This is a genomic window from Paraburkholderia ginsengisoli NBRC 100965, assembly GCF_000739735.1.
GTDB classification, from domain to species: Bacteria; Pseudomonadota; Gammaproteobacteria; order Burkholderiales; family Burkholderiaceae; genus Paraburkholderia; species Paraburkholderia ginsengisoli.
The window spans coordinates 1-55,681 of sequence record NZ_BBJF01000011.1; the positions used below are offsets into that span (position 1 = coordinate 1).

56 protein-coding genes and 1 tRNA gene (1 of these 57 cut by a window edge) are annotated in these 55,681 nt (G+C 62.4%); 17 read left to right on the forward strand and 40 right to left on the reverse strand.

The genetic code is table 11. The annotated features are described in order from the left end of the window. Positions 1 to 85: 85 nt before the first annotated feature. The gene (locus BGI01S_RS18570) at positions 86 to 1,201 is read right to left on the reverse strand and encodes an AI-2E family transporter (protein WP_042327456.1); all 1,116 of its coding nucleotides are present in this window, start codon (positions 1,199 to 1,201) and stop codon (positions 86 to 88) included. Between the two features lie 260 nt (positions 1,202 to 1,461). Between BGI01S_RS18570 and BGI01S_RS18575 the strand changes: the two genes are divergently transcribed. The 4 genes from BGI01S_RS18575 (at position 1,462) to BGI01S_RS18590 (ending at position 5,407) form a co-directional block, all read left to right on the forward strand. Then, the gene (locus tag BGI01S_RS18575) at positions 1,462 to 2,676 is read left to right on the forward strand and encodes a DUF2863 family protein (protein ID WP_042327457.1); all 1,215 of its coding nucleotides are present in this window, start codon (positions 1,462 to 1,464) and stop codon (positions 2,674 to 2,676) included. Positions 2,677 to 2,892: 216 nt separating this feature from the next. Next, positions 2,893 to 3,771, forward strand: a complete 879-nt coding sequence (locus BGI01S_RS18580) for a LuxR C-terminal-related transcriptional regulator (RefSeq protein ID WP_042327458.1) — start codon at positions 2,893 to 2,895, stop codon at positions 3,769 to 3,771. A gap of 112 nt (positions 3,772 to 3,883) precedes the next feature. After that, positions 3,884 to 4,558 (forward strand): energy-coupling factor ABC transporter permease, encoded by a 675-nt coding sequence (locus BGI01S_RS18585; protein WP_042327459.1) that lies wholly within the window; start codon positions 3,884 to 3,886, stop codon positions 4,556 to 4,558. A gap of 180 nt (positions 4,559 to 4,738) precedes the next feature. Continuing rightward, a complete protein-coding gene (locus BGI01S_RS18590) occupies positions 4,739 to 5,407 on the forward strand; it encodes a BspC domain-containing protein (protein WP_042327460.1) in 669 nt (222 codons plus the stop codon). Positions 5,408 to 5,527: 120 nt separating this feature from the next. Here the strand turns inward: BGI01S_RS18590 and BGI01S_RS18595 are convergent, their stop codons facing one another. Continuing rightward, positions 5,528 to 6,682 (reverse strand): M14 family metallopeptidase, encoded by a 1,155-nt coding sequence (locus tag BGI01S_RS18595; RefSeq protein ID WP_042327461.1) that lies wholly within the window; start codon positions 6,680 to 6,682, stop codon positions 5,528 to 5,530. A gap of 34 nt (positions 6,683 to 6,716) precedes the next feature. Then, positions 6,717 to 7,499, reverse strand: a complete 783-nt coding sequence (gene yaaA, locus BGI01S_RS18600) for a peroxide stress protein YaaA (protein WP_042327462.1) — start codon at positions 7,497 to 7,499, stop codon at positions 6,717 to 6,719. Between the two features lie 57 nt (positions 7,500 to 7,556). On the opposite strand from yaaA, the gene BGI01S_RS18605 reads away from it, so the two are divergent. Together BGI01S_RS18605 and BGI01S_RS18610 are read left to right on the forward strand one after the other, a co-directional pair. Beyond that, positions 7,557 to 8,054, forward strand: a complete 498-nt coding sequence (locus BGI01S_RS18605; RefSeq protein ID WP_042327464.1) for a putative toxin-antitoxin system toxin component, PIN family — start codon at positions 7,557 to 7,559, stop codon at positions 8,052 to 8,054. 174 nt (positions 8,055 to 8,228) lie between these two features. Beyond that, positions 8,229 to 9,401 carry a pyridoxal phosphate-dependent aminotransferase gene (locus tag BGI01S_RS18610; protein WP_042327465.1) on the forward strand — a complete coding sequence of 391 codons (1,173 nt, stop codon included), beginning with the start codon at positions 8,229 to 8,231 and terminating at the stop codon, positions 9,399 to 9,401. Positions 9,402 to 9,531: 130 nt separating this feature from the next. On the opposite strand, the gene BGI01S_RS18615 is transcribed toward BGI01S_RS18610, so the two are convergent. Continuing rightward, positions 9,532 to 10,179 (reverse strand): glutathione S-transferase family protein, encoded by a 648-nt coding sequence (locus BGI01S_RS18615; RefSeq protein WP_042327467.1) that lies wholly within the window; start codon positions 10,177 to 10,179, stop codon positions 9,532 to 9,534. 138 nt (positions 10,180 to 10,317) lie between these two features. Here BGI01S_RS18615 and BGI01S_RS18620 point away from each other — a divergent pair, with 138 nt between their 5' ends. From BGI01S_RS18620 to BGI01S_RS18645, 6 genes are all read left to right on the forward strand, one after another. Then, the gene (locus BGI01S_RS18620; protein ID WP_042327738.1) at positions 10,318 to 11,886 is read left to right on the forward strand and encodes a 3-hydroxyacyl-CoA dehydrogenase; all 1,569 of its coding nucleotides are present in this window, start codon (positions 10,318 to 10,320) and stop codon (positions 11,884 to 11,886) included. Then, positions 11,883 to 12,671 carry an oxepin-CoA hydrolase, alternative type gene (locus BGI01S_RS18625; RefSeq protein ID WP_042327469.1) on the forward strand — a complete coding sequence of 263 codons (789 nt, stop codon included), beginning with the start codon at positions 11,883 to 11,885 and terminating at the stop codon, positions 12,669 to 12,671. Before BGI01S_RS18620 ends, BGI01S_RS18625 begins: the two co-directional genes overlap by 4 nt. Positions 12,672 to 12,704: 33 nt before the next feature. Continuing rightward, a complete protein-coding gene (locus tag BGI01S_RS18630; protein ID WP_042327470.1) occupies positions 12,705 to 13,421 on the forward strand; it encodes a histidine phosphatase family protein in 717 nt (238 codons plus the stop codon). 20 nt (positions 13,422 to 13,441) lie between these two features. Then, positions 13,442 to 14,548 carry a phosphotransferase gene (locus tag BGI01S_RS18635; protein WP_042327472.1) on the forward strand — a complete coding sequence of 369 codons (1,107 nt, stop codon included), beginning with the start codon at positions 13,442 to 13,444 and terminating at the stop codon, positions 14,546 to 14,548. A 197-nt stretch (positions 14,549 to 14,745) separates the two neighbouring features. Next, on the forward strand, positions 14,746 to 16,005 hold the full coding sequence (locus BGI01S_RS18640; RefSeq protein ID WP_042327473.1) for an acyl-CoA dehydrogenase family protein: 1,260 nt from the start codon (positions 14,746 to 14,748) through the stop codon (positions 16,003 to 16,005). Positions 16,006 to 16,147: 142 nt separating this feature from the next. Beyond that, positions 16,148 to 16,849: a glutathione binding-like protein gene (locus tag BGI01S_RS18645; RefSeq protein WP_042327474.1), complete on the forward strand. Its 702-nt coding sequence runs from the start codon at positions 16,148 to 16,150 to the stop codon at positions 16,847 to 16,849. Positions 16,850 to 16,996: 147 nt separating this feature from the next. Here BGI01S_RS18645 and BGI01S_RS18650 read toward each other — a convergent pair whose 3' ends face one another. The 30 genes from BGI01S_RS18650 to BGI01S_RS18790 all read right to left on the reverse strand — a co-directional run bounded on the left by BGI01S_RS18650 (position 16,997) and on the right by BGI01S_RS18790 (position 45,389). Next, positions 16,997 to 17,473 carry a MaoC family dehydratase gene (locus BGI01S_RS18650; protein ID WP_042327476.1) on the reverse strand — a complete coding sequence of 159 codons (477 nt, stop codon included), beginning with the start codon at positions 17,471 to 17,473 and terminating at the stop codon, positions 16,997 to 16,999. After that, a complete protein-coding gene (locus BGI01S_RS18655) occupies positions 17,470 to 17,928 on the reverse strand; it encodes a MaoC family dehydratase (protein WP_042327477.1) in 459 nt (152 codons plus the stop codon). The genes BGI01S_RS18650 and BGI01S_RS18655 overlap by 4 nt, the downstream gene beginning before the upstream one ends. A 34-nt stretch (positions 17,929 to 17,962) precedes the next feature. Next, the gene (locus BGI01S_RS18660) at positions 17,963 to 19,090 is read right to left on the reverse strand and encodes an acyl-CoA dehydrogenase family protein (protein WP_042327479.1); all 1,128 of its coding nucleotides are present in this window, start codon (positions 19,088 to 19,090) and stop codon (positions 17,963 to 17,965) included. Between the two features lie 10 nt (positions 19,091 to 19,100). Further along, on the reverse strand, positions 19,101 to 20,297 hold the full coding sequence (locus tag BGI01S_RS18665; RefSeq protein WP_042327480.1) for an acyl-CoA dehydrogenase family protein: 1,197 nt from the start codon (positions 20,295 to 20,297) through the stop codon (positions 19,101 to 19,103). Between the two features lie 48 nt (positions 20,298 to 20,345). Beyond that, complete coding sequence (locus BGI01S_RS18670; protein WP_042327481.1) at positions 20,346 to 20,771, reverse strand: DUF1178 family protein; 426 nt, start codon at positions 20,769 to 20,771, stop codon at positions 20,346 to 20,348. Between the two features lie 253 nt (positions 20,772 to 21,024). Continuing rightward, a complete protein-coding gene (locus tag BGI01S_RS18675) occupies positions 21,025 to 21,549 on the reverse strand; it encodes a helix-turn-helix transcriptional regulator (protein ID WP_042327482.1) in 525 nt (174 codons plus the stop codon). Between the two features lie 55 nt (positions 21,550 to 21,604). Beyond that, entirely contained in the window at positions 21,605 to 21,850 is a 246-nt protein-coding gene (locus BGI01S_RS31155; RefSeq protein ID WP_084585420.1) for a hypothetical protein, read from the reverse strand. Between the two features lie 310 nt (positions 21,851 to 22,160). After that, positions 22,161 to 22,745, reverse strand: coding sequence for an NUDIX domain-containing protein (locus BGI01S_RS18680; RefSeq protein ID WP_042327483.1), 585 nt, complete (start codon positions 22,743 to 22,745; stop codon positions 22,161 to 22,163). A gap of 43 nt (positions 22,746 to 22,788) precedes the next feature. After that, positions 22,789 to 23,085: a DUF2818 family protein gene (locus tag BGI01S_RS18685; protein ID WP_007175603.1), complete on the reverse strand. Its 297-nt coding sequence runs from the start codon at positions 23,083 to 23,085 to the stop codon at positions 22,789 to 22,791. Continuing rightward, positions 23,085 to 24,557 (reverse strand): NADH-quinone oxidoreductase subunit NuoN, encoded by a 1,473-nt coding sequence (gene nuoN / locus BGI01S_RS18690; RefSeq protein WP_042327484.1) that lies wholly within the window; start codon positions 24,555 to 24,557, stop codon positions 23,085 to 23,087. The genes BGI01S_RS18685 and nuoN overlap by 1 nt, the downstream gene beginning before the upstream one ends. Before the next feature lie 25 nt (positions 24,558 to 24,582). After that, positions 24,583 to 26,073: an NADH-quinone oxidoreductase subunit M gene (locus BGI01S_RS18695; protein WP_042327485.1), complete on the reverse strand. Its 1,491-nt coding sequence runs from the start codon at positions 26,071 to 26,073 to the stop codon at positions 24,583 to 24,585. A 14-nt stretch (positions 26,074 to 26,087) separates the two neighbouring features. Further along, positions 26,088 to 28,166 (reverse strand): NADH-quinone oxidoreductase subunit L, encoded by a 2,079-nt coding sequence (gene nuoL / locus BGI01S_RS18700; protein WP_042327486.1) that lies wholly within the window; start codon positions 28,164 to 28,166, stop codon positions 26,088 to 26,090. A 17-nt stretch (positions 28,167 to 28,183) separates the two neighbouring features. Further along, the gene (gene nuoK / locus BGI01S_RS18705; protein ID WP_013339863.1) at positions 28,184 to 28,489 is read right to left on the reverse strand and encodes an NADH-quinone oxidoreductase subunit NuoK; all 306 of its coding nucleotides are present in this window, start codon (positions 28,487 to 28,489) and stop codon (positions 28,184 to 28,186) included. Positions 28,490 to 28,509: 20 nt separating this feature from the next. Next, positions 28,510 to 29,196, reverse strand: a complete 687-nt coding sequence (locus BGI01S_RS18710; RefSeq protein WP_042327487.1) for an NADH-quinone oxidoreductase subunit J — start codon at positions 29,194 to 29,196, stop codon at positions 28,510 to 28,512. 214 nt (positions 29,197 to 29,410) lie between these two features. Beyond that, positions 29,411 to 29,899 (reverse strand): NADH-quinone oxidoreductase subunit NuoI, encoded by a 489-nt coding sequence (nuoI, locus tag BGI01S_RS18715; protein ID WP_012432383.1) that lies wholly within the window; start codon positions 29,897 to 29,899, stop codon positions 29,411 to 29,413. Between the two features lie 15 nt (positions 29,900 to 29,914). Further along, complete coding sequence (gene nuoH, locus BGI01S_RS18720) at positions 29,915 to 30,979, reverse strand: NADH-quinone oxidoreductase subunit NuoH (protein WP_042327488.1); 1,065 nt, start codon at positions 30,977 to 30,979, stop codon at positions 29,915 to 29,917. Further along, on the reverse strand, positions 30,980 to 33,313 hold the full coding sequence (gene nuoG / locus BGI01S_RS18725; protein ID WP_042327489.1) for an NADH-quinone oxidoreductase subunit NuoG: 2,334 nt from the start codon (positions 33,311 to 33,313) through the stop codon (positions 30,980 to 30,982). Between the two features lie 128 nt (positions 33,314 to 33,441). After that, a complete protein-coding gene (nuoF, locus tag BGI01S_RS18730) occupies positions 33,442 to 34,770 on the reverse strand; it encodes an NADH-quinone oxidoreductase subunit NuoF (protein ID WP_042327490.1) in 1,329 nt (442 codons plus the stop codon). Then, positions 34,767 to 35,252 carry an NADH-quinone oxidoreductase subunit NuoE gene (nuoE, locus tag BGI01S_RS18735; protein WP_042327491.1) on the reverse strand — a complete coding sequence of 162 codons (486 nt, stop codon included), beginning with the start codon at positions 35,250 to 35,252 and terminating at the stop codon, positions 34,767 to 34,769. Before nuoE ends, nuoF begins: the two co-directional genes overlap by 4 nt. Positions 35,253 to 35,383: 131 nt before the next feature. After that, positions 35,384 to 36,637: an NADH-quinone oxidoreductase subunit D gene (locus tag BGI01S_RS18740; protein WP_042327492.1), complete on the reverse strand. Its 1,254-nt coding sequence runs from the start codon at positions 36,635 to 36,637 to the stop codon at positions 35,384 to 35,386. A 9-nt stretch (positions 36,638 to 36,646) separates the two neighbouring features. Next, on the reverse strand, positions 36,647 to 37,249 hold the full coding sequence (locus BGI01S_RS18745) for an NADH-quinone oxidoreductase subunit C (RefSeq protein WP_042327493.1): 603 nt from the start codon (positions 37,247 to 37,249) through the stop codon (positions 36,647 to 36,649). A gap of 22 nt (positions 37,250 to 37,271) precedes the next feature. Beyond that, entirely contained in the window at positions 37,272 to 37,751 is a 480-nt protein-coding gene (locus tag BGI01S_RS18750; protein WP_006052903.1) for a NuoB/complex I 20 kDa subunit family protein, read from the reverse strand. A gap of 63 nt (positions 37,752 to 37,814) precedes the next feature. After that, positions 37,815 to 38,174, reverse strand: a complete 360-nt coding sequence (locus BGI01S_RS18755) for an NADH-quinone oxidoreductase subunit A (RefSeq protein WP_007175615.1) — start codon at positions 38,172 to 38,174, stop codon at positions 37,815 to 37,817. Positions 38,175 to 38,336: 162 nt separating this feature from the next. Further along, a tRNA-Leu gene (locus BGI01S_RS18760) sits at positions 38,337 to 38,421 on the reverse strand. A 113-nt stretch (positions 38,422 to 38,534) separates the two neighbouring features. After that, positions 38,535 to 38,921, reverse strand: coding sequence for a preprotein translocase subunit SecG (gene secG / locus BGI01S_RS18765; protein WP_042327494.1), 387 nt, complete (start codon positions 38,919 to 38,921; stop codon positions 38,535 to 38,537). Positions 38,922 to 39,003: 82 nt separating this feature from the next. After that, entirely contained in the window at positions 39,004 to 39,786 is a 783-nt protein-coding gene (tpiA, locus tag BGI01S_RS18770; protein WP_042327495.1) for a triose-phosphate isomerase, read from the reverse strand. Between the two features lie 121 nt (positions 39,787 to 39,907). Beyond that, positions 39,908 to 40,924, reverse strand: a complete 1,017-nt coding sequence (locus BGI01S_RS18775; RefSeq protein ID WP_042327739.1) for an NAD(P)H-quinone oxidoreductase — start codon at positions 40,922 to 40,924, stop codon at positions 39,908 to 39,910. A 205-nt stretch (positions 40,925 to 41,129) separates the two neighbouring features. After that, on the reverse strand, positions 41,130 to 43,265 hold the full coding sequence (gene pnp, locus BGI01S_RS18780) for a polyribonucleotide nucleotidyltransferase (protein WP_084585421.1): 2,136 nt from the start codon (positions 43,263 to 43,265) through the stop codon (positions 41,130 to 41,132). A 362-nt stretch (positions 43,266 to 43,627) separates the two neighbouring features. After that, positions 43,628 to 43,900, reverse strand: coding sequence for a 30S ribosomal protein S15 (gene rpsO / locus BGI01S_RS18785; protein WP_042327498.1), 273 nt, complete (start codon positions 43,898 to 43,900; stop codon positions 43,628 to 43,630). Positions 43,901 to 44,105: 205 nt separating this feature from the next. Next, the gene (locus BGI01S_RS18790; RefSeq protein WP_408638615.1) at positions 44,106 to 45,389 is read right to left on the reverse strand and encodes a branched-chain amino acid ABC transporter substrate-binding protein; all 1,284 of its coding nucleotides are present in this window, start codon (positions 45,387 to 45,389) and stop codon (positions 44,106 to 44,108) included. A 237-nt stretch (positions 45,390 to 45,626) separates the two neighbouring features. Between BGI01S_RS18790 and BGI01S_RS18795 the strand changes: the two genes are divergently transcribed. Beyond that, on the forward strand, positions 45,627 to 46,178 hold the full coding sequence (locus tag BGI01S_RS18795) for a hypothetical protein (RefSeq protein WP_042327500.1): 552 nt from the start codon (positions 45,627 to 45,629) through the stop codon (positions 46,176 to 46,178). Between the two features lie 114 nt (positions 46,179 to 46,292). Here the strand turns inward: BGI01S_RS18795 and BGI01S_RS18800 are convergent, their stop codons facing one another. The 6 genes from BGI01S_RS18800 to BGI01S_RS18825 all read right to left on the reverse strand — a co-directional run bounded on the left by BGI01S_RS18800 (position 46,293) and on the right by BGI01S_RS18825 (position 53,379). Continuing rightward, a complete protein-coding gene (locus BGI01S_RS18800) occupies positions 46,293 to 47,840 on the reverse strand; it encodes a 2-isopropylmalate synthase (protein ID WP_042327501.1) in 1,548 nt (515 codons plus the stop codon). A gap of 339 nt (positions 47,841 to 48,179) precedes the next feature. After that, positions 48,180 to 49,049 carry a CDP-diacylglycerol--serine O-phosphatidyltransferase gene (gene pssA / locus BGI01S_RS18805; RefSeq protein WP_042327502.1) on the reverse strand — a complete coding sequence of 290 codons (870 nt, stop codon included), beginning with the start codon at positions 49,047 to 49,049 and terminating at the stop codon, positions 48,180 to 48,182. Positions 49,050 to 49,072: 23 nt separating this feature from the next. Beyond that, complete coding sequence (locus tag BGI01S_RS18810; protein WP_042327503.1) at positions 49,073 to 49,711, reverse strand: phosphatidylserine decarboxylase; 639 nt, start codon at positions 49,709 to 49,711, stop codon at positions 49,073 to 49,075. A 141-nt stretch (positions 49,712 to 49,852) separates the two neighbouring features. Then, entirely contained in the window at positions 49,853 to 50,869 is a 1,017-nt protein-coding gene (gene ilvC / locus BGI01S_RS18815; RefSeq protein ID WP_042327504.1) for a ketol-acid reductoisomerase, read from the reverse strand. Between the two features lie 142 nt (positions 50,870 to 51,011). Beyond that, positions 51,012 to 51,503: an acetolactate synthase small subunit gene (gene ilvN / locus BGI01S_RS18820; protein ID WP_042327505.1), complete on the reverse strand. Its 492-nt coding sequence runs from the start codon at positions 51,501 to 51,503 to the stop codon at positions 51,012 to 51,014. A gap of 112 nt (positions 51,504 to 51,615) precedes the next feature. Continuing rightward, a complete protein-coding gene (locus BGI01S_RS18825) occupies positions 51,616 to 53,379 on the reverse strand; it encodes an acetolactate synthase 3 catalytic subunit (protein ID WP_042327506.1) in 1,764 nt (587 codons plus the stop codon). A gap of 362 nt (positions 53,380 to 53,741) precedes the next feature. Between BGI01S_RS18825 and BGI01S_RS18830 the strand changes: the two genes are divergently transcribed. The 4 genes in view from BGI01S_RS18830 to BGI01S_RS18845 are tightly spaced (at most 16 nt apart) and all read left to right on the forward strand, a layout consistent with a single transcriptional unit that may run on beyond the window. Then, positions 53,742 to 54,305 (forward strand): RNA polymerase sigma factor, encoded by a 564-nt coding sequence (locus tag BGI01S_RS18830; protein ID WP_042327507.1) that lies wholly within the window; start codon positions 53,742 to 53,744, stop codon positions 54,303 to 54,305. Further along, entirely contained in the window at positions 54,302 to 54,733 is a 432-nt protein-coding gene (locus tag BGI01S_RS18835; protein WP_042327508.1) for a DUF3619 family protein, read from the forward strand. The genes BGI01S_RS18830 and BGI01S_RS18835 overlap by 4 nt, the downstream gene beginning before the upstream one ends. A 16-nt stretch (positions 54,734 to 54,749) precedes the next feature. Next, complete coding sequence (locus BGI01S_RS18840) at positions 54,750 to 55,508, forward strand: DUF3106 domain-containing protein (RefSeq protein WP_042327510.1); 759 nt, start codon at positions 54,750 to 54,752, stop codon at positions 55,506 to 55,508. Positions 55,509 to 55,519: 11 nt separating this feature from the next. Continuing rightward, positions 55,520 to 55,681: the beginning of an RDD family protein gene (locus tag BGI01S_RS18845; protein ID WP_042327511.1), read on the forward strand. 360 nt of this gene lie beyond the right edge of the window; the window shows 162 of its 522 coding nt (coding positions 1-162); its start codon is at positions 55,520 to 55,522; the stop codon falls past the right edge of the window.

Consider the following 55,681-nt stretch of genomic DNA (forward strand, 5'->3'; position numbering starts at 1 on the left):
TTCCCCGTGCCCCGGTATCCGAAGCACGAAAGAGCGGAATTCTAGCGAGCCCCACGAGGACTTGCAAGCGATATCTGGGATTTATTCAAGGCGCCTTTTCTATGCGCCGGGGTTCTTGGACCACAGGCATTTTCAGATCTGGTGTCAAGGCACGCGCGCCCGGCGCGCCAATCGTCCAGTCGTGGAGCACGGTGTAGGCGACCGCAAGCAAAGTCGGCCCGATGAAAACTCCGAGGAAGCCGAAAGCCAACGCGCCGCCCAGGATACCCAGCATCACCAGGATCAGCGGCATGTCGCTGTTTTTGCCTATCAGAATCGGTTTGATGACATTGTCGGACATGCCGACCGCCAGCACACCCCACACGACCAGGAAAATCGCCCATCCGGTCTCACCGCCGTGATACAGCCAGATCGCTGCAGGCAGCCATACGATCACCGGGCCACCCGGCACCACCGAAAGGAAAAACGTCGCCAACCCAAGCAGCGCCGGCGCCGGCACACCCGCGATCCAGCAACCGAAACCAGCCAGCACCCCTTGCACGAGCGCTGTCCCCAGAATTCCGTAGACCACTCCCTTTACCGTGCTCCCCGCCAGCGCCAGCAGATAATCGGCACGTTCTCCAGCAATGCGTCGCATTCCCGCATTCAGCCACGCAGCCGCGCCCTCTCCTCCGGTATAAAAGAAAAACGCGAGCACGATACTCAACGCCAACAGCCCTAGACCGTGCGTCACCGCAAGCGCCGCCGCCAGAATCCATTTGCCGGCCGGCGCCGCGAGCGTGCGCAACTGCGCGATCAGTTCGGAATTGCTGCTTGTCAGATGCTCCCAGAAGGCCAGGATGTTCGAGCCCACCAGCGGGATCCGGCCTATCCATGGCGGCAAATCAGGCAAGCCATCTTCAAAGAGCCTTTGCACCAGCGCAACGATCTCGTGAACGTGCGCGCCGAACGCGAAACCCGCATAGACGAACGGCCCCAGCACGACAACCAGAATGATGAGCACGATCAAAGTGGCGGCCAATTTGCGCCGGCCGCCGACTGCGGCGGTCAGTCTCCTGTAGAGCCCCCACGAGCTGTAGCTGAGAATGGCGCCCCACAGCAACGCGGTCGTAAAAGGCGCCAGCACCAGCAGCGAGCCGCCCACCAAAATCATTAGCGCGAATACCGCGGCGAGACGTTCGATCAGTTGGTCTGATTTCACGACGAATCTCCTGTTGCGCCAGACCACGGCGACAAATTGACTTACGCTTGTCAGGCGCCCCACTGAACGCCGTCAGTATAGAAGCGAGTCACGCCTCCGAGGGTGTCTTATATCATCTGGCCAGGTCGACTTGCGGCTCGTCCGACAGTCTGATTTTTCGCGTGGAAACGTCCCAATCCATCCGGTGTTGCCGGCCAAATAATATGACGGCATAGAAAAGACTAGAATATAAGGTTCTCTGCCCCCCAATTTCCGGATTTATGCGCTCGCGAATCGCCAAACGTCTCCCCCCCGATGCCGACAAGCTAGTCGGTCTCTCGCTCGCGCTTTTCGCGTCGGGCAGCCGCACCGAAGACCGCTTCTGGGAAGCGAAGCTCGACGCGCTGCTGACCAAGATCGTCCGCAACGCCAACCAGACCACCCTGGACGCCGCGCTCGATCATCTGCAGCAAAATCATCCCGACGCGTACGGCGCGCTCGCCGATATGGCGGAAACCCACAGCGAGTCGTTCGTCATCGAACATGAAGGCGTGTCTTATGAAGCGCTGCTGATCGCCGCGCCCGTGCTCGCCTGGACGCGCTACATGATTCCGTCCGGCCCGCTCAAAGCCGACGCGGCCGACGCGTTGCGCGCGCACCTGCAGGCGCACGTGCTCGCCGCCAACACCCGGGTCGCGATGGCACCGTTCCTTTATAGCATCGACCAGTTGCCGCGCCATCACGTCGAAACGTGGCGCCTCGCGCAGCAGCTTGCGCAGGCGGCGATGGCCGGCGGCAACGTCAAGCTGAATGTCAGCGAACTGCCGGAGACCTCGCCGATTCTGGCCGACCCGCGATTCCTGCTCGCCGTCGTGATGGCGCCAGTGGGCGAAGCGACGTTCCGCTGGCAGGAAGAGGAGCACGGCACGCGGATCGAACGCGGGCAATGTCTCGAACAATGGACCACGCAAGGCGGCGCCAATCTGTCGCTGGTGCTGCCGGGCTGCGAATTCGAGTGCCTGTTGCCAGATGCCTATTACTCAGCCTGCCGCGACGCCGACGAAAGCGTGCGTCCTCACACGGTGCGGACCGCCGTGCGTTATCTATTCGACACAATTGGCGCCGCGCCACAGGAACTGCGCGCCGTTGTCGCAGGCTTCGGCGAACGCCGCATCGACGAGTACCGCGTCGGCTTCACGCGCCGCGGCAGCAACGACGTGATTTATGGCGTCGTGTGGCCGCTGTACGGGCGCGAAAACGGCGAGCCCGGTATCGACGAAGAGCCGCAAGAGACGGCGGCTTCAGACGATCCGCTCGAGGAAATCGTCGCGCTTCTAAAGGAGACTGGCGTGACGGACGTGCGCCGTCACGCGGGCCGCTTCGAACCAGAATATTGCGATGACTGCGGCGTGCCACTTTATGCGGATCCGCTCGGCGAGATTGTTCACGCCGAAATGCCCGAGGACGCAGAGCCCGCGCAGCCACATTTCCATTGAGCATAAAAACGGCCTTATCCGCGTTGCCGTACCAAACAAAAAAGCCCCGCTAAGCGGGGCTTTTTTGCTTATCGCCTGATTCTTCCTATGCCTTTTGGACAGGCCGTCAAACGGGAAGGAATTTGTCATCATAGACACGGCGACGCATTGCATGTGTCTGGCTCATGCGCCGGACGATACGTCGCGCCACTTCGCACGATTCATCTGGAGACATGCATGAGATTCTCGATACTCAACTCAAACGCTGAACGACGTGATGGACTCAAAGCATTACTGCGGCAGATCGACCGGCTCGCGCGCTTCACCGAAGCGCAGGATTGGCGTCAGATCGAACGCACCTTCAAGCGCCACCGGCCGGACCTGCTCGTGGTCGACTGGCAGAAATGGATGTCGATCGCGGACGCCCGCGAACTGCTCAGCCACTACCCCGATCTGCGCGTCGCAGTGCTAACCGACGACATCTCGCCGGCGGTCGTGCGGCAGCTCATGGACGAGGGCGTGCTCGGTGTGGTGCCGCGCGAAACCGATCCGAGCCTGATCGTGCGCGCCTTCGAGATGGTGTTGCTGGGCGGTCACTATGTCCCGCCCGGCGCACTGGCGCTCGACCCTCCGTTGCCGCCGGACACCACCATCCGCGAATTCGATGCAAAGAATCCGCCGCCGCGCCGGACCCGACTTTCCAGCGGGCTGTCGCCGCGCCAGCAGCAGATCATGCGCTGCGTCCACATGGGCAGCACCAACAAGATGATCGCGCGCACGCTCGGCATCAGCGAGGGCACCGTCAAGATCCATCTGACCAGCATATTCCAGCAGCTCGGCGCGCCCAATCGCGCCGCCGCGGTCGCTCTGTATAACGGCTGGCTGACCAATCATCTGCAGGTCCTGCGCAATAACAGCGAAGGCACGGCTCGTCCGGTGATGGGGCAAGCCGGTGTCGTCCCGCTGCGGCGTCACAAACGGCGGCGCTTCCAGTACCCGTTGCCCGCCAACGACACGAGCGCGCCACTGCCGATGGCCGCCGAACCTAGCACACCCTACTGTGATACCCCGGCAGCCGGAACGCCGGGCGAGCCGCCCACATCCGATTCAGCTTGATGTCCATTGCCACGCGCACAACCGCTCGGACATGCACTGTCGGGCAGCGTTTGCATCGGCTGGCATGGAATCCGCTCACACCTTTTCTCGTCCAACGAGTAATATGAGACACATGGGTTTCCTCTACACACCGCTTCCGTTCTGGGTCGCTGTCGGTGGCTGGATCGCCACTGCGATAGTGGTCGCGCTCGCGCTGTGGAAAAATCCTTTCAAACGACTTCAAGACGGCACGCTACAGCATGTCTGGCTGGCGATTATCGTCGCAGTGTCGGTGCTGTGGGCTAGCAATGCGTGGCTCGACGACGGCACCGTGATGCACCTGCTCGGCGCCACGCTATTCGTTACGCTTTTCGACTGGGCGCTGGCATTGATCGCGATGGCGCTCGTCACGGGTCTTGCCGCCGTCATGTTCGACGCGCCCTGGCAAGGCATCGCGCTGACCTTCCTCGTGTACGGTGCGGTGCCTGTCGGCATCTCGACCCTGCTCCAGCGCATCAGCATTGCCTGGCTGCCACGCAACCTCTTCATGTTTATCTTCGGCCAGGGTTTCGTCTCGCCCGCCATTGCCGTATCGCTCACCGCGGCCGCGGCGCTCGGCGTGCATGTTGCACTCGCCGATGGTTCGACGACAGTGGTCCCCGCCGGCTACGCGTTCAGCGTGCTGCTGCTTGCCACCGGCGAGGCCTGGTTCACCGGCATGTCGACCGCCTTGATCGCGGTCTATCGTCCCGCGTGGGTCACCACATATGATGTGCGCAGATATCGTTTGGGCGGCCCGCGCACCTGACACGGATGGACCTGCGGCACGTGCCAGCGACAATAGCGCGCCCATGCCCGTCAAAGCCAGCCGGAAAATTCACCGGGCCCGCGCATCAGCACAGGACAAAATATTTGTGTCAGCATTGAACTCCCCCCGCTCGCCAGGCATCTTACTTGCCTCACATCCTATTCGCGTCTAAAGAACTAGATGGATTGCACCAACGCACCGCGCCGATTGCTGCGGTTGGTCGGCCGGTTGGCGACAGTTGCAGCGGGTCTCTCGCTCATCTGCTCCGCTCCCGTATTCGCCGATCAACTCGAACAGCACAACGATCTCGTCAACAAGTTTGTCAGTGACCTGCATGCAGACCCGCTGGTCGCAGACTGCGCCGCTCACGGCAACTTCGTCGCCAGCACTTCGACGGCCTTCGACCACGTCGAATTTCCACCCAGCTCCTTCGACAGCGCGCACGCGTCCGTCACGCCCTGGAACGATTCGTTCGACGAGGGCAAGCAGCGCGTCAAGGTAGACAGCATCGTTACCGTCGAAGGGATCGGCGTCCGCCAGAGCGGAGAAGGCGATCCTGCTTCGCTGAAATTCCGCTGCGGCTATGTCGGCGCGCAGATGCTCGCGTTCAGCTGGAACGATCCGGTGCCGCCGACCCGTGCGCGCAGCGCGGGGGCGACGGAATCGCGAGCCGTGGCGTCGGGCAAGCATACAAGCGGTAAGGGCAAACATGCCGCGAGCGGTAAGACGACGAAGAAAGCGGTGCCGAAATCGTCCAAGGCAAGCTCGGGAAAATCGTCGAAAGCGACTTCGGGCAAGGCGTCGAGCAAATCGACTATCAAAAAGAGCACAGCGAAAAAGAAAGCGTGACGGCGGACGCCGCCACGGCGGCGTCGGTTCATTTGCTCGCGCCGCCGAAGCTATCGGCGGTTCAATGAAAAGAGGCGCACACGTCACCGTGTGCGCCTCTTTTTTCGAGCCTCCGTTGCTTCAGGCAAACGTCTCGACGTGACGCAGAATCGCCTGCAACATCGCAGCGCCAAGCGACGCGCTGCGCTCGCCGTTCCAGCCCACCCGCTCGTCGGGCAGATTCGCGTTGTCCTTGAACGGCATCTCCAGCGTCAGCGACAGACAACCGAATTCGTTGCCGATGTACTTCGACGCGAGCTTCAGCGCATCCTCGCGATACTTGCTCGCGGCATAGCCGTACTTGTCCTGGAAATCAGGACTCGCGTGCTTGAACGCTTCGATGAACGCCTTCTGCTCCAGCCCCTGCCGCTCGGTGAATCCCGGCAGCATTTCGGAGCCGGCCACGAACACGTAGGGCAGCGCTTCGTCGCCGTGAATATCAAAGAACAGATCGCAACCGGTCGCGTGAATCGCGTCGCGCACCAGCAGCACTTCGGGGCTGCGCGCCGCGTCCGGTTCCATCCATTCGCGATTCAGGTTCGCACCGGCCGCGTTGGTGCGCAGATTGCCGTGCACGCTGCCGTCCGGATTCATGTTCGGCACGATGTAGAACACCGCGTGATCGTACAGTTTGCGCGCGACCGGATCGCCCGCCCAATCGCCCCACCCAACGAGACGCTTGACGAGCCCTTCGATAAACCATTCGGCCATCGTCTCGCCCGGATGCTGGCGCGCGATCAGCCACACTTTCTTTTTGGGCGTGTCGCCGGTTTGCGGTGTGCCGAGGGTGAGCAGCGACATCGGCCGGCCTTCGACGCTCGCGCCCAGTTCGGTGAGCGTGGCCTGCGGCATCTGCTGCACGGCGCCGAGAAATTCCGAATGACGCTCCTCGCTGTACGGCTCGAAATACGCGTAGTAGATGCGATCGAAATCCGGCGTGTGATCGATCGTCAGCACGCGGCCGTCGTATGAGGTCGGCACGCGAAACCAGTTCACCCGATCATAGCTCGCCACCGCCTGATAGTCGCGCCAGCCTTCGGCGAACGCGCACGCGGCGGCATTCTCGAAGGTCATCACGCAGCGCGTGCCCGCGGCGCCGGACACGCGGAAATAAAACCATTGCGCGAATTCGGCGTGGCTGTCCGGCCGCACGCGCAGACGGATATTGCCGGCGTCCTCGCAGGACAGCACTTCAATTGCGCCCGCGTCGAAATTGCTCGTGATCGATAACGTCATGATGTTCTTCCCTGCCTCCTGCCGGGCGCAACGCTTATTCAGCGACGCGGCGGCGGAATACGTAAGTGGAGTCGTTCGAAGCGGCCGCGTCGAACCCATAGCCTTCGGCGTCGAATTCCTTCAGTTGCTCGGGCCGCTCGAGGCGGTTCTCGACTGCGTAGCGCGCCATCAGGCCACGCGCGCGCTTTGCATGGAAGCTGATGATCTTGTAGCGGCCGCCCTTCCAGTCCTCGAATACGGGCGTGACGACCGGCGCTTCGAGCAGCTTCGGCTTGACCGATTTGAAGTACTCGCCCGACGCGCAATTCACCAGCACGCGCGACGCCACGGTGTTCTTCTTCAGTTGCGCGTTCAACGCGTGCGTGATGCGCTCGCCCCAGAACGCGTAGAGGTCCTTGCCGCGCGGATTGGCGAAGCGCGTGCCCATTTCGAGCCGGTACGGTTGCAGCAGATCGAGCGGTCGCAGCAGGCCATACAGGCCCGACAGCACGCGCACGTGATTCTGCGCATAGTCGAGATCGGCCGACGACAACGTCTTCGCGTTGAAGCCTTCATACACGTCGCCGTTGAACGCGAGCACCGCCTGCTTGGCGTTGTGCGTGCCGAATTGCGGCGACCATTCGGCGTAACGCTGGAAGTTCAGATGCGCGAGCGGGTCGGAAATGTCCATCAGCGACGCGATCTGCGCGGGCGACAAACGACGCAAGCCGCCGATCAGTTCGGCTGCGTCGTCGACGAAATCGGGGATCGTGTGCTTGCTGACGTGCGGCGGGGTTTCGTAGTCGAGCGATTTCGCCGGCGACAGAACGATTATCATAGAGGCTTGCAGGCACGCCGTGCCTGGCGGTCAAAGACGAAAGCCAGATTGTAACGAATGCCCGGTTCCCATGCCTCCCACGGCGCTTTGCGCGTCGTCCTCGATTCCAATGTCTGGATCGATATTCTCGTGTTCGACGACCCGCACACGCGACCGATCGCGGCCGCGCTCGAAAGCGGCGCGCTGGCCGCGCTGATCGACGCCCGCTGCCTCGCCGAACTCGCCTATGTGCTCGACTATCCGCAATTCGCGCATCGGAATGTCGACAAGGCCGCCGCGCTCGCGGTCGTCGCGCGCCTCGCGCAGTTGGTCGAACCCGACGCGCCCGCGGAAGACGCACGCCCGTTGCCCAAATGCAAAGACCGCGACGACCAGAAGTTTCTCGAGCTCGCGCACGCCGCGCAGGCCGACTGGCTGGTGTCGAAAGATCGCGCGGTGTTGAAGCTCGCCAAGCGGATTGCGCGCGACTTCGGCTTCCAGATCGCGCAACCGGCGCCGTTCGTGGCCGCCGTCGGCGCTGCGATGAACGCCGCCGGCGAGACCGCACCCGCATGAGCGCGGCGCAATGAAACCCTGGCCGGATGGCCAACGCGGAGCCTGCGACGCGCACACCGCGCCGCGATTCCCTACAATCAGGCTTCGTCCTTGCCGACGATACCTTTCGTCGAATTCGCCAACTCAGTTGCCCACTCAGTTGCCACCCCACTCGCTCACGCTCCGGACAGCGCCATGAATGCACCGCACGATACGCCCATGAGTCCCTCGTTCCCGTCTCGCCTGCCGAATGTCGGCACGACGATTTTCACCGTGATGAGCGCGCTCGCCGCCGAGAAAGGCGCGGTGAATCTGGGACAGGGCTTTCCCGACTTCGGCTGCGATCCGCGTATCGTCGACGCGGTCGCGAACGCGATGCGCGACGGCCACAACCAGTACCCGCCGATGGCCGGCGCCGCGCCGCTGCGTCAGGCGATTTCCGACAAGATCGCGAATCTGTACGGGCGCCGCTACGACGCTACCAGCGAAATCACCGTGACGGCGGGCGCAACGCAGGCGTTGCTGACCGCGATTCTTTGCACCGTCCATCCGGGCGACGAAGTGATCGTGATCGAGCCGACCTACGACAGCTATCTGCCGTCGATCGAACTGGCCGGCGGCAAGCCGGTGTTCGTCACGCTCGACGCGCCCAACTACGCGATTCCGTTCGATAAACTCGCCGCCGCGATCACGCCGAAAACGCGGCTGCTGCTGATCAACACGCCGCACAATCCGACCGGCACGGTATGGCGCGAGCAAGACATGCGCAAGCTCGAAGAGATCGTGCGCGGCACCAACGTGCTCATCCTGTCGGACGAAGTGTATGAACACATGGTCTACGACGGCGCGCCGCACGAAAGCGTCGCGCGTTATCCGGAACTCGCGCAGCGCAGTTTCGTCGTGTCGAGCTTCGGCAAGACCTATCACGTGACGGGCTGGAAAGTCGGTTACGTGGCCGCGCCCGCCGCGCTCACCGCCGAGTTCCGCAAAGTGCATCAGTTCAACGTGTTCACGGTCAACACGCCGATGCAGGTCGGTCTCGCCGAGTACATGAAAGACCCGGCGCCCTATCTCGACCTGCCGGCGTTCTATCAGAAGAAGCGCGACTTCTTTCGCGTGGGCCTCGCGAATTCGCGCTTCAAGTTGCTGCCGTGCACGGGCACCTACTTTCAGTGCGTCGATTATTCGGCGATCAGCGACCTGCCCGAAGCCGAGTTTGCGCAATGGCTGACCGGCGAGATCGGCGTCGCGGCAATTCCGGTCTCGGCGTTCTATCACGAAGCGCACGAATCGGGGGTGGTGCGCTTCTGCTTTGCCAAACAGGAAGGCACGCTCGCCACCGCGCTCGAACGCCTCGCGCGGCTCTAGCATGTCCCGCGCGATGCTGCGAACGAACCCACGTTCCTCGCCATCGCGCGCAGCGGCCAACGCGTGCGCTGCCGCGTGCAGGGCCGCTTGCACCGCATGCATCGGCCCGTTTCGGCAGCAGCCTCTGCGCTTACGCGGCGCGCGTCGCCGTGATATACGCCTTGCGGTCCTCGGTCACGCGCTGCGCGGCTGGCCGCGCGTTGATCGCCTTCACGTAATTCTTCCAGTCGACGCCCGCGTCGAGCAGAAAGTCGCGACCGTAGATGGTCTGCGTCGCCATGCCCACCAGAGGCAAGCTCACATACCCGGACGTGTCCGCGACGCTGAAACGCTCGCCGCACAAATACGGCCCGAACTTCGCGATCCGTTTGAACCCGGCGATGTGATGCGCGAGCAGTTTCTCGATGCGCCCTTTGGTGGCGTCGCTCACCGTCCCGCCGAAGAACGCTTCCTTGTAGAGATTGCGCGCGGTCAGTTCGAGTTGCACGTCGACAAACATGATCATCTCGCGCTCTTTGGCTGCTTGCCACGGGTCGGCGGAAAAGATCTGCTTGTCGGGAAAGCGCGCGGCCAGGTACTCGACGATGCACTGCGACTCGCACAGGTCGCCGTTTTCAGTTTGCAGATAAGGCACCTTGCCGAGCGGCGAATGCTCGAGCATGGCCTCGTCCTGACTCGGCAGCACCTGCACTTCTTCGAACGCGATGCCGTGTTCGAGAAGCACGAACTTCACTTTGTTGTAGTAGTTAGAGAGCGCGAAACCGCACAGCTTGATCATCCGGTGTCTCCTTCCTTCGAGTTGTATGAGGCCGCGTGTCACTGCCGATCCGACAGCCAAAGCAGCGGCCTTCGATCAATCATCCAGTAATTTGCACGATCGTGCTATTCTAAAAAAACCATGGAGTCGAGCATCACGATGAACTCTCGCAATTTCAACATTGAGACTATCGGCATTGTCGGCACCGGCGCAATGGGCCGTGGCATTGCGCAGATCGCCACGTTAGCAGGCGTGAAGGTGCGCCTGTACGACACCAACGCCGCGGCCGTCGGCGCCGCGCGCGACTATCTCGCCGAGACCTTTGCAAAGCTGACGGCCAAAGGCAAGCTCGACCAGGCTCGCTCGCTTGCCGCGCTGGCCAATGTCAGCGGTGCCCAGGCGATTGGCGAACTGGCCGACTGCGATCTGGTCGTCGAGGCGATCGTCGAAAAGCTCGATGTGAAGCAGGCGCTCTTTCGCGAACTCGAAACCGTGGTGAGCGGGCGTTGCGTGCTGGCGTCCAACACGTCTTCGCTATCGATCACGGCGATTGCCGCCGGTTGCACCGATCCGTCGCGTGTAGTCGGTTATCACTTCTTCAATCCCGTGCCGTTGATGAAGGTCGTCGAGGTGATCGACGGTCTGCGCAGCGACCCCGCGGCCGGCGACGCGCTGATGGATCTCGCGCGCCGCATGGGTCACACGCCGGTGCGCGCGAAAGACATGCCGGGCTTCATCGTGAATCACGCGGGCCGCGGCATGAATACCGAGGGCTTGCGCGTCGCGGGCGAAGGCGTCGCGAGCTTCGCGGATATCGACCGCATCATGCGCGAGCAGGCGGGCTTTCGCCTCGGGCCGTTCGAGTTGCTGGACCTGACCGCGCTCGACGTCTCGCATCCGGTGATGGAGTCGATTTACCACCAGTTCTATGAAGAGCCGCGCTTCACGCCGTCGCCGATCACCGGCACGCGATTCGCCGGCGGACTGCTCGGCCGCAAGACCGGCGAAGGTTTTTATCGCTACGTGGACGGCAAGCAGCAGGTGAGCGCCGAAGCGCCCGCGCCGACCGGACTGCCGAAAAGCGTGTGGGTCAGCAAGCGTTATCCGCAAGCTCACGAAGCCGTCGCGGAACTCGTCAGCAAGGCCGGCGTGAAGCTCGACAACGGCGCCACGCCCGCACCGGATTCGTTGATCGTCGTGACGCCGTTCGGCCATGACGCAACCACGGCCGCTGTCGACGAAGCACTCGACGCGAGCCGCGTCGTCGCCGTCGACGCCCTCTTCCCGCTCGTCGGCGCACAACGCCGCACGCTGATGACCACGCCGGCCACCACGCGCGCCAGCCGCGACACCGCGCATGCGCTGTTTGCCGCCGACGGCGTGCCCGTCACCGTGATTCGCGATTCGACCGGTTTCGTCGCGCAGCGCGTGGTGGCGACGATCGTCAACATCGGCTGCGATATCGCGCAAAAGCAGATCGCCACGCCCGAGGACATCGATCTCGCCGTGACGCTCGGCCTCGGCTATCCGCGCGGCCCGCTGGCACTCGGCGACGCGCTCGGCGCGACCACCCTGCTCACGATTCTGCGCAACATGTTCAACGTGCTCGGCGATCCGCGCTACCGTCCGTCGCCGTGGCTCGCGCGGCGCGCGCAACTCGGCCTGTCGCTGACGCAACGCGACGCAGCGGACATCCAGACAGAGACGCAAAAGGAGAACCACGCATGAGCGCCGAACTGCTGACCTCGCGCCCGACCGAAAGCGAATCGACGCTGATCCTCACGCTGTCGAACCCCGGCGCACGCAACGCGCTGCATCCGGACATGTACGCGGCCGGCATCGAAGCGCTCGATTCGGCGGAAAGCGATCCGTCGATCCGCGCGATCGTGCTGACCGGCGCCGACAACTTCTTCTGCGCGGGCGGCAATCTGAACCGGCTGCTCGAAAACCGCGCGAAAGATCCGTCGGTGCAGGCGGAGAGCATCGATCTGCTCGGCGAATGGATTTCGGCGCTGCGTCTGTCATCGAAGCCAGTGATCGCCGCGGTCGATGGCGCCGCCGCTGGCGCGGGCTTCTCGCTCGCACTCGCATGCGATCTGATCGTCGCCGCCGACAACGCCAAATTCGTGATGTCGTACGCACGCGTAGGCTTGACGCCCGACGGCGGCGGCTCGTGGTTCCTCGCCCAGGCGTTGCCGCGCCAACTGGCCACCGAGGTGCTGATCGAAGGCAAGCCAATCGCTGCCACGCGTCTGAACGAACTCGGCGTCGTCAACAAACTGGCGAAGCCCGGCGCCGCGCGCGACACCGCTGTCGCGTGGGCTGACGAACTCGGCAAGATCTCGCCGAACTCGGTTTCACGCATCAAAGGGCTGATCGGCGCGGCCGGCATGCAGCCGCTCGCCGAGCATCTGGTCGCGGAGCGCGACAGCTTCGTCGCGTCGCTGCATCATCGCGAAGGGCTCGAAGGGATTTCCGCGTTCCTCGAAAAACGCGCGCCGGTCTATAAGTGAAATGCGAGCGAACCAGGAGTGAATCGACCCGCCATGCCTGACTACCAATTGCCCAAACGCCGCCGCATCTTCCTGATGCGTCACGGCGACGTCACCTACTTCGACGACTCCGGCCGCGCGATCGATCCCGAGACCGTGCCGTTGAACGCGAACGGCCGCGAGCAGGCGAGCGCGGCGGGGCGCGTGTTCGCCGAGCAACAGGTGCGCTTCGATCGTGTGATCGTCAGCGGTTTGCCGCGCACGGTTGAAACCGCGCGGCGCGTGCTCGCCGAAACGGGCCAGGAGATCGAACTCGAGATCGAGCCCGCCTTGCAGGAGATTCGCGGCGGCAAGCTCGGCAGCATCCCGCAGCAGGATCTGGAGGCCGCGTTTCTCGGCGTGTTCGACGGCATCGTGCCGGAAAGCACGCGCTTTCTCGACGGCGAAACGATCGGTGCGTTGTTCGACCGCGTGCTGCCGGCGGTCGCCGCGCTGCGTGAGGACACGTCGTGGGACACCGCGCTGCTGGTGCTGCACGGTGGCGTGAATCGCGCGATCCTGTCGCACGCGATCACCGCCGGCGGCCGCACGTTCTTCGGCCATCTGGCGCAGGCCACCGGCTGCATCAACGCGCTCGACGTCGGTGCGGCGCCGCGCGACTGGGTGCTACGCACGCTCAACTATTCCCCGCCGTCGCCGCTGCATCGCGACGTCCGCAACACCACAATGGAAATGCTCTACGCACAATTCATTCAATACAAGCGTAGCTGAACCCGAACTGGAGGAGACACATGGTGCAAGCCACACAGAATGGCGACCCCGCGCACAAGCCGGATTATTCGGCCTTCGAGGGCACGCGCCCGGTCAACGAGCGGCAACGTTTCGACACCGACGCGCTCGCCGCGTGGCTGGCCCGGCATGTCGACGGATTTGCCGGACCGCTCACGCTGGAGCAATTCGCGGGCGGCCAGTCCAATCCCACGTTCAAGCTGGTCACACCATCGCGTTCGTATGTGATGCGTGCGAAGCCTGGGCCCGCCGCGAAGCTGCTGCCGTCCGCGCACGCCGTCGAACGTGAATACCGCGTGATGCACGCGCTCGCCGATACCGACGTACCGGTCGCGCAAATGCTCGCGCTGTGCGAGGACGAAAGTGTGATCGGTCGTGCGTTCTACGTGATGGAGTTCGTCGAAGGCCGCGTGTTGTGGGATCAGTCGCTGCCCGGCATGACGCCCGCCGAACGCACGGCGATCTACGACGAAATGAACCGCGTGATCGCGGCGTTGCATAGCGTCGACGTCGAGGCCACCGGTCTCGCCGATTACGGCAAGCCGGGCAATTACTTCGCACGCCAGATCGGCCGCTGGAGCAAGCAATACCTCGCGTCCGAGACCGAGCCGATCGACGCGATGCAGCGTTTGATCGAATGGCTGCCGCAGCATATGCCGGCCGAAACCGGCGCGCGTGCGTCGGTCGTGCATGGCGACTACCGGCTCGACAACCTGATCTTTCATCCTCACGAACCGCGCGTGCTCGCGGTGCTCGACTGGGAGTTGTCGACGCTCGGCGATCCGCTCGCCGACTTCGCCTATCACTGCATGGCGTGGCATGTCGATCCGACGCAGTTTCGCGGCATCGCCGGGCTCGACTGGGCGGCGCTCGGCATTCCCGATGAAGCGCAGTATGTCGAACGCTATTGCAAGCGCACCGGCTTCGAGATTCACGGCGACTGGAATTTCTATCTGGCCTACAACATGTTCCGCATTGCCGCGATTTTGCAAGGGATCATGAAGCGGGTCGTCGACGGCACCGCGGCCAGCGCGCAGGCGCTCGACGCCGGGCGTCGCGCGAAGCCGATGGCCGAACTGGCGTGGCGCTACGCGCAAAAGGTGCGCTGAGCGGATTCGCACGCGAGCTTTGCACGCGCCGTGACGGGTGCGGCGGGCTGCGCGTCGCGAGTCCTACGCCTTAGGCTGCGAGCCTTGATCTGCGTGTCCCAACTCGCGTGCTGCGCGCTGTGCACGCTGAGCTATGCGCTCCAAGCTACGCACCCCGATCCAATCTCTTCCGCTGTCCGTTATCCGCGAGGTCCTAGATGAATTTCGATTACACCCCGAAGGTTCAGGCGTTGCGTGAAAAGCTGCTCGCCTTTTTCGACGAGTACATTTATCCGAACGAGCAGGCGTTCTACGCGGAGATTGCGCGCAATCGCCAGAACGGCAACGCATGGCTGCCGACCGAACTGATCGAGCAACTCAAACAGAAAGCGCGCGACGCCGGTTTGTGGAATCTATTCCTGCCGCAGTCGGAACGCGGCGCCGGGCTGACCAATCTCGAATACGCGCCGCTCTGCGAGATCATGGGGCGCGTGCCCTGGGCGCCGGAAGTGTTCAACTGCAACGCGCCCGACACCGGCAACATGGAAACAATCGAGCGCTACGGCAGCGAGGACAACAAACGCGAGTGGCTCGATCCGCTGCTGCAAGGCTACATCCGCTCGGCGTTTCTGATGACGGAGCCGGAGGTGGCGTCGTCGGATGCGACCAATATCCAGACCAGCATCGTGCGCGATGGCGACTACTACGTGATCAACGGTCACAAGTGGTGGTCGTCGGGCGCGGGTGACCCGCGCTGCAAGGTCTACATCGTCATGGGCAAGACCGATCCCGACGCGCCGCGCCATCAGCAGCAGTCGATGATCCTCGTCCCCGGCGACGCCGCCGGCATCACCGTGCACCGCCCGCTCACCGTGTTCGGTTACGACGACGCGCCGCACGGCCACATGGAAATCACACTCGACAACGTGCGCGTGCCCGTCACCAACATGCTGCTCGGCGAAGGCCGCGGCTTCGAGATCGCGCAAGGCCGGCTCGGGCCGGGACGCATCCATCACTGCATGCGCCTGATCGGCCTCGCGGAGCGCGCAATCGAACTGATGGCGAAGCGCTCGCTGCAACGCGTCGCGTTCGGTAAGCCGGTCGCAGCGCAAGGCGTCACGCAGGAACGTCTTGCCGAGGCGCGCTGCATGATTGAGCAGGCGCGCCTGCTCACGCTGAAAACCGCGTACATGATGGACACCGTCGGCAACAAGGGCGCGCGCGGCGAGATCGCGATGATCAAGGTGGTCGCGCCGAACATGGCGTGTCAGGTGATCGATTGGGCGATTCAGGCGCACGGCGGCGGCGGTGTCAGCGACGACTTCCCGCTCGCGTATGCGTACGCGTCGGCCCGCACGCTGCGTTTCGCCGACGGCCCCGACGAAGTGCACCGCAACGCGATCGCCAAGCTCGAACTCGCGCGTCATATGGATGCGGGCGCGGCGGCTCGGGTGGAGATGCCGGTCACGCGAGTTTGAGCGTTGAGCTTGAACGGATGTCGACGCAAAGCGCGACATGCGCGGCTTGCGGCGTCTCCAGCAGCATCGTGCGATCTATGCTCTAATTTTCGTCAACGGCGGCGCCCTTTTGCGGCGCCGCTTTCACGAACAAGGAGCCAGGATGATCGATGTCTATAGCTGGGCGACCCCGAACGGCCACAAGATCCACATCATGCTCGAGGAGACGGGCCTCGCGTACACCGCGCACGGCGTGAATATCGGCGCCGGCGACCAATTCAAACCCGAATTTCTCGCTATTAGTCCGAACAACAAGATTCCCGCGATCGTCGATTCCGACGGTCCCAAAGGCGCCGACGGCAAACCGTTCGCGCTGTTCGAATCGGGCGCGATCCTGATTTATCTCGCCGAGAAGACCGGCAAGTTTCTGCCGGCCGATCCCGCCGCGCGCTATTCGACCTTGCAATGGCTGATGTTCCAGATGGGCGGCCTCGGTCCGATGCTTGGACAAACGCACCACTTCCGCAACTACGCACCCGAGCCGATCGAATATGCGATCAATCGCTATACGAACGAAACGCGGCGCCTGTATGGCGTGATGGACACGCAGCTCGGCAAGACACAGCACCTCGCGGGCAACGACTATACGATCGCGGACATCGCCGCGTTTCCGTGGACGCGTTCGTGGCAGAACCAGGGCATCGAGCTCGATGCGTTTCCGCATGTGAAGCGTTGGCATGAAGAGATCGCCGCGCGGCCGGCGGTGGTGCGTGGCGTCGAAGTGCTGGCGTCCGCCCGCGCACCGTTGATGGATGAAAAGGCCAAAGAGATCCTGTTCGGCGCGACGCAGTACGCCAAGCATTAATTTTCGCTGCGCGTCGGTTGTGGCATTGTCTCGGTATTAGTATGGGCGCCGCGGCGCTGCCGGCTTAGGCCGCTACTGCAAAGAAAAGGCGCGAGCCGGCATGAATGCCGCCTCGCGCTTTTTTCACGATCCGTGCGCGCCCGAACGCTAGAAATAGTGCCGCGTGATGAACTCCGCGACACACACCGGCCTGTCGCTGCCCTGCTGTTCCAGCGTCACGTTCCATTCGACCTGCACGCCGGCGTTATCGACATCGGTGACTGACTGCACCGCGAATTTCGCGCGCAGTTGCGAACCCACCAGCACCGGCGACGTGAACCGCACGCGATTCAAACCGTAGTTGACGCCCATGCGCTGTTCGAGCGCCACCGTTTTTCCCAACAAAGCCGGAATCAACGACAACGTCAGAAAGCCATGCGCGACCGGACCGCCGAACGGCGACTCGCGCCGCGCCCGCTCCGGATCGACGTGAATCCATTGATGATCGCCGGTCGCCTCGGCGAAACGGTCGACCCTGGACTGGTCGACCGTCAGCCAGTCACTGACCAACGGTTCGGCGCCGACCAGCGCGCGCAAAGCCTCGGCGTTGCCGAAAGTCGCGGCGGGCGCCGCGCTGGCTGTCATGCAGCGGCTCCCGGATTGCGCAGTCCAAACATGCCTTTCGAGCGCACCGTGATCACCGTTTCGCCATGCTGATTGATTCCTTCCCAGCGCGTCGACACGATGCCGCGATCCGGTTTGCTCTCCGACAAGCGCTTGTCGACCACGACGTTCATCATCGTGATCGTGTCGCCGACGCGCACTGGCTTCAACCAGCGAATTTCGTCGATACCGGGCGAACCCATCGACGTGGAACCGGCGAGCACGTTGCGCACCAGCATGCCCATCATCGCCGAACAGGTATGCCAACCGCTCGCCACCAAGCCGCGAAACGGCGATTCGGCCGCCGCGGTTTCGTCCAGATGGAACGGCTGCGGGTCGAACTTCTGCGCAAACTCGACGATCTCTTCACGCGTGAACGTATGCCTGCCGACTTCGGTAGCCGTGCCGACCACCATGTCTTCGAAACTCAATCCCATCGTCGCATCTCCTTTATTCGCTTGAACGGGCCGGTCAGGCTTCGGCCGTGACAAAGCCGGGCAGCGCGGCGAACCGCGCGAGATGATGATCGACATCGCCCAGCGTCGTTTCGATGATAGCGAGGCGTTTGAACAGATGCGCCGCAGCCACTTCGTTCGTGACGCCCATCCCGCCGTGCAACTGCACCGCCTGTTGCCCGACGAAACGCGCGGCCTGCCCGACCCGCACCTTTGCGGCGGAAACGGCGCGGCGCCGCTCATCGGCATCTTCGCTGGAGTAGCGCATCGCGGCCAGGTAGGTGATGGAACGCGCCTGCTCGGCGTGGATCAGCATTTCGACCATCCGATGCTGCAACGCCTGGAAACGCGCGATCGGCTGGCCGAACTGCTGGCGCGTCTTCGTGTAGTCGACCGTGGCGAGATTCAGTGCGTCGAGCGCGCCAATCGCCTCTGCACACAACAGCAGCGTGCCGTAGTCGGCGATATGTTCGAGCGCCGCCGCGCCCGCGTGTTTGCCGGCCAGCCGGCGCGCGGGTGTGTCGCTGAACTCGAGCGTCGCGGCGCGTTGGCCGTCGATCGTGCGGTAGTCCGTGACCTTGACGCCCGCTGCGTCGCGCGCGACCACAAAAAGTGCGATCTCGCCGTTCAGACGCGCCGGCACGATCCACGCGTGCGCCTGCGCGCCGTGCAGCACGACCGACTTCGTGCCGCTCAATGTCTGCTGCTCGCCCTGTCCGTTCGCGGTCGTCCCGATATCAAACAGGTCGTAGCGTGCATGCGGCTCGTGAAATGCGACGGCCAGCTTGATCTCGCCTTGCGCCGCGCGTTCCAGCAGCGACGCGTCTTCCCCCTCGCCCGTGCCGGCGAGGCGCAGCGCCTCGATGCCGACCGCCGTCGCCCAATACGGCTCGACGACCAGCGCGCGGCCAAGCTCCTGCATCACCACCAGCATGTCGATCGGACCGCCGTTAAAGCCGCCCTGCGCTTCCGGCACCGGCAGCGCGGTCAGACCGAGTTCGGCAAACGCGGCCCAGTGCGTATCCGACACGCCGGACTCCGAGCGCACGATCGCCTGGCGCGCTTCGAATCCATAGCTCTTGTCCAGATAGCGGCGCAGCGCGTCGGCGAATTGCTGTTGTTCGTCATTGAAAGTGAAGTCCATGCGCCGCCCCTTAAAGTCCGAGAATCATCTGCGCGATGATGTTCTTTTGAATTTCGTTCGAGCCGCCGTAGATCGACGTCTTGCGGTAGTTGAAGTAGTACGCGGCGAGCGGCGCGGCATCGTCGTCGCCAGCCAGGCTGTGCTTGCGCTCCCCTTCAAGGAACGGCACGTCGAACGGTGCGGCGAGCGGCCCGACGGCTTCGAACATCAGCTCGGTCAGCCCCTGCTGCACTTCGGTGCCTTTGATTTTCAGCATCGACGCCTCCGGCCCCGGCCCACGTCCGCCGGCCTCGTTAGCGACCACGCGTTGCACGGTGACTTCGAGCGCCATCAATTCGATTTCGAGACTCGCGACTTTGGCGGCGAAGACCGGGTCCTGCAGCAGCGGCTTGCCGTTCTTTTTCTGATCCAGCGCAAGGCGCTTCAGGAAAACGAGTTCGCGCTTCGACTGGCCGACACGCGCGATGCCGGTGCGCTCATGGCCAAGCAGATACTTCGCATAGGTCCAGCCGCGATTCTCTTCGCCGACCAGATTCTCGACCGGTACTTTCACGTCTTCGAAAAACACTTCGTTGACTTCGTGATCTTCGTCGAGCGTGATGATCGGACGCACGGTGATACCCGGCGTCTTCATGTCGATCAACAGGAAAGAGATGCCCTCCTGCTTCTTGGCGCCGCTGTCGGTACGCACGAGGCAGAACATCATGTCGGCGTATTGGCCGAGCGTGGTCCAGGTTTTCTGACCATTGACCACGTAATGGTCGCCGACGCGCTCGGCGCGCGTACGCAACGACGCGAGGTCGGAACCGGAGCCCGGCTCGGAGTAGCCTTGGCACCACCAATCCGTGCCGTCGAGAATACGCGGCAAATAATGGCGCTTCTGCGCGTCGTTGCCGTATTTCATGATCACGGGCGCCACCATCGACACGCCGAACGGCAACACCGACGGCGCGCCGATCCGTGCGCACTCTTCTTCCCAGATGTGCCGTTGGGTCGCGTCCCAGCCCGGGCCGCCGTATTCGCGCGGCCACGCGATCGCCGACCAGCCTCGCGTGCCGAGCAGCTTGTGCCAGCCTGCGAAGTCTTCGCGGGTAAGACGCTTGTGATTGAGTACTTTGTCGCTCAGCTCGCGAGGCAGGTTCGCTTCGAGCCAGCTGCGGATGTCGGCGCGGAATGCGTCGTCGACGGGGGAATAGTCCAGATTCATGCGTAGTGTCTCCTGGCCGCCACCACCCGGCGCCACGGAGCCACTGCGCTATTGCAGCGGTTCCTTCAGTGCAGCCGGGACCGGAAGCGGCATCACTTCGATGCCTTCCTCGACCAAGGCACGCGCATCTTCCGGTGTCGTGACACCGCGAATATTGCGTGCGGGCGATTCGTTATAGTGAATGCGCCGCGCTTCCTCGGCGAAGCGGTCGCCCACGTTCTCAGTCTTTTCCAGTACCTCGCGCAACGCACGCATGACCCGCGCCTGCATTTCGCCAACGCCCGCCGGCACTTTGGTGTCGGTCGCGCCCGACAAATTAAGGCGCGGTGCCGACGGCAAACGGCTCACTTCATTCGCACCGCAGATCGGACATTCGACGAGCTTGCGGGACTGCTGCGATTCGAAGTCATCAGCCGAAGCAAACCAGCCTTCGAACCGATGGCCATGCGGACACTGTAAATCGAGGACCTTCATGTGGAATCAGGGCTTGCGTGCCAGTTTAGCGCAAAACGAAATTTTGTGAACGATCGTTCGCAATTTTACGGACGACACGCCGACGTCAAATGCTGCGGACAAATCGGACGCGGTGCGCGATTTTAACGCTTTGCGCAAAGGACTGCCGACGGCGAGCTAACGGACGAGCCAGCAGTTGCGCGGAATCAAAACGGGCTGACCGCTCGCATCGATTCCGAGGTCCTGCCGCACTGGCTGTTGCCATGCTTCCCGCCTACGCCACGAGACTTGCAAGCGCGCGGTTGAACCGCGGTTCGAGTTCACGCACTTCCCTGGCAAGGTTGATCTGCTTGGCCGACTTTGCGACTTCCGCCACGTCGGTCTTGATGTCATAGCCACCGCGTTCGGTCAGCCAATCAAGGATGTCGGATAGATGCCACACCGATGCACTGCCCTCGTGGACCGGCGGCGGGAAGTCAATTGAGTGGCTCAGCATCAGCTTGCGCATGTTTTGGCGCGACACGCCGGCGACTTCGGCAACATCGGTGAGGCCGACGAAATCGGGACCTGCTTCGACGAGGCGCGCCGACGGCACCGCGCGTTTGACATCTTTGAGTGCGCTGACCAATGCCTCGAACGCGGACGCTGCTTCGCGGGAGAACAGCAGCGCGATGCGGCCGGGTTGTCCCACACCCACTGTGGCGTCGTCGCACCCCGCTTCGCCCAGGCGTTCGACGATCTCGTCAGCATCGCAATCTTCCACAGCGAGCCGGTACTTCAAGGTGAACACATATTCCATACGTTACTCCTGCTTCACTCAGCCTTAAACTTTCGCCGTTCCGACAACCGCACTGCTACCGTTGCGCCGCGCAGTTGTCGACGATCCGCCGCAAGTGCTTTGCGTGGTTAGCGGGGTTCTTCGGCGTACTCCAGACGCTCGATATGCAGAACTCTCCGCAACGACACTCCGCGTCGTTGTAAGGACAGTAGATTTTTCCCCACGCGTGGCCCTTACCCCCGTCTTGAACCCGCCAGCCGCGTTGCTCCGCATAGGCCAATGCGGCCTCGACCTCTTTCTTAGAGTGGCTTCCTCTGACCATCGACACCCTCCACTTTAGCGGCTGGAATCTTGGTTGTCAAATGACAACCAAGATTCCAGCCTAGTTCAATTCCGTCCAATCGTTCGTTATCCAAAACGATCGGACGCCACCATCGTGAATCGAAGATCCATACTAGCGTTACGACGGCGACGCGGCGAGACGGTCGGATGGCATAGGAACGATGCAACTTTTTTCAGACAGGATAGGTACTCGCCTAATAGCAAGGCCCCAAAGGCAAAGCCCCTGTCGGTCATGGACCGGCAGGGGCTTCCAGCAGACTTTAAGCCGACGCGCATCGCGTCCCGCAGCGTTATTCTGACGCCACCATCGGCCACTCGCCCGACAGCACCTTCTCCAGCCAGAATGTGCCAATGATCGTCTTCACATCGGTGATCTTGCCCGCGCGCACCCACTCGGACATCTCCGCCACCGTCGCGGTGAAGAGCTCAAGGAATTCGCCCTCGTCGAGATTGCGCTCGCCCGCCGTCAAACCGCGCGCGATATAAATATCAATGAACTCCGTGGAGTAGGAAATAATCGGGTGAATGCGCGTCAGGTAAACGTATTCACGCGCCGTATAGCCGGTTTCCTCGCGCAGTTCACGGATCGCGCACGCGAGCGCGCCCTCGTTCGGATCGAGCTTGCCGGCCGGATACTCGACCATGACCTTGCCCATCGGATAGCGGTACTGGCTTTCCAGCAGCACGCGGCCGTCGTCGAACAAAGGAATCACCATCACCGCGCCCGGATGCTGTACGTATTCGCGGGTCGCGTGCTTGCCGTCGGGCAAGCGGACCGTATCGCACTTGAGCGTCAGAAACGGCCCTTGATGGACCGTCTTGCTGTCGACACAGGTCTCGGTCAGGGCGGCGTCGTGGTTGGGAAGTTCAGCCATATGCGGACCTCGGAACAGCTTGGTGCGCGACGGCGAGACGCCGTCAGCGGCGTTTGACGAGATATTGGAAGGTAAAGCCAGGGAATGCGAACACGACGAACAGCGCGAACGTAATCGCGTAGAACTGCCAGCCCTGTTCGAAGCGGTTCCCCGCTCGCGCTTCGAGCAGAAAACCGAGCGCGCCGACCACGAAGTACAGCACGATCAATTCGGCGATCCGGATCCACGCGCTCTTCTTCGCCGCTTTCAACGGCACGGCGGCGAAGAGGCGCTGATTCAGGAACGGCAGGTTGGCGCCGACGAGCGCCAACAACACGATAAACCAACCCGCAGCCGACATCAGATCAGCAGCGTGTGCTGGATCGCCACCAGGCAGGCGCGCAGCAGCGGATCCGGCACGATACCGAGCACCAGCACGGCAACACCGTTGAGCGCGAGCAAAGCGCGCGTGCTGGTATCGGCGACGATCGGCGACTTGTCTTGCGGCTCGTCGAAGTACATCAGCTTGACGATACGCAGGTAGTAGAACGCGCCGAACAGCGACGTGATCACGGCCAGCACCGTCAGCCAGGTCAGGCCGGCGTTCATGGTGGCCTGCAGCACCGCGAGCTTCGCGTAGAAGCCGACCGCAGGCGGAATGCCGGCGAGCGAGAACATCATGATCATCATCACGAACGCGAACACCGGGCTGCGTTGATTCAGGCCCTTGAAGTCTTCGAGCGTATCCGCTTCGAAATCGCGGCGCGCGAGCAGCATGATGACGCCGAACGTACCGAGCGTCGTAATCAGATAGACGATGCTGTAGAACATCGCCGAGCCGTACGCGCTCGCGGCGCCCGTGGTCTTCTGGTCGACCACGCCGGCCAGCAGGCCGAGCAGCACGAAGCCCATGTTCGAGATCGCCGAGTACGCGAGCATGCGCTTGACGTTGCGTTGCACGATACCGGTGATGTTGCCGACGATCAGAGACAGCGCCGCCAGAATCACCAGCATCTGTTGCCACTCCACTGCGAGCGGCAGCAGGCCCATCACGAGGAAGCGCAGGCCCCACGCGAATGCCGCCACCTTCGGACCGCCGCCGACGATCAGCGTCATCGCCGTCGGAGCGCCCTGATACACGTCAGGCACCCACATGTGGAACGGCACCGCGCCCATCTTGAACGCCACGCCCGCCACGATGAAGATCACGCCGAACAACAGCACGCTCGGATCGTAGTGGCTCGAGCCGATCGCCTTGAACACTTCGTTCAGGTCGAGCGAGCCGGTCGCACCGTACAGCATCGAGATGCCGTATAGCAGGAACCCGGAAGCCAGCGCGCCGAGCACGTAGTACTTCATCGCCGCTTCATTCGACTGCGGCACTTCGCGGCGCAGCGCGATCACCGCGTACAGCGACAACGACATCAGTTCCAGACCGAGATACAGCGTCAGGAAGTTGTTGCCGGAGATCATCACGAGCTGGCCGAGCAACGAGAACATGCCCAGCAGGAAGAAGTCGCCGCGGAACAGATTGCGGTCTTCAAGGTAACGGCGCGAATACACGATCGACACCGCATAGCCGAGCGACACCACCGCCTTCATCGCGCTGGCGAACGGATCCACCACGTACATGTGGCCGAAGAAATAGCGCACTTGCGGGTCGAACGCATTCACCGCGAACCAGATGCCGGCAACCAGCGTCGAGAAGAAGGCGATGAAATACGTGGTACGGCGACCGTCCTGGCCGACGAACGTGTCGTTGAGCCACGCGACGACAACGGCGAGCATCACCAGTGCGTCGGGCAACAGAGCAGTCATAGGGGCGTTTTGCATGGTCTTTAAATTCCTCCGCTCGGCGTTACTGAGGCAACGGCAGCTTCGATTGCGCAACGTGGGAGAGGAGGTTTTCCACGGATACGTGCATCACATCGGTAAAGGGCTTCGGATACAGGCCCATGAACAGCGTCAGTGCGGCGAGCACTGCCAGCATGAAAAATTCGCGACGGCTGATGTCGACGAGGCTCTTCACGTGATCGTTGGCGATCGCGCCGAAGTACACGCGCTTGTACATCCACAGCGTGTAGGCCGCGCCGAGAATCAGCGTGACCGCCGCACCGCCGGCGATCCAGAAGTTGTACTGGACCGCAGCCAGAATCACCATGAACTCACCGACGAACCCGGAGGTGCCCGGCAAGCCGCAGTTGGCCATCGAGAACAGCATCGCGAACGCGGCGAACTTCGGCATCACGTTGACGACACCGCCATAATCGGCGATCTGACGCGAGTGCATACGGTCGTACAGCACGCCGATGCTCAGGAACATCGCGCCCGACACGAAGCCGTGCGAGATCATCTGCACGATCGCGCCTTCCACACCGAGCTGGTTGAAGATGAAGAAGCCGAGCGTGACGAAACCCATGTGCGCGATCGACGAATACGCGACCAGCTTCTTCATGTCGGTCTGCACCATCGCGACCAGGCCGATGTAGATCACCGCGATCAGCGAAAGCGTGATGACAACCGGCGCCAGAAAATGGCTCGCATCAGGCGTAATCGGCAGCGAGAAGCGCAGGAAACCGTACGCGCCCAGCTTCAGCATGATCGCGGCCAGCACGACCGAGCCGCCAGTCGGCGCTTCCACGTGCGCGTCGGGCAACCACGTATGCACCGGCCACATCGGCACCTTCACGGCGAACGCCATGAAGAACGCGATAAAAAGCAACACCTGCGGCGTCATCGCGATCTGCGCGTGCTGCCACGTCGCGAGGTCGAACGTGCCGGTCTCGACGTACAGGTACAGCAACGCGACCAGCATCAGCAGCGAGCCCATCAGCGTGTACAGGAAGAACTTGAACGCCGCGTACACGCGGTTCGCCCCGCCCCACACGCCGATGATGATGTACATCGGGATCAGCGTCGCTTCGAAGAACACGTAGAACAGCATGCCGTCGGCCGAGCTGAACACGCCGACCATAATGCCCGACAGGATCAGGAACGCCGCGAGGTACTGCGCGACGTTCTTCGTAATCACTTCCCACGCGGCGATCACGACGATCACCGTGATCAATGCGGTCAACACGACGAACCACATCGAGATGCCGTCGACACCCAGGTGGTACGTGATATTGAAGCGCTCGATCCAGCTCGCCTTTTCGACGAACTGCAGATCGGCGGTGCTCGAATCGAAACCGGTGATCAGCGGGATCGTCACGACGAAGCTGACGACCGAGCCGATTAGCGCGATCCAGCGCGCGGGACCCGGGTTCCGGTCGGAACCCACAGCCAGAACCAGAAGACCGACGAGGATCGGTAACCAGATTGCGGTACTGAGAATCGGATAAGCGTGCATTAGTGTCCCTCGCCTTATTTGCCGCCGAGCGTTACAAACAGGGTCAGGAGCCCCAACATGCCGATAATCATGGCAAACGCATAGTGGTAGATGTAGCCGGATTGGAGGAAGCGGATCACGCCGGCGAACCAGCCGATAAAGCGTGCGCTGCCGTTGACGATGCCGTCGATCACGACGACGTCCCCTTCCTTCCAGAGACCACGGCCAATTGCCACGGCGCCCCGCGCAAACACGACTTCGTTGATCTTGTCCATGTAGTACTTGTTATCGAGCAACGTGTAGATCGGGCCGAACGCGCGCTTGATGACAGCCGGCAGATCCGGACGGACCAGATACAGGAACCATGCGACCACCACGCCCGCAAGCGCCAGCCACACCGGCAGACCCGACACCGAGTGCAGCCCCATCGACGCCCAGCCGCGGAATTCCTCGGCCATCTCGTGCACCGCCGGATGGTTTTCGCCGATGTAGATCACCTTGTCGAACGCCACGCCATGCTGGAAGAAGTCGCCGAACAGCATCGGACCGACGCCGATCGCGCCAATCACCACCGACGGAATCGCCAGCAGCACGAGCGGCAGCCACACCACCCACGGCGTTTCGTGCGGCTCGTGAGCGTGGTCGTCGTGACCGTGGCCATGCGCGTCGTGGCCGTGCTCATGGCCATGAGCGTCATGCGCATGCGCGGCCGCTTCGATGCCCATCGGCGATTCCGGATGCTTCGGATCGCGGAAGCGCTCCTTGCCGTGGAACACCAGGAAGTACATACGGAACGAATACAGCGCAGTGACGAACACGCTCGCCACCACCGCGAAATACGCGAAACCCGAACCCGGCAGATGCGACAGCTTCACTGCGTCAATGATCGAGTCTTTCGAGTAGAAGCCCGAGAAGAACGGCGTACCGATCAACGCCAGCGAACCGACCAGCGACGTGATCCACGTGATCGGCATGTACTTGCGCAGACCGCCCATGTTGCGGATGTCCTGATCGTGGTGCATGCCGATGATCACCGAACCCGCGCCGAGGAACAGCAGCGCCTTGAAGAACGCGTGCGTCATCAGGTGGAACACGGCGACGGAGTAAGCCGACGCGCCGAGCGCGACCGTCATGTAACCGAGCTGCGACAGCGTGGAATACGCGACCACACGTTTGATGTCGTTCTGGATGATCCCCAGGAAACCCATGAACAGCGCGGTGATCGCGCCAATGATCATCACGAACGACAGCGCCGTATCCGACAGTTCGAACAGCGGCGACATGCGCGTGACCATGAAGATACCGGCCGTCACCATGGTTGCCGCGTGAATCAGCGCGGAGATCGGCGTCGGGCCTTCCATCGAATCCGGCAGCCACACGTGCAGCGGGAACTGCGCCGACTTACCCATCGCGCCGATGAAGAGGCAGATACAAGCGACCGTCAGCAGACCCCAGTCCGTACCCGGGAACGTCAACGCAGCGAGTTCGGTGCGCTTCGCGAACACGTCGCCGTAGTTCATCGAACCGGCGAACGCGAACAGCAGACCGATACCCAGCAGGAAGCCGAAGTCGCCGATGCGGTTCACGATGAACGCCTTCATGTTCGCGTAGATCGCGGTCGGGCGCGTGAAGTAGAAACCGATCAGCAGGTACGACACCAAGCCTACCGCTTCCCAGCCGAAGAACAGTTGCAGGAAGTTGTTGCTCATCACGAGCATCAACATCGAGAACGTGAACAGCGAGATGTACGAGAAGAAGCGCTGGTAGCCGTCGTCGTCGGCCATGTAGCCGATCGTGTAGACGTGCACCATCAGCGACACGAAGGTCACCACGCACATCATCATCGCGGTCAGCGAGTCGACCAGGAAGCCGACTTCGAACTGCGTCTTGCCGATCGCCATCCACTGGTAGACGGTCGCGTTGAAGCTCGCGCCGTCCAGCACCTGGAAAAATACGACGGCCGAGAGGATGAACGAGATCGCGACGCCGAGGATCGTGACCGAATGCGCACCGGCTCGCCCTACCGCCTTCCCGAACAGTCCTGCAACCAGGGAACCGGCGAGCGGTGCCAGCGGGATTGCCAACAGCAGGTTTTCATTGAGTATCGTGGACATAACCGCTTTTCCTGAAATTAACCTTTGAGCTGATCGAGATCCTCGACATTGATCGTGTCGAGGCTACGGAACAGGGTCACCAGAATTGCGAGGCCGATCGCCGCTTCCGCCGCTGCAACCGTCAGCACGAAGAAGACGAAGATCTGGCCATGCACGTCGCCGAGGTAGTGCGAGAACGCGACGAAATTGGTGTTCACCGCGAGCAGCATCAGTTCGATCGCCATCAGGATGATGATGACGTTGCGGCGGTTCAGGAAAATGCCGACGACGCTGATCGCAAACAGGATCGCGCCGAGCACAAGGTAATGAGCAAGGGTCAACATGATTTCTATCTCCTGTCCGCTCAGCTGTTCTTGGCAGAGGCCTGCTCGGCCGCTGCCGCCGCTGCGGCGGCTTCTTCTGCCGCGACGGTTGCCGCGGTTTTTTCCGACGCCATCTTCACGACGCGCACACGGTCCTGCGCACGCACCTTGACCTGCTGACTGACGTTCTGGCGCTTGCTGTCTTTCTTGTGGCTCGTGGTCAGCGCGATTGCCGCGATGATTGCCACCAGCAGCACGAGGCCGGCGATTTCGAACGCGAAGATGTAGTCGGTGTAGATGACCTTGCCGATCAGGCGGGTGTTCGACCAGTCGCCCATGCCGTTCGCGGCCGCCGCCGTGTCACGCAGCGCGGTGCTCGTCGCGCCGTAACCGTGCCACAGGATCAGCGCGGTTTCGATCACGATGATCGCGCCCACCAGCGTGGCCATCGGCACGAAGCGTTTGAAGTCCTTGCGCAGCACGTCGAGATTGATGTCCAGCATCATCACGACGAACAGGAACAGCACCATCACCGCGCCGACGTAGACCAGCACCAGCAGGATCGCGAGGAACTCGGCCTCCAGCAGCATCCAGATCGCCGCTGCGTTGAAGAACGCCAGCACCAGAAACAGTGCGGACGACACCGGGTTGCGCGAGGTGATCACCTTCAGCCCCGAGACAACCAGGAGCAGCGCGAAGATGTAGAACAGTACGGTCGTGAATTCCATGATTACCGGTTCATCGTTAGGCCATCGTCAGGCATTGTTCTTTGGCACGCGTGCTTGGCAAAAGCGGAAGACCGCCAGAACCGCCACACAGGTGCGCCGTGCCGCGGCGTTCGGGCCGCGGCGCTCGGCCCGACAACAGGCCGTGTTACTGCTTTGGGTGCCGCCTCTACTGCTGCGTTTCCCGCTGCGTTTATTGCATCAGCCGGGAAGCGCTTCAACGATACGGTGCGTCGGCTGCCTTGTTCGCAGCGATCTCTGCTTCGTAGCGATCGCCGACGGCCAGCAGCATGTCTTTCGTGAAGTACAGATCGCCACGCTTTTCACCGTGATACTCGAGAATGTGCGTCTCGACGATCGAATCGACCGGGCAGCTTTCTTCGCAGAAGCCGCAGAAGATGCACTTGGTCAGGTCGATGTCGTAGCGCGTCGTGCGACGGGTGTTGTCCGCACGCGTTTCCGATTCGATCGTGATCGCGAGCGCCGGGCACACCGCCTCGCACAGCTTGCATGCGATGCAGCGCTCTTCGCCGTTCTCATAGCGGCGCAGCGCATGCAGACCGCGGAAACGCGGCGAGATCGGGGTCTTCTCTTCCGGAAACTGCACGGTCACCTTGCGCTGGAACGTATAACGTCCGGTCAGCGCGAGGCCCTTGAGCAGTTCCGTCAGGAAGAAGGTCTTGAAAAAGTTTTGGATTGCGGTCATGGGTTCATCCGCCCTTTATTTCCAGATATTCAACGGCGACATGATCCAGAAGCCGACCACCACTAGCCACACCACGCAGACCGGAATGAAGACTTTCCAGCCCAGACGCATGATCTGGTCATAGCGATAGCGCGGGAATGTGGCACGCGCCCAGATGAACACCGACAGCAGGAAGAAAACCTTGAGGACGAGCCAGAAGATGCCCGGGATAAACGACAGAAACCCGAACGGGGCGCTCCAGCCACCAAGGAACAGTGTTGCAGCCAACGCCGAGATCACGATCATGTTGATGTACTCGGCGAGGAAGAACAGCGCGAACGCCATACCCGAGTAATCGATCATGTGGCCCGCGACGATTTCCGACTCGCCTTCCACCACGTCGAACGGGTGACGGTTCGTTTCAGCGATGCCCGAGATGAAGTACACGACGAACATCGGCAACAGCGGCAGCCAGTTCCACGACAGGAAGTTCAGGCCGTGCGACGCGAAGAAGCCGTGTTCTTGCGAACCGACGATGCCCGACAGGTTCAGCGTGCCGGCCGTCATCAGCACGACGACGAGCGCGAAGCCCATCGAGATTTCGTACGAGACCATCTGCGCCGCAGCGCGCATCGCGCCGAGGAACGCGTACTTCGAGTTCGACGCCCAGCCGGCCAGAATCACGCCGTACACGCCGATCGACGAGATGGCCATCGCGTACAGCAGACCCGCGTTGATGTCGCCGAGCACCGCGCCCGCCTGGAACGGAATCACCGCCCAGACCGCAAAGGCCGGTACCACCACCATGATCGGCGCGATCAGGTAAATCCAGCGGCTCGCCTGCGCCGGCTGAATCACTTCCTTCAGCAGCAGCTTCAGCACGTCGGCGATCGGCTGCAAAAGACCTGCGGGGCCGACGCGGTTCGGGCCGAGACGCACGTGCATCCAGCCAATCAGCTTACGCTCCCAGAGAATCAGGTAAGCGACGCACAGCAGGATCACGACGGCTACCACCAGGATGCGCACCAGCGCCCACACCGTGGGCCATGCCACACCGAGAAGCTGGGTGCCGCCCGAGTTGATCGTATCGAACAAGCTCATTTACGCCTTCTCCACCAGCAGTTCACCGAACAGGCTGCCCAGCGCTGCACCGGCAGGCGTAGCCGCCGATACGCGGACGACCGTCTCCGCAAGATTCGCGTCGCGCACGGCCGGCAACTGCACCGATTGCTCGCCCTGGCGCACGCGCACTGCGTCGCCTTCCTTCAAACCCAGTTTGTCGAACAGCGCGGCCGGCAAGCCGACCGAGTTCGCCGCGCGTGCCGCCGCGGTGAGGTGCAGCGAATCCGCGCGACGCACCATCGCGTCGGCGTGGTAGATCGGCACGTTGGCGATGCGCTCGAACTTGCCTTCCGCCGCTTTCGCCGTCTTGCCGCGTGCGACCGCCACGCCCGTCTTGTTCGACAGACGCGACGTGAGTTCGCCGTCGCCGAGAGCGGCCACGCGAACTTCTTCCGCCGTGTCGAATTCGAAACCCGGCGCGCCGAGCAGGCTGCCCAGCACGCGCAACACCTTCCATGCCGGACGCGTGTCGCCCAGCGGACGCACGACACCGTTGAACGTCTGCACCGTACCTTCGGCGTTGACGAACGTACCGGCTGTTTCCGTGAACGGTGCGATCGGCAGCAGCACGTCCGCGTATTCGGCGCCGATCTGGAACGGCGACATCACCACGACCATTTCGGCTTGCTTCAGCGCGGCCAGAGCCTGCGCCGGATTGACCGTGTCGAATTCCGGCTCGAGGTTGAGCAGCACATAACCCTTGCGCGGTTGCTCGAATACTTCGCGCGCATTCAGACCACCCTCGCCCGGCAGTGCGTTCACGAGATGCGCGCCAACCGTGTTGGCCGCTTCCGTGAGGAAGCCGAGCGTTGCACCGGTTGCGTCCGCGATCCACTGCGCAGCGGCGTGAATGACCGCGAAGTCCGGATGACGAATCGCGCCGTTGCCGAGCAGCACGAGGCGGCGCTCACCGGTAGCGAGCGACTTCGCCACCTGCTTGTTGGCGTCCGTAGGCGACGTGCCGGCGAACGCTTCCGGCAATGCGACGCCGTTGGCTTCCGAAATTGCACCGGCGATACCGGCCAGCGCGTCGAGCCATGCCGACGGCGCCGCGACCACGCGTTGTGCTTGCGGAATCAATGCGTCGTCGCCGGTCGCTTGCACGAGCGTGAGCTTCGCGCCGTTCTTCGCCGCCTGGCGCAGACGCGCTGCAAACAGCGGATGATCGCGACGCAGGTCCGAACCGATCACCAGTGCGGAGTCGACGTTCGACAGATCGGCGATGCTCGTACCCAGCCACGGCGCACCGTTGACCGGCGAGGAGAAATCCGACTGGCGCAGACGGAAGTCGACGTTCGGCGTGCCGACCGCTTGCGCGAGCTGCTTCAACAGGAACAGTTCTTCGACGGTGCTGTGGGCGCTACCGAGCGCGGCCAGCGCGTTCGCGCCGTGGTCGCCCTTGATGCCCTTCAGCCCCTTGACAACGTACTCGAGCGCGGTCTGCCAGTCGGTCTCGACCCACTTGCCGCCTTGCTTGAGCATCGGCTGCGTCAGACGCTCAGGACTGTTCAGCGCTTCATACGAGAAGCGGTCCTTGTCCGAGATCCAGCATTCGTTGATGGATTCGTTTTCGAACGGCAGAACCCGCATCACGCGATTGTTCTTCACTTGCACCACGAGATTCGCGCCGACGGAATCGTGCGGGCTCACCGACTTGCGGCGCGACAGTTCCCACGTGCGGGCACTGTAGCGGAACGGCTTGCTGGTCAGCGCACCCACCGGGCACAGGTCGATCATGTTGCCCGACAGTTCGGAGTCGACCGTCTTGCCGACAAACGACGTGATTTCCGAATGCTCGCCGCGGCCCAGCATGCCGAGTTCCATCACGCCGGCCACTTCCTGGCCGAAACGGACGCAACGCGTGCAGTGGATGCAACGCGACATCTCTTCCATCGAGATCAGCGGGCCGACGTTCTTGTGGAACACCACGCGCTTTTCTTCGCTATAGCGCGACGCCGACTTGCCGTAGCCCACGGCCAGATCCTGCAACTGGCACTCGCCGCCCTGGTCGCAGATCGGGCAATCCAACGGGTGGTTGATCAGCAGAAATTCCATCACGGCTTGCTGGCCCTTCACGGCCTTGTCCGACTTGGTGCGCACGATCATGCCCGCCGACACCGGCGTCGCGCATGCGGGCACGGCCTTCGGCATCTTCTCGACATCGACCAGACACATCCGGCAGTTGGCCGCAATCGACAGCTTCTTGTGATAGCAGAAGTGAGGAATGTACGTGTCGACCTTATGCGCAGCCTGGATCACCATGCTGCCTTCAGGCACCTCTACTTTCTTGCCGTCTATTTCAAGTTCAACCATGATGGTCAATCTTCCTTAACCTGTTACCGCTCAATCGTTCGCCTGTTCATCGCCCGTGTCAGGCGATGAATCCCGCGGTTGACGTGTTCGTCTGGTGGTTATCTGGTGAGCCAGCCCAGCTGGCCAACTCAAGCGGCCACTGTTTCCGTCGCCGCCGCCGCGCCGGCGTGACCGCCAACGAGACAATGCTTATGGGCGACGTGATATTCGAATTCGTCCCAGTAGTGCTTGAGCATGCCGCGAACCGGCATGGCCGCTGCATCGCCGAGCGCACAAATCGTGCGGCCCATGATGTTTTCGGCGACCGAGTTCAACAGATCCAGATCTTCCGGACGCCCGAGCCCATGCTCGATACGATGGACGACGCGGTACAGCCAGCCCGTGCCTTCACGGCAAGGCGTGCATTGACCGCACGACTCTTCGTAATAGAAATACGACAGGCGCAGCAGCGAACGCACCATGCAGCGCGTCTCGTCCATCACGATGACCGCGCCCGAGCCGAGCATCGAGCCAGCCTTGGCGATCGAGTCGTAATCCATGTCGGTCTGCATCATCATCTCGCCCGGAATCACCGGCGCCGATGAACCGCCAGGAATCACGGCCTTGATCTTCTTGCCGCCGCGGATGCCGCCGGCGAGTTCCATCAGCGTGGCGAACGGTGTGCCGAGCGGAATTTCATAGTTGCCCGGACGCTCGACGTCGCCCGACACCGAGAAAATCTTCGTGCCGCCGTTGTTCGGCTTGCCGATTTCGAGGTAATTCTGCGGACCGATCGCGAGCAGGAATGGCACTGCGGCGAACGTCTCGGTGTTGTTGATCGTGGTCGGCTTGCCGTACACGCCGAAGCTCGCCGGGAACGGCGGCTTGAAGCGCGGCTGGCCTTTCTTGCCTTCCAGCGATTCGAGCAGCGCGGTTTCTTCGCCGCAGATGTAGGCGCCGTAACCGTGATGCGCATGCAGTTCGAACGAGAAGCCCGAACCCATGATGTTTTCGCCAAGGAATCCGGCGCGGCGAGCTTCGTCCAACGCCTGTTCAAAGCGCCGATAGACTTCGAAGATTTCGCCGTGGATATAGTTGTAGCCGACCGTAATGCCCATCGCGTACGCGCCGATGGCCATGCCTTCAATCAGCGAGTGCGGATTGAAGCGCAGGATGTCGCGGTCCTTGAACGTGCCCGGTTCGCCCTCGTCCGAATTGCAAACGAGGTACTTCTGCCCCGGGAACTGACGCGGCATGAAGCTCCACTTCAGACCAGTCGGGAAGCCCGCACCGCCACGGCCGCGCAGACCCGACGCCTTGACGTCGGCGATCACCTGCTCGGGCGGAATCTTTTCTTCCAGAATGCGGCGCAGCTGGGCGTAACCGCCGCGCGCCACATAGTCTTCGAGATGCCAATTGTCGCCGTTCAGGCCGGCGAGAATCAGCGGTTTGATGTGACGATCGTGTAAAGACGTCATTTCGAAAGTTCCTCGAGCAGCTGGTCGATCTTCGCGCGGCTCATGAAGCTGCACATGCGATGGTTGTTCACCAGCATCACCGGCGCGTCGCCGCACGACCCCATACACTCACCTTCTTTCAAGGTGAACTTGCCGTCGGGCGTGGTTTCGCCGAAGTCGATGCCGAGCTTCTGCTTCAGGTATTCAGCGGCGCTGTCGGAACCGCCGTCCGGGCCGAGCTGGCACGGCAGGTTCGTGCAGAGCGTGATCTTGTGCTTGCCGACCGGCGAGGTCTCGTACATCGTGTAGAAGGTAGCCACCTCCTGCACGGCGACCGCCGGCATGCCGAGATAGTCCGCGACGAACTGCATGAGTTCGGGCGACAGCCAGCCATGCTCTTCCTGAGCAACGGCCAACGCCGACATCACGGCGGACTGTTTCTGATCGGCGGGATACTTCGCGATCGCACGATCGATTTCTTTCAGGCCTTCAGCTGAGATCATTTTCAGACACGACTCTTTCAATTCCTACCGAACGAAAACCCGTCGCTCACATCATGCTGCGACAGACCCGGCGTTCCTTTGCTTGACGCGCGCTTCGGTGCAATCTGAAGACACGCGCCGATGAATACGTCCTAGCGATCCACTTCGCCGAACACGATGTCCTGCGTGCCGATGATCGTCACGGCGTCGGCGATCATGTGACCACGCGCCATTTCGTCCAGCGAGGACAGGTGCGCGTAGCCCGGCGCGCGGATCTTCAGGCGATACGGCTTGTTGGCGCCGTCCGAGATCAGATAGATGCCGAACTCGCCCTTCGGATGCTCGACCGCCGCGTACGCTTCGCCTTCCGGAACATGGAAGCCTTCCGTGAAGAGCTTGAAGTGGTGAATCAACTCTTCCATGTTCGACTTCATGCCGACGCGCGACGGCGGCGCAACCTTGTGATTGTCGATCATCACCGGGCCCGGATTCTTGCGCAGCCACTCAATGCACTGTTTCACGATCCGCGTGGATTGGCGCATTTCTTCGACACGCACCAGATAGCGGTCATAGCAGTCACCGTTCACGCCGACCGGGATGTCGAAATCGAGCTTGTCGTAGACCTCGTACGGCTGCTTCTTGCGCAGATCCCACTCGATACCCGAGCCGCGCAGCATCGCGCCGGTCATACCGAGTTGCAGCGCGCGTTCCGGACTGACCACGCCGATACCGACCAGGCGTTGCTTCCAGATCCGGTTGTCGGTGAGCAACGTCTCGTATTCGTCGACGCACTTCGGAAAACGCGTGAAGAAGTCGTCGATGAAGTCGAGCAGCGAACCCTGGCGGTTCTCGTTCATCTTCGACAAGGCCTTCGCATTGCGAATCTTCGAAGCCTTGTATTGCGGCATCGCGTCCGGCAGATCGCGATAGACGCCACCCGGACGATAGTAGGCCGCGTGCATCCGTGCGCCGGATACCGCTTCGTACACATCCATCAGATCTTCGCGTTCGCGGAACGCATACAGGAACACCGCCATTGCACCGACGTCGAGCGCGTGTGCGCCGATCCACATCAGGTGGTTCAGCACGCGCGTGACTTCGTCGAACATCACGCGGATATATTGCGCACGCACCGGCACGTCGATGCCGAGCAGCTTCTCGATCGCCATCACGTAGCCGTGCTCGTTGACCATCATCGACACGTAGTCGAGACGGTCCATGTACGGCACGGACTGGATGAACGTCTTGGTTTCAGCGAGCTTTTCAGTCGCGCGATGCAGCAGACCGATGTGCGGATCGGCGCGCTGGATGACTTCGCCGTCGAGTTCGAGCACGAGGCGCAGCACACCGTGTGCTGCCGGATGCTGAGGGCCGAAGTTGAGCGTGTAATTCTTGATCTCTGCCATGGCGTTCTCTTAGTGTTTCAGACCGCCATAGCGATCCTCGCGGATCACGCGCGGCGTGATTTCCCGCGGCTCGATCGTCACAGGCTGATAGACGACGCGCTTCTCTTCCGGGTCGTAACGCATTTCGACGTAGCCGGAGACAGGGAAATCTTTACGGAACGGGTGACCAATGAAGCCGTAGTCGGTCAGGATGCGGCGCAGGTCCGGGTGGCCTTCGAAGACGATGCCGTACAGGTCGAATGCTTCGCGCTCGTACCAGTTGACCGAATTCCAGATTTCGACGACGGACGGCAGGATCGGCACTTCGTCGTCCGGCGCGAACACGCGCAAACGCAGGCGCCAGTTGTTCTGCACCGACAACAAATGCAGAACGGCCGCGAAACGCGGGCCGTCGTAAGCGCCGTCAGCGTAGGTCTGATAGTCGACACCGCACAGATCGACGCATTGCTCGAAACCGAGCGAACGGTCGTCGCGCAGACGCGTTGCCACGTCGAGGTAGTCGCTTGCCTTCACGACGATCGTCAATTCACCGATTGCCTCGGTGGTGCTCAGCAGGAGGCCGCCAAAGGCCGCCTCGAGGTTCGCTTTCAGGGTCTCGAGTTTGCTTGCCATATTGTGGGGGGAGGCGTTGGCCTTATTGACGGGCGATGGTGTTGGTGCGGCGAATCTTGGCCTGCAACTGGATCACGCCGTACACCAGCGCTTCCGCGGTGGGCGGGCAACCCGGCACATAGACGTCGACCGGCACGATCCGGTCGCAGCCGCGCACTACCGAATACGAGTAGTGGTAGTAGCCGCCGCCGTTCGCGCATGAGCCCATCGAAATCACCCAGCGCGGCTCGGCCATCTGGTCGTAGACCTTGCGCAAAGCGGGCGCCATCTTGTTGCACAGCGTGCCGGCGACGATCATCACGTCCGACTGACGCGGACTCGGACGAAACACCACGCCGAAGCGGTCGAGGTCATAACGGGCAGCGCCCGCATGCATCATCTCGACTGCACAGCACGCAAGACCGAACGTCATCGGCCACAACGAGCCGGTGCGCGTCCAGTTGATCAGTTTGTCTGCCGTGGTGGTGACAAACCCTTCCTTCAAGACCCCTTCGATACTCATTTGCTTTCCACTCCAGACGGGGCGGCAAGCCTTGGCCACCCACGCAAACCGGCGATTAATCCATCATTCCCAGTCGAGGCCGCCTTTCTTCCAGATATAGGCAAAGCCCAGCAGGAATTCGAGCAGGAAAATCATCATTGCCATGAAGCCGGGCCAGCCGATGTCGCGCAGGGCCACACCCCACGGGAACAGGAACGCGGTTTCAAGGTCGAAAATGATGAAGAGAATGGCGACGAGGTAGTAGCGCACATCGAACTTCATGCGCGCATCTTCGAATGCTTCGAAGCCGCACTCGTACGGTGCGTTTTTCTCGGTATCGGGCTTGTTGGGACCAAGAATCTTGCCGATACTGACCAGCGCTACGCCTAAACCGGTGCCTACAATGAGGAACAACAAGACGGGGAAATAGGCTGCGAGGTTCAAGACTATCCTCAATCGGTTGGTTCTGAGTGCCGCCAAGAGCATAGCACTCCTGACGCGAAATCACTTCCGAAACGCACATGCCGCAAGCCCAACGCAAGCCGTGCCCTGAAAGTGAAAATGCCAGCCGAAGCGAAGCAAGCGGCTGGCATTTAGATAACATTTTGGTGCCGACGGCGAGACTCGAACTCGCACAGCTTTCGCCACTACCCCCTCAAGATAGCGTGTCTACCAATTTCACCACGTCGGCACTGCATGCAATCCGGGAAAACAACTTATAAAACCCGCGAATCGCTTCAAGACTTGAATTGTAACTTGTTTAAACAGATTGTTCAACGCACAAAATGCACTTCGAACGAAAATTTATTTCGGTACATCCGTTGCCGGCACAGACGCAGGCGATGCCGGCAACGCAGCCGAACCAGCGACCGGTGCGGACGCAGCGGGAGTCGCAGTCGGTGCGGCCGGCGCAGTCGCCGCCGCGCCCAGCAAGCCTGCCGACGGCTTCGACCGATACGCGCCGAGGTAAGTGAGCGTCAGCGTCGTCACAAAAAACACAGCGGCGAGCACCGCCGTCGTACGAGACAAAAAGTTGGCCGAACCGGTCGCGCCGAACAGGCTGCCCGACGCGCCGCTACCGAAAGCAGCGCCCATATCGGCGCCTTTGCCGTGTTGCAGCAAGACAAGGCCGATGACCCCGAGAGCCGACAACAGCTGAACGACGATAATCAATGTTTTCAAATACAGCATCACACTCACCTGAGTCTTTATTTAACCGCGCCACACACGGTGTGTTTCGCGGGATGGGGCCATCCTCAACGAGGCGCCCTGCTTAACCGGCGACGCTGGTTGCGGCCGCCGCCTTGCAGATCGCCAGAAAATCCTGGTCCTTCAACGACGCGCCGCCGATCAGGCCGCCGTCGATGTCCGGTTGGCGGAACAACTCTTCCGCGTTTTCCGGCTTCACGCTGCCGCCGTACAACAGCGGCACATCCGCGACCGCCGCACCCTTGGCCGCCAGACGTGAACGCAGGAACGCATGAACCGCCTGCGCCTGCTTCGAGCTCGCGCTCTTGCCGGTGCCGATCGCCCAAACCGGTTCGTACGCGACGACCAGACGCGCCGCCTCTTGCACCGACAGTTTCGCCAGCACCTCATCCAGTTGCGAGCCGACCACCTGCTCGGTCGAACCGGCTTCGCGCTCTTCGAGCGTTTCACCCACGCAGACGATCGGCGTCAAACCCGCTTCGAGCGCACGCTGCGTTTTCACCGCGACCAGCTCGGCGCTTTCTCGATGATAGGCGCGGCGCTCCGAGTGCCCGACGATGGCGAGCGTCGCGCCGAAATCCGTCACCATCGGCGCAGCCACTTCGCCGGTATAGGCGCCATGCGTGAACGCGGAAACGTCCTGCACGCCCCACACGACCCGACTGCCTTCCAGCAACGATTGCGTCTGCGCGAGATACGGACCCGGCACACACACGCCGACGCGCACGTCGGCCGGCAGTTCGCCCGACCCTTGCGCCACGACCTGCAACAGCGCGGCATTTGCGGCGAGACGCCCGTGCATCTTCCAGTTACCGACTACCAGTTTGGCTCGTTGTTGTTTCGACATCGTCTCGTCTAGTCTTGGCGGCGGACTTTGTTTGCGCTGACAGTCCGCCTTTCGGATTCATTCGGCGTGCGCAAAACGCGCAATTTTACTGCGTGGGGTGGATCGGGTCAAACCGACCGTGTCAAGCGCTCTGCCCCCAAGCCAGCACGATCTTGCCGACGTGCGTGCTACTCTCCATCAGCGCATGCGCGTCGGCGGCCTGCGTGGCCGGAAACACGCGGTGCACGACGGGCTTGATGCGCCCCGCTTCGAGCAGCGGCCACACCTGCTCTTTCAGTTGCGCGGCAATCTTCGCCTTGAATTCGATCGGGCGCGGGCGCAGCGTCGAACCGGTCACGGTCAACCGGCGGCGCAGCACTTCGTTCAGATTCAGCTCCGCCTTCGCGCCGCCCAGCAACGCGATCACGACGATGCGACCGCCATCAGCCAGCGCCGTAAGTTCGCGCGGCACGTAGCTGCCCGCCACCATGTCGAGGACCACGTCGACGCCACGGTCGTTAGTCAGCGATTTGATTACCTCGACGAAATCTTCCGTCTTGTAGTTGATCGCGCGCTCGGCGCCCAACGCCTCGCACGCGCGGCACTTTTCATCCGAGCCGGCGGTGGCGAACACGCGAAAACCGAGCGCATGCGCAATCTGGATCGCCGTCACGCCGATGCCGCTCGATCCGCCCTGCACTAGCAGCGTTTCGTTCGGCGCGCCTTCACCCTTGCCGAGTTGCGCGCGGTCGAACACGTTGCTCCACACCGTGAAGAAGGTTTCGGGCAGCGAAGCCGCTTCGACATCCGACAAACCCGCCGGCACCGGCAGACATTGCAGCAGCGGCGCCGCCGCGTATTCCGCGTAGCCGCCGCCGGCGAGCAACGCGCACACGCGATCGCCGATCTTCAGACCGAACGGATTGTTCTTCTCGTCGATCGTCCCACCGACGATCTCGCCCGCCACCTCCAGCCCCGGCAGGTCCGACGCGCCCGGCGGCGGCGCGTAGCCGCCCTTGCGCTGGAACACATCCGGACGGTTGATACCGGATGCCGCCACCTTGATCAGCACCTCGCCCGCTTTCAACTGCGGCGTAGGCCGCTCGGCCAGCTTCAGGACGTCCGGCGCACCGAATTCGGTGATTTCGATCGCTTTCATCTGCGTCAACTCCAAGATTGGATTGCGTTGCCTACCCATTGCCCGCCGCGAGGACACGAGTCGCCCGACCTCCGGCGAAGCGCGCCATGTCAACAGAGTAGCCGCTTGTCTCCGTTGTAGGTGTGCGCAACGCAATCCACCCTGCACCCTGCATGAAAAACGGCCGGCGCGCATTCGCGCTGCCGGCCGTTACCCCGCTACCGCATTACTGCGGCGTCGGTTCGCCTTGCGGCGCATCGTTCAGCAACGCCTTGGCCGACAAACGCACGCGGCCCTTCTCGTCCGTCTGGATGACCTTGACCTTCACCTGCTGGCCGTCCTTCAGGTAGTCGTTGATGTCCTTGATACGCTCGTTGGCGATTTCGGAGATATGCAACAGACCGTCCTTGCCCGGCAGGATGTTCACGATCGCGCCGAAATCGAGCAGCTTGAGCACGGTGCCTTCGTACACCTGACCCACTTCGACTTCCAGCGTGATGTTCTCGATACGCTTCTTCGCTTCGGCCATCCCTTCGCTGCTCGTGCTTGCGATGGTGACGACGCCGTCGTCCGAAATATCGATCGTCGTGCCGGTTTCTTCCGTCAGCGCGCGGATCACCGAACCACCCTTGCCGATCACGTCACGGATCTTTTCCGGGTTGATCTTGATGGTGATCATGCGCGGTGCGAACTCCGACAATTGCGTGTTCGCGCCCGACACCGCCGAGGTCATCTTGCCAAGGATGTGCATACGGCCTTCCTTCGCTTGCGCGAGGGCGACCTGCATGATTTCCTTGGTGATGCCCTGGATCTTGATGTCCATCTGCAGCGCGGTTACGCCTTGTTCCGTACCGGCAACCTTGAAGTCCATGTCGCCGAGGTGATCTTCGTCGCCGAGGATGTCGGTCAGCACGGCAAAACGGTTGCCTTCGAGGATCAGGCCCATCGCGATACCCGCGACGTGCGCCTTCATCGGCACGCCGGCGTCCATCAGCGCGAGGCAGCCGCCGCACACCGAAGCCATCGACGACGAACCGTTCGATTCGGTGATTTCCGACACGACGCGAATCGAGTAGCCGAATTCGTCGGCGCTCGGCAGGCACGCGGCCAGCGCGCGTTTGGCCAGGCGACCATGACCGATTTCACGGCGCTTCGGCGAACCGACGCGGCCCGTTTCGCCGGTCGCGAACGGAGGCATGTTGTAGTGGAGCATGAAACGTTCGCGGTACTCGCCTTCGAGCGCGTCGATGTTCTGCTCGTCGCCCTTCGTGCCGAGCGTCGCCACCACCAGCGCCTGCGTTTCGCCACGCGTGAACAGTGCCGAACCGTGCGTACGCGGCAGCACGCCGGTACGGATTTCGATCGGGCGCACGGTGCGCGTGTCGCGGCCGTCGATACGCGGCTCGCCGTTCAGGATCTGCGTGCGGACGATCTTCGCTTCGATGTCGAACAGCACGTTGCCGACGGTTGCCTTGTCGGCCGCCGGGGTGCCGCTTGCCGCTGCGTCTTCTTCCAGCTTCGCCGACGTCGCTGCGTAGACTTCCTTCAGCTTGGCCGAACGCGCCTGCTTGTCGCGAATCTGGTAAGCCGCGAGCAGGTCGGCTTGCGCCAGTTCCGTCACGCGCGCGATCAGCGGCTCGTTCTTCGCCGCCGGTTGCCAATCCCATTCCGGCTTGCCGCCTTCGCGGACCAGATCGTGGATCGCGTCGATCGCGATCTGCATCTGCTCATGGCCGAACACCACGCCGCCGAGCATCACTTCTTCGCTCAGTTGCTGCGCTTCCGATTCCACCATCAGCACCGCGCGTTCCGTACCGGCGACGATCAGGTCGAGCGCCGATTCCTTCATTTGCGGACGCGTCGGGTTCAACACGTATTCGTTGTTGATGTAGGCCACGCGTGCTGCGCCGACCGGGCCGTTGAACGGCAGACCGGACACGGCGAGCGCCGCCGACGCGCCGATCAGCGCGGGAATGTCGGCGGGGATTTCCGGGTTCAGCGACAGGACGTGGATCACGACCTGGACTTCGTTGTAGAAGCCTTCCGGGAACAGCGGGCGCAGCGGTCGATCGATCAGGCGCGAGGTCAGCGTTTCGCCTTCCGACGGACGGCCTTCGCGGCGGAAGAAGCCACCCGGGATCTTGCCGGCGGCGTAGGTCTTTTCGAGGTAGTCGACCGTCAGCGGGAAGAAGTCCTGGCCCGGCTTGGCGGTCTTTGCGCCGACCACGGTTGCCAGCACGACGGTGTCTTCGACGTCGACGATCACCGCACCGCTCGCCTGACGAGCGACTTCGCCGGTTTCGAGGCGAACGTTATGTTGTCCCCACTTGAACTCTTTGACGATCTTATTGAACATAGTCATTGCTTTTCCTCATCGTTATGCCGCGCGGACCAGAAGCGGCGCGGCAACGCCAGACCGGCGCCGCATGGGAAGAGTAGTGTTATGCCATTCCAGAGAACCACGCCCTACGTCGAGTACGCGCGCGAACCGCTGGAATGACACAAAGCTCCGCCCTGAGGCCCGGCCGTGTTTCTTTCTGCTACCTGCTCTACTGCTTTGTTACTGACTTGCTTACCGCAAGTACTGCTCTTTCCCGCACCCGCCGCATGAACCGACACGCGCTGCGGGTCCAGGCGATGCGCGTCACATGAAGCGCATCGTGCAAAAACAAAATGCCTGTATCAGCGGAACTGACACAGGCATCTTGCTGAACGACTGGCCGATTACTTACGCAGACCCAGCTTCTCGATCAGGCTGCGGTAACGATCCGCGTCCTTGCTCTTCAGGTAGTCGAGCAGCTTACGACGGCGGCTCACCATGCGCAGCAGACCGCGGCGGCTGTGGTGATCTTTCGTGTGTGCCTTGAAGTGAACGGTCAGTTCGTTGATGCGGGTCGTGAGCAGCGCGACCTGAACTTCGGGGGAGCCGGTGTCGTTGGCTGCGCGTGCGAATTGCGCAACGACTTCGGACTTCTTGCTTGTTTCAACTGCGGACATGTCGATTTCCTTAAGAACTGGACAGGCGGTCACGGAAGAAAGGCCGTGCCGTGGATTACCCCGTGTGTATGACAGGATCACACCCCTGCCTCACAACGGGACGCGTATTGTAGCACAGGCCAATCTGGCCGCGAACCCCGCCGTGCCGGGGCGAATCGTGCGCGGCACGCGGCCTCGCGACGCACGCCACGGCGCGTGAGCGGGCTCAAGGCCGCCGCATCCTGCAGACGGTCGGCGCAATGGTGCGCTCGGGCGACAACGCCAGCACCGTGCGAAAGCCGTAGCCGGAGCCTTCGTTGTCGAAGCGTACGCCCGGGGTGCCGGCTTTATCCATCTCCATCACGTAAAGGGGCTGAATCAGCTGATGGTCGTCGGCGCGCATCCACGATGCGTGAAAACCGTTGTCGACGCGCAGCCCCTCCAGCGCGCGGGCGACGGCGGTCGGGTCGGCGCTGCCGGCGCGATTCATCGCTGCGGCGAGGGTTTCGATCATCAACGGCATGCGCAGGACCGGGTAGTCGTCGTGCGCGGCGGGGAAACGGGCGCGGAACGCCGCATACCACGCGTCGGAAGCAGCGCCGCCCGCGTTCGGATGCCAGTCGGCGACCGCGATTACATGGCCAACGCCGGCGTCGCCCAACGCGGCCGGCGCGCCGAGGCTGTTGCCGTAGAACGTGTAGAACTTCGTGTCCAGCCCCTGCTCGCGCGCCGCCTTGACGAGCAGCGTCAGGTCGTTGCCCCAGTTGCCGGTGATCACCGCGTCCGCACCGCTCGCGCGGATCTTCGCGATATAGGGCGCGAAATCCTTCACGCGGCCGATCGGATGAAACTCGTCGCCGACCACCGCGATATCCGGGCGCTTCGACGCCAGCGTCGAACGCGCGAGGCTGCTGACGTCGTGGCCGAAGCTGTAATCCTGGTTTAGCAAATAGACCTTCTTTACCGCCCTGTCACGCTGGATCACGTCGGCCAGCGCATCCATACGCATGCCCGCGTGCGCGTCGAAGCGGAAGTGCCAGAAGCTGCAGCCGGCGTTGGTGAGCGCGGGGTCGTCGGCGGAATAGTTGAGGAACAGCGCGCGGTTGTCGGGCTCACGGCTGTTCTGCTTGTCGATTGCGCCGATCAGGGCGGCGGCCACCGCCGAACTATTGCCCTGCATTACGTAGCCGATATGGCGGTCGGCAGCCGCGCGCAGTTGCGTAAGCGCCTCTTCGGTGCTGCCCTTGCTGTCCAGCACGACCAGTTCGAACGGGTGCGCGCCATCGGCGAGCTTCACGCCGCCGTGCGCGTTCGCCTGCTCCACCCCGAAGCGCAGATTGCGCTCGACCGCCGCGCCCGCGTTCGCGAACGGGCCAGACATGCCTTCAATCAGCGCGAGCCGGATCGGCGCGCCGGCGGGCTTCGCGGCCGTATTCGCGACGGGATTCGCGCCGGCATTCGCCCCTGAGCTCGCCGCCGGCTGGCCCACCGCATAAGCCGCCGCGGCCATCGAAATCGCTGCCAGCGCCGCTGCCGCCGCCCGTTGCCACATCGCCATCGTCATCGTCCCGCCTGAATCGTCGAAGCGCGGATCATAGGACGTACCGGACGGAATACGCAAGCGGCCGCAGCCGTTACCGTACCAGGCGCGCGGCCAGTGCGAAGCACAGATCTTTTGCCCCAGCGCGTGTCAAAATGATGCGTCTCGATGATAAAAACCGCTACTCAAATGCCATCGGAGGAACCCATGTTGAACCGCCACCACTCCACGGCGGCCTCGACCGCAGCGCCGGCTGCCGGACGTCTGCGCCGCGCGGCGCTGGTCTGCCTGAGCGCGTTGGCGCTGGCCGGCTGCGCGCAGCCCTGGCAGCAATACCAGCAAGGCGCGGACGAATCCACGATCGTCGCGCGCCTCGGGCCGCCGCGCGAAGTCTACGACCTGCCCAACGGCGGCCGGCGTTTGATGTGGCCGACCCAGCCGATGGGCGAAACCACCACCGCCGCCGATATCGACGCAGCCGGCAAGATCGTCACCGTGCGGCAGGTGCTGCAACCCAACGAGTTCTATCGCGCCGAAATCGGCAAATGGACCAAGAGCGACGTGCTGGTGAATTTCGGCCGCCCGGTCGAAACCGCGTACTTCCCGCTGATGAAGCGCGAAGTCTGGACCTACCGCTACCTGGAAGACAACGTCTGGTACATGATGTACAGCTTCTATTTCGACGAACAGGGCATCGTGCGGCTCACGCAGAAAACACCTGACCCGTTACACGATCCGGATCGCCGTTCGTTGTTCTGAGCGTGCGCCCGAACGCGCGGCAAAACAAAAGCCCCGTGCCTGCAAAGACACGGGGCTTTTTCGTTTTCGCAACCCACGCTCACGCGCTCACCTTCAAAGCGCGTTAAGCCCGCATCACTCCGAGCGCTGCGGATTGAGCTTGTCGGCGTTCGAAAACAGCTTGTTCAGCGCCGAGATATAAGCCTTCGCGGAAGCCGCGACGATATCCGGATCGGTGCCCACGCCATTGACGATGCGCCCGCTCTTCGACAGCCGCACGGTCACCTCGCCCTGCGCCTGTGTGCCGGTCGTGATCGCGTTGACCGAGTACAACAGCAGCTCCGAACCGCTGCCCACTTCGGTTTCGATCGCGTTGAGCGTCGCGTCGACCGGGCCGTTGCCGCGCGCTTCGCCGGTGATTTCCTTGCCTTCCACCGAGAACACGACCTTCGCGTGCGGCTGCTCGCCGGTCTCCGAATGCTGCGACAGCGCGACGAATTTGTAGTGCTCCCGCTCCTGCGCTTCAGCCGATTCCTCGGTGACGATCGCGATGATGTCCTCGTCGAAGATCTCGGACTTGCGGTCGGCCAGTTCCTTGAAGCGCGCGAACGCGGTGTTCAGTTCCGCTTCGCTGTCGAGCGCGATGCCGAGTTCCTGCAAGCGCTGCTTGAACGCATTGCGGCCCGACAACTTGCCGAGCACGATCTTGTTCGCGCTCCAGCCCACGTCTTCGGCGCGCATGATTTCGTAGGTGTCACGGGCCTTCAGCACGCCGTCCTGATGGATGCCCGACGCATGCGCGAACGCATTCGCGCCGACCACCGCCTTGTTCGGCTGCACGACGAAACCGGTGATCTGCGACACCAGCTTCGACGCCGGCACGATCTGCGTCGTGTCGAGCCCGATATCCAGCCCGAAGTAATCCTTGCGGGTCTTCACCGCCATCACGATTTCTTCGAGCGACGTGTTGCCCGCGCGCTCGCCGAGACCGTTGATCGTGCACTCGACCTGACGCGCGCCGCCGATCTGCACACCGGCCAGCGAGTTCGCCACCGCCATGCCCAGGTCGTTATGGCAATGCACCGAGAACACCGCCTTGTGCGAGTTCGGAATGCGTTCGCGCAGCGTCTTCACGAGCTGGCCGTACAGTTCCGGCACGCCATAGCCGACCGTGTCCGCGATGTTGATCGTGGTCGCGCCTTCGGCGATCACCGCTTCGAGCACGCGACACAGGAACTCCATGTCCGAGCGACTGCCGTCTTCCGGCGAGAACTCGACGTCGTCCGTGAACTTGCGCGCGAAACGCACCGCCAGCTTCGCCTGCTCGAACACCTGGTCCGGCGTCATGCGCAGCTTCTTTTCCATGTGCAGCGGCGACGTCGCAATGAACGTGTGGATGCGGAAATGATCGGCCGGCTTGAGCGCATCGGCGGCGCGCTGGATGTCCTTGTCGTTCGCGCGGGCGAGCGAACAGATCGTGCTGTCCTTGATCAGCCCCGCGATCGTTTGAATCGCGTCGAAGTCGCCATTCGAGCTTGCCGCGAAGCCGGCTTCGATCACGTCCACCTTCATCCGTTCGAGTTGCTTGGCGATACGGATTTTTTCTTCCTTCGTCATCGACGCGCCGGGCGATTGCTCACCGTCGCGCAACGTGGTGTCGAATATGATCAGTTTGTCGGACATATCGAGGCTCCTCGGGAGTCGTTCAGATGTGGGGATTGGGTATTGGAGTTCGGGTGTTTGCGCCACCGCTGGCGACGCTCGACCGCGAACGAGGCAGGCGGAGGGCAAAACGATCGGCGGCGATTGGCGTGGCCGTTGCGCCGCTTGTCGAGGCTCGCATCGCGGCTCGGAAGCGAACGTGAACGCAGTGATCCGACGACTATAGCGGCATTCCCGCCACCACGCAATTAGCGTCGGACCTGCCGTCGACGCGCCGCCGGAGGGGCTTGCGCAAAAGAAAACGGCAGCCCGAAGGCCGCCGCTTTTTCATGTTGCCATCGGGACGAAACCCGCGCGCCGCTATCTGTCGTGCGCCACCGAACGGGCCGGATTCGCCCTGCCCCGCAACGCCTGATAGCCCCAGAACACGTAGCCGGACAGACCGTACAACACGAACAGGCCGAACAGCATCAACGGCGGATCGGACGACACCAGCACGAACGCGACCACCACCAGCAGGATCACGCCGAACGGCACGCGATGCCGCACGTCGAGCGCCTTGCCGCTGTAGAACGGCGCATTCGACACCATCGTCACGCCCGCATAAATGGTCAGCACGAACGCGACCCATGGCAGCCAGACCAGCTTGAGCGGCACGCGGTTGTCGGTGGCGAGCCACACGAAGCCGGCGATCAGTGCCGCCGCAGCCGGGCTCGGCATGCCCTGGAAGAAGCGCTTGTCGACCACGCCGATGTTCGTGTTGAAGCGCGCGAGCCGCAACGCCGCGCCCGAGCAGTAGACGAACGCCGCAAGCCAGCCCCAACGGCCGAGGTCCTTCAGAATCCACTCGTACATCACGAGCGCGGGCGCAACGCCGAACGACACCATGTCCGACAGGCTGTCGAACTGCTCGCCGAACGCGCTTTGCGTATGCGTCATGCGTGCGACCCGGCCGTCCATGCCGTCGAGCACCATCGCCACGAAGATCGCGATGGCCGCGATTTCGAAGCGCACGTTCATCGCCTGCACGACGGCGAAGAAACCGCAGAACAGCGCCGCCGTGGTGAAGGCGTTCGGCAGCAGATAGATGCCGCGCTTTCTCAGGAACTGCTGACGCTGCGCGCGCCGGCTCTCGACGACCGGCGAGTCCGCCACGATCGGCTTGTTGCGGCGAAACGGTCGCGGCAGCGGTCCGCTGTTACGGGGTCGACGCGGTTTGAATGCGGCCATTCGGAAGCCTCCTATGTGCCGCTTTAGAGTTCAGCGAGGATCGTGGACGACGCGGACACCTTCTCGCCGATCGACACACGCGGACGGCTGCCCACCGGCAGATACACGTCGACGCGCGAGCCGAAGCGGATGAACCCATAACGCTGGCCACGGGTGAGCGGCTCGCCTGCACGTACATAGCAAAGAATGCGCCGCGCGATCAAACCGGCGATCTGCACCGACGTCACCGTCTGGCCGCCAGCCATTTCGATCACCACCGCATTGCGCTCGTTTTCCGTCGACGCCTTGTCCACCGCGGCATTCAGATACGCGCCAGGGAAGTATTCGACCTTGGAGATCGCGCCATCCACCGGCGAACGTTGCGAGTGGACGTTGAAGACGTTCATGAACACGCTGATCTTCAGCGCTTCACGGTTCGCGTACGGATCGTGAGCGGTTTCGACTGCGACGATGCGGCCATCGGCCGGGCACAGCACGGCGTTTGCCTGCGTGGGAATCGGGCGGGCAGGATCGCGGAAGAACTGCACGATGAAGATCAGGATCAGCCAGAACAGCCATGCAATGCCGAACCCCGCGAAGGCATGAACCAGTAGTGCAACGACGGCCGCGATGGCGATGAACGGCCAGCCTTCTCGCGCGATGATCGGATGTGGGTAATTCATGGATGGCTTCTGTGTTTTTGTAAAACCGTAGGATAGCAAAAGCCGCCCAGGGTTCAGCACCCTTGGACGGCTTTTTGATTTGCCCGGCTGTCGCGGCACTGCATCAGCGGCACCGCGCACCGGACTCAAGCAGTCAATCGCTTAGTTCTTCGACTGGTCGACCAGCTTGTTCTTCGCGATCCACGGCATCATCGCGCGCAGCTTCGAACCGACCTGTTCGATCTGGTGCTCGGCCGTCAGACGGCGGCGCGATTGCAGCGTCGGTGCGCCAGCCTTGTTTTCGATGATGAAGCTCTTCGCGTACTCACCCGTCTGAATGTCGGTCAGCACGGCCTTCATCGCCTTCTTCGTTTCAGCCGTCACGATACGCGGACCCGTCACGTACTCGCCGTATTCGGCGTTGTTCGAGATCGAGTAGTTCATGTTCGCGATGCCGCCTTCGTAGATCAGGTCGACGATCAGCTTCAGTTCGTGCAGGCATTCGAAGTAAGCCATTTCCGGCGCGTAGCCTGCTTCCACGAGCGTTTCGAAGCCGGCCTTGATCAGGTCGACCGTACCGCCGCACAGAACAGCCTGTTCGCCGAACAGGTCGGTTTCCGTTTCTTCGCGGAAGTTCGTTTCGATGATGCCGGCACGGCCGCCGCCGTTCGCCGCTGCGTACGACAGAGCGATGTCACGCGCTGCGCCCGACTTGTCTTGCGCAACTGCGATCAGGTGGGGCACGCCGCCGCCTTGCGAGTACGTGCCGCGAACCGTGTGGCCCGGCGCCTTCGGCGCGATCATGATCACGTCGAGGTCGGCACGCGGAATCACTTGACCGTAGTGAACGTTGAAGCCGTGCGCGAATGCCAGCGCTGCGCCTTGCTTGGCGTTGCCGTGCACTTCCTTCGCATAGACTTCGGCGATCTGCTCGTCCGGCAGCAGCATCATGACGACGTCCGCGCCCTTGACGGCTTCCGCCACTTCCTTGACTTGCAGGCCGGCGTTCTCAGCCTTGCTCCACGATGCGCCGCCCTTACGCAGACCGACCGTGATGTTCACGCCGCTTTCCTTCAGGTTCAGCGCGTGCGCATGGCCTTGCGAGCCATAGCCGATGATGGTGACTTGCTTGCCCTTGATGAGGGAGAGGTCGGCGTCCTTGTCGTAGAAAACTTTCATGTCGGTTCCTTGGCTAAATTCGATGATTCAGTGAAATTCAAATAGTGCGAATAGTGTGTTGCTGGCCGGGTTCGTGATGCGCTGTCCGGCCTTTGATCGAGACGTCGAGTCGCGACGCATCAGCGCCGCGAGGCGCCGCGCGTCAAACCTTCAGAATGCGCTCGCCGCGGCCGATGCCCGAACTGCCCGTGCGGACCGTTTCGAGAATCGCCGTCGAGTCGAGCCCTTCGATGAAAGCGTCGAGCTTGTCGGCCGCCCCCGTCAGTTCGATCGTGTAGGTCTTTTCAGTGACGTCGATGATGCGGCCGCGGAAAATATCCGACATCCGCTTCATTTCCTCACGTTCCTTGCCGACCGCCCTCACCTTGATCAACATCAGCTCGCGCTCGATGTGGGCGCCCTCGGTAAGGTCGACCACTTTCACCACCTCGATCAGGCGGTTCAGATGCTTCGTGATCTGTTCGATCACGTCGTCCGAGCCAATGGAGACGATGGTCATGCGCGACAGCGAACGGTCTTCGGTCGGAGCCACCGTCAAAGTTTCAATGTTGTAGCCGCGTGCCGAGAAGAGACCAACCACGCGTGATAACGCGCCGGGTTCGTTTTCCAGCAGGACGGAAATGATGTGTCTCATGATTCGCTTCTTCCAGATGTTTGTCGATTGTCTGCGAGCCGCCATGCGCCGCTTCGTCCGCGCTCGCCTTTCGTGAAGGCGTGCATGACGAAGCCAGCGTCAGAAACGGTCGTTATAGATCTTCCGAACCCATGAGCATCTCGGTGATGCCCTTGCCGGCCTGAACCATCGGCCAGACGTTTTCGGTCGGATCGGTCTGGAAATCGAGAAACACGGTGCGATCTTTCAGGCGCAGCGCTTCCTTCAACGCCGGCTCGACATCGGCCGTGCGTTCGATACGCATGCCGACATGGCCGTATGCTTCAGCGAGCTTCACGAAGTCAGGCAGCGCATCCATGTACGAATGCGAATAGCGCTTGCTGTATTCGATCTGCTGCCACTGGCGCACCATGCCCAGATAGCGGTTGTTCAGCGAAATGATCTTCACAGGCGTTTCGTACTGCTTGCAGGTCGACAACTCCTGGATGCACATCTGGATCGAGCCTTCGCCCGTGATGCAGAGCACGTCGTCGTCCGGGTGCGCCATCTTCACGCCCATCGCGGCCGGCAGGCCGAAGCCCATCGTGCCGAGACCACCGGAGTTGATCCAGCGGCGCGGCTTGTTGAAGCGATAGAACTGCGCGGCCCACATCTGGTGCTGGCCGACGTCGGAACACACGAACGCATTGCCGTCGGTCAGTTCCCACGCCTTTTCCACCACGTACTGCGGCTTGATGATGTCGCTCTTGCGGTCGAACTTCAGGCAGTCTTTCGCGCGCCAGGCTTCGATGTCCTTCCACCAGTCGGCAAGCGCCGCGGTGTCCGGGCCATGTTCGGCCGTCTGCAACTGCTCGATCAGTTCTTTCAGCACTTCCTTCACGTCGCCGACGATCGGAATGTCGACCTTGACGCGCTTGGAAATGGACGAAGGATCGATGTCGATATGGATGATCTTGCGCGGACGCGATGCGAAGTGCGCCGGGTCGCCGATCACGCGGTCGTCGAAGCGCGCGCCGATCGCGATCAGCACGTCGCAGTGCTGCATCGCCATGTTGGCTTCGTACGTGCCGTGCATGCCGAGCATGCCGAGGAATTTCTTGTCGCTCGCGCGGTAGCCGCCCAGACCCATCAACGTGTTGGTGATCGGGTAGCCGAGCAGATCGGCGAACTGGTTCAGCTCACGCGATGCATCCGCGAGAATGATGCCGCCGCCGGTGTAGATGTACGGGCGCTTCGCCGACAGCAACAGCGAGACCGCCTTGCGGATCTGGCCGGAGTGGCCCTTCGTGACCGGGTTGTACGAACGCAGCGAAACGCTTTTGATCGGCTCGTATTGACACGGCGCCTTCGACACGTCTTTCGGAATGTCGATCAGCACCGGGCCGGGACGGCCAGTACGGGCAATATAAAAGGCTTTTTTGACGGTGGCGGCGAGATCGCGCACGTCCTTCACGAGGAAGTTGTGCTTCACGCAAGGACGCGTGATACCGACCGTGTCGCACTCCTGGAATGCATCCTGGCCGATCGCGGCAGTCGGCACCTGGCCGCTGATCACGACCATCGGGATCGAATCCATGTACGCGGTGGCGATACCGGTCACCGCATTGGTGACACCGGGGCCGGAGGTCACGAGGCACACACCGACCTTGCCGGTGGAACGCGCATACGCGTCGGCGGCGTGGACCGCGGCCTGCTCGTGGCGCACGAGGACGTGCTGGAATTTGTCCTGCTTGTACAGCTCGTCGTAAATGTAGAGTACCGAGCCGCCGGGATAGCCCCAGATGAACTCGACGTCTTCGTCGGCCAGTGCCTTCATGAGCACGGTGGCGCCGATAGAGTCAGCTTCCTGATGGGGAGTCGTATCCGACGTGGAGAATTCCGCGCTGGGCATATTCATTTATTCACCTTTCGAATTTTCGGCAAAAAATTGATCGGGTGCTCTCTGCCGGGCTTGTGGCTCGGGTTCAAGCGGCGCGTCCAGTTGACAGGTGAGCTTCTTGGGCCACACCTCAATTGAGACAAGTCACTTATGTTGCGAACCAGCGACGATAGCGGCAGACGCGCGTTCGGTCAAGCAAATATTGCCTCGGCGTCCCGCCCCTCGATCTCGAATTGACCGGAATTAACCGAATCCTGTTATGTGGATGCAAGGTTGACCACGTTTCGCCCCGAGCGATGCAAAAGTTTGTTAGCATCCGCGAGCTTTACGACATTTTTCGACCGATTACGCGCACGCTCGCTGCGCCGACCCCCACACGGATGGCATCAGACAAGGAACTCGCCGACTTTCTGGCGGGCGTCGAAAGGCGCGCATTCAAGCAAACGGTCTACGCCGTGCGGGACGACGACGCCTCGCTGGACATCGTGCAGGACGCGATGATCAAGCTCGCCGAAAAATACGGCGATCGGCCGGCCGCCGAATTGCCGCTGCTGTTTCAGCGTATTCTGCAGAATGCGATGCACGACTATTTCCGTCGTGCCAAAGTACGCAATACGTGGGTTAGCCTGTTCTCGTCGTTCGGCAACGCCGACGACGATGAATTCGATCCGCTGGAAACCTTCGAGGCCCAGCAAGGCTCGGCCGGAGCCGAGAGCAACGAGCAAAAACTCGAGCGCGAACAGGTCTTGCAGTTGATCGACGACGAGATCCAAAAGTTACCGGCACGTCAACGGGAGGCGTTTCTCATGCGTTATTGGGAAGATATGGATGTCGCCGAGACTGCCGCCGCGATGGGCTGCTCCGAAGGCAGTGTGAAAACGCACTGCTCGCGGGCCACCCACACGCTGGCGCAAGCGCTCAAGGCCAAAGGAATCACGCTATGAGCTCCCTCGAAACTAAAGAACTCGAGTTCGCGCGCCAGGTGCGCCGCGCGCTCGACGAAAACGCCGCCAGCATCACCCCCGCCACCGTCGACCGACTCGCCGCGGCGCGCCGTGCCGCGCTCGCCCGCAAGAAGCCCGAGCCCGTCAGCGCGCCGGTGCTGGTGCCCGCTTTCGCCGGTGCCGGCATACCGGCCGGATTCCCGCACGTCGAAATCCCGCCACGCCGCCGTTCGCCGCTGCGCCGCTTCGCACTCGCGTGGCCGCTCGCCGCGCTGGTCGTGAGCCTTATCGGCATCGCGTACTGGGAAGACCAGCAGCGCACCGCCGAACTCGCCGATATCGATGCCGCCATGCTTAGCGACGACCTGCCGCTCAATGCCTATCTCGACCACGGTTTCAACGCGTACCTTTCACGCGCCCACCACTGAGCGGGAGATTTTTCGGGTGAGTTACAAGCGCGGCCTGGCCGTTGTTTTCGGATGCGCGATCGCGGCCCTGGTGTCGTTCGCCGCGACGTATCCGCGCTTTTACCCGAGCCCTTCGCCCGTCGGCGCACGCACGCCCGGCGGCACCGCCACGGCCAGAACGCCCGCCCCCACGCTCGCCGTCGAATTGCCCGGCCTGCCCGGCAGCAACAGCCCGCTGGCCTGGGCGCGCCTGAGCTCGGCCGAGCATCTCGCGCTCGCGCCGTTCGAAGCCCAGTGGGATTCGTTCAGCGACGAGCGCAAGCGCAAATGGATCAAGATCGCGTCGCGCTATCCCAAGATGTCGCCCGACGCGCAAAAGCGCCTGCATGAACGGATGAGCGAATGGGTGCGCATGACGCCGGATCAGCGGCGCGTCGCACGCGAAAACTATCAGGTGTCCAAGGAACTGCCGCGCGAGGCTCGTCAGAACGCGTGGAAGGCCTATCAGCAACTGCCCGAAGAACAGAAGCAGCGGCTTGCCGCCAGCGAGCGCAAGCGGCGCCCGAGCGTTGTCAGCGCGCCGCCGTCGGCGCACAACGAAATCAAGGGCCTCGACCGCATCGTCAATGCGCGTGAGCACGGCGCCAGCGGCGTCGCGGCGGCGAGCGCCGTGGCCGCCGCGACGTTGCCGGGCTCGGCCGCCGCGCCCGCGATTCCGGCCACGGGGAGCTTCGTGCCCGCCACGCCGGTGCCGGTGTCGCCGTCCGAGGCGCCGTCGATCTTTAACGGCTCGTAGCCACCCCCTCCGTGTCCCAGCCGCTCGCGACCTCGACACCGCCCGCCGATGCACCTTGCATCGCCCCCACCGTTCGACGGCGTCTCGCGGCGCTGCTCTATGAAGCGCTGATCCTGTTCGGCGTGGTGTTCATCGCCGGCTATCTGTTCAGCACGCTGACGCAGCAACGCAAC

What these genes read in the sequence shown, in the direction of transcription:
- BGI01S_RS18585 (WP_042327459.1), top strand. Translation starts at nt 3,884, where the DNA reads ATGGGTTTCCTCTACACACCGCTTCCGTTCTGGGTCGCTGTCGGTGGC.
- BGI01S_RS18615 (WP_042327467.1), bottom strand. Translation starts at nt 10,179, where the DNA reads ATGATCAAGCTGTGCGGTTTCGCGCTCTCTAACTACTACAACAAAGTG.
- BGI01S_RS18710 (WP_042327487.1), bottom strand. Translation starts at nt 29,196, where the DNA reads ATGGAATTCACGACCGTACTGTTCTACATCTTCGCGCTGCTCCTGGTT.
- BGI01S_RS18625 (WP_042327469.1), top strand. Translation starts at nt 11,883, where the DNA reads ATGAGCGCCGAACTGCTGACCTCGCGCCCGACCGAAAGCGAATCGACG.
- BGI01S_RS31155 (WP_084585420.1), bottom strand. Translation starts at nt 21,850, where the DNA reads ATGGTCAGAGGAAGCCACTCTAAGAAAGAGGTCGAGGCCGCATTGGCC.
- BGI01S_RS18740 (WP_042327492.1), bottom strand. Translation starts at nt 36,637, where the DNA reads ATGGCAGAGATCAAGAATTACACGCTCAACTTCGGCCCTCAGCATCCG.
- BGI01S_RS18595 (WP_042327461.1), bottom strand. Translation starts at nt 6,682, where the DNA reads ATGACGTTATCGATCACGAGCAATTTCGACGCGGGCGCAATTGAAGTG.
- BGI01S_RS18675 (WP_042327482.1), bottom strand. Translation starts at nt 21,549, where the DNA reads ATGGAATATGTGTTCACCTTGAAGTACCGGCTCGCTGTGGAAGATTGC.
- BGI01S_RS18590 (WP_042327460.1), top strand. Translation starts at nt 4,739, where the DNA reads ATGGATTGCACCAACGCACCGCGCCGATTGCTGCGGTTGGTCGGCCGG.
- BGI01S_RS18635 (WP_042327472.1), top strand. Translation starts at nt 13,442, where the DNA reads ATGGTGCAAGCCACACAGAATGGCGACCCCGCGCACAAGCCGGATTAT.
- rpsO (WP_042327498.1), bottom strand. Translation starts at nt 43,900, where the DNA reads ATGTCCGCAGTTGAAACAAGCAAGAAGTCCGAAGTCGTTGCGCAATTC.
- secG (WP_042327494.1), bottom strand. Translation starts at nt 38,921, where the DNA reads ATGCTGTATTTGAAAACATTGATTATCGTCGTTCAGCTGTTGTCGGCT.
- BGI01S_RS18650 (WP_042327476.1), bottom strand. Translation starts at nt 17,473, where the DNA reads ATGACAGCCAGCGCGGCGCCCGCCGCGACTTTCGGCAACGCCGAGGCT.
- tpiA (WP_042327495.1), bottom strand. Translation starts at nt 39,786, where the DNA reads ATGTCGAAACAACAACGAGCCAAACTGGTAGTCGGTAACTGGAAGATG.
- ilvN (WP_042327505.1), bottom strand. Translation starts at nt 51,503, where the DNA reads ATGAGACACATCATTTCCGTCCTGCTGGAAAACGAACCCGGCGCGTTA.
- BGI01S_RS18745 (WP_042327493.1), bottom strand. Translation starts at nt 37,249, where the DNA reads ATGGCAAGCAAACTCGAGACCCTGAAAGCGAACCTCGAGGCGGCCTTT.
- BGI01S_RS18775 (WP_042327739.1), bottom strand. Translation starts at nt 40,924, where the DNA reads ATGAAAGCGATCGAAATCACCGAATTCGGTGCGCCGGACGTCCTGAAG.
- nuoH (WP_042327488.1), bottom strand. Translation starts at nt 30,979, where the DNA reads ATGAGCTTGTTCGATACGATCAACTCGGGCGGCACCCAGCTTCTCGGT.
- pnp (WP_084585421.1), bottom strand. Translation starts at nt 43,265, where the DNA reads ATGACTATGTTCAATAAGATCGTCAAAGAGTTCAAGTGGGGACAACAT.
- nuoN (WP_042327484.1), bottom strand. Translation starts at nt 24,557, where the DNA reads ATGCAAAACGCCCCTATGACTGCTCTGTTGCCCGACGCACTGGTGATG.
- nuoG (WP_042327489.1), bottom strand. Translation starts at nt 33,313, where the DNA reads ATGGTTGAACTTGAAATAGACGGCAAGAAAGTAGAGGTGCCTGAAGGC.
- BGI01S_RS18685 (WP_007175603.1), bottom strand. Translation starts at nt 23,085, where the DNA reads ATGTCGGCTGCGGGTTGGTTTATCGTGTTGTTGGCGCTCGTCGGCGCC.
- BGI01S_RS18610 (WP_042327465.1), top strand. Translation starts at nt 8,229, where the DNA reads ATGAATGCACCGCACGATACGCCCATGAGTCCCTCGTTCCCGTCTCGC.
- BGI01S_RS18645 (WP_042327474.1), top strand. Translation starts at nt 16,148, where the DNA reads ATGATCGATGTCTATAGCTGGGCGACCCCGAACGGCCACAAGATCCAC.
- nuoI (WP_012432383.1), bottom strand. Translation starts at nt 29,899, where the DNA reads ATGACCGCAATCCAAAACTTTTTCAAGACCTTCTTCCTGACGGAACTG.
- ilvC (WP_042327504.1), bottom strand. Translation starts at nt 50,869, where the DNA reads ATGAAAGTTTTCTACGACAAGGACGCCGACCTCTCCCTCATCAAGGGC.
- BGI01S_RS18835 (WP_042327508.1), top strand. Translation starts at nt 54,302, where the DNA reads ATGAGCTCCCTCGAAACTAAAGAACTCGAGTTCGCGCGCCAGGTGCGC.
- nuoF (WP_042327490.1), bottom strand. Translation starts at nt 34,770, where the DNA reads ATGACGTCTTTACACGATCGTCACATCAAACCGCTGATTCTCGCCGGC.
- BGI01S_RS18810 (WP_042327503.1), bottom strand. Translation starts at nt 49,711, where the DNA reads ATGAATTACCCACATCCGATCATCGCGCGAGAAGGCTGGCCGTTCATC.
- BGI01S_RS18670 (WP_042327481.1), bottom strand. Translation starts at nt 20,771, where the DNA reads ATGAAGGTCCTCGATTTACAGTGTCCGCATGGCCATCGGTTCGAAGGC.
- BGI01S_RS18665 (WP_042327480.1), bottom strand. Translation starts at nt 20,297, where the DNA reads ATGAATCTGGACTATTCCCCCGTCGACGACGCATTCCGCGCCGACATC.
- BGI01S_RS18660 (WP_042327479.1), bottom strand. Translation starts at nt 19,090, where the DNA reads ATGGACTTCACTTTCAATGACGAACAACAGCAATTCGCCGACGCGCTG.
- BGI01S_RS18630 (WP_042327470.1), top strand. Translation starts at nt 12,705, where the DNA reads ATGCCTGACTACCAATTGCCCAAACGCCGCCGCATCTTCCTGATGCGT.
- BGI01S_RS18830 (WP_042327507.1), top strand. Translation starts at nt 53,742, where the DNA reads ATGGCATCAGACAAGGAACTCGCCGACTTTCTGGCGGGCGTCGAAAGG.
- BGI01S_RS18640 (WP_042327473.1), top strand. Translation starts at nt 14,746, where the DNA reads ATGAATTTCGATTACACCCCGAAGGTTCAGGCGTTGCGTGAAAAGCTG.
- BGI01S_RS18620 (WP_042327738.1), top strand. Translation starts at nt 10,318, where the DNA reads ATGAACTCTCGCAATTTCAACATTGAGACTATCGGCATTGTCGGCACC.
- BGI01S_RS18750 (WP_006052903.1), bottom strand. Translation starts at nt 37,751, where the DNA reads ATGAGTATCGAAGGGGTCTTGAAGGAAGGGTTTGTCACCACCACGGCA.
- BGI01S_RS18580 (WP_042327458.1), top strand. Translation starts at nt 2,893, where the DNA reads ATGAGATTCTCGATACTCAACTCAAACGCTGAACGACGTGATGGACTC.
- nuoL (WP_042327486.1), bottom strand. Translation starts at nt 28,166, where the DNA reads ATGTCCACGATACTCAATGAAAACCTGCTGTTGGCAATCCCGCTGGCA.
- BGI01S_RS18795 (WP_042327500.1), top strand. Translation starts at nt 45,627, where the DNA reads ATGTTGAACCGCCACCACTCCACGGCGGCCTCGACCGCAGCGCCGGCT.
- yaaA (WP_042327462.1), bottom strand. Translation starts at nt 7,499, where the DNA reads ATGATAATCGTTCTGTCGCCGGCGAAATCGCTCGACTACGAAACCCCG.
- BGI01S_RS18655 (WP_042327477.1), bottom strand. Translation starts at nt 17,928, where the DNA reads ATGGGATTGAGTTTCGAAGACATGGTGGTCGGCACGGCTACCGAAGTC.
- nuoE (WP_042327491.1), bottom strand. Translation starts at nt 35,252, where the DNA reads ATGATCTCAGCTGAAGGCCTGAAAGAAATCGATCGTGCGATCGCGAAG.
- BGI01S_RS18790 (WP_408638615.1), bottom strand. Translation starts at nt 45,389, where the DNA reads ATGGCCGCGGCGGCTTATGCGGTGGGCCAGCCGGCGGCGAGCTCAGGG.
- BGI01S_RS18800 (WP_042327501.1), bottom strand. Translation starts at nt 47,840, where the DNA reads ATGTCCGACAAACTGATCATATTCGACACCACGTTGCGCGACGGTGAG.
- BGI01S_RS18825 (WP_042327506.1), bottom strand. Translation starts at nt 53,379, where the DNA reads ATGAATATGCCCAGCGCGGAATTCTCCACGTCGGATACGACTCCCCAT.
- BGI01S_RS18605 (WP_042327464.1), top strand. Translation starts at nt 7,557, where the DNA reads ATGCCCGGTTCCCATGCCTCCCACGGCGCTTTGCGCGTCGTCCTCGAT.
- BGI01S_RS18680 (WP_042327483.1), bottom strand. Translation starts at nt 22,745, where the DNA reads ATGGCTGAACTTCCCAACCACGACGCCGCCCTGACCGAGACCTGTGTC.
- BGI01S_RS18695 (WP_042327485.1), bottom strand. Translation starts at nt 26,073, where the DNA reads ATGCACGCTTATCCGATTCTCAGTACCGCAATCTGGTTACCGATCCTC.
- BGI01S_RS18575 (WP_042327457.1), top strand. Translation starts at nt 1,462, where the DNA reads ATGCGCTCGCGAATCGCCAAACGTCTCCCCCCCGATGCCGACAAGCTA.
- pssA (WP_042327502.1), bottom strand. Translation starts at nt 49,049, where the DNA reads ATGGCCGCATTCAAACCGCGTCGACCCCGTAACAGCGGACCGCTGCCG.
- nuoK (WP_013339863.1), bottom strand. Translation starts at nt 28,489, where the DNA reads ATGTTGACCCTTGCTCATTACCTTGTGCTCGGCGCGATCCTGTTTGCG.